Below are 57,671 nucleotides of genomic sequence, written 5' to 3'. Positions count from 1 at the left end.
ATTTCTGCGCGGCCAGAAGGCATCGGGAATCATTCAACAATACATCAATGAATTGAAGGAAAAGGCCGACATCGTCGTACATCAACCGTTGTGAGCCGACGGCGGTCTTTTCGCCCTTATCCCGCACAGCCCTTTTCAATCCCCCTGTTGCCGGATATAGTGGCAGTATGACGGATTCGGGTTCGCCCCCACGCTCCGGTCTGTCCGACAGCGAAATGCTTCGACTGTTGATGGACAGCCATACAGACCACATCTATTTCAAAGACGAGAAAAGCCGTTTCATCCGCATCAACAGCGCCCTGGCGCGGTGGTTCGGCCTCGATGACCCGGCCCAGGCAATTGGGAAGACCGATTTTGATTTCTTCACGGAGGAGCATGCCCGCGAAGCTTTTCAAGACGAGGCCCGCGTGATGGCCACCGGGATCCCCATCATCGGAAAAATCGAAATGGAAACGTGGCCGGATGGCCGGCGGACCTGGGTTTCCACAACCAAATTGCCAATCCGGGACGAAAACAGGCGAATTATCGGCACCTTCGGCGTATCGAGGGACGTCACCGAACAATATCTTCAGCGGGAAAAGCTAGCGAGGGCCGTTGAGGAACTTCGAAAGGTGAATGAGCGGTACCGCGAAGAGCTTGCCCTCGCCAGCGATGTGATGAGCGCGTTGTCCGCCAATCGGCTCGAGACGTTTCCCGAAAGAAATGGACCGCCTCGTTTGCGATTCCACTACCGATATTCCGCCGCCGAACAACTGAGCGGCGATTTCTTCGTTGTCGCCTCCTACAATTCGCAATCCGCGATCATCTTCCTCTGCGATGTGATGGGCCACGGCATATCAGCCGCCCTCATTGCGGCCATCCTCCGCGTGTGGGTAGGCCAGATGGTCCGCGCCGAGACGCCTCCGGCCGGAATTTTGACCACCCTCAATCGACGCGTGCATTCCCTCTTTTCCGAACCCGAAATTCTTCGTTTCGCTACCGCCTTCTGCGGAGTGATCGATGTGAGCCAGAATACCCTCCGTTATGCCTGCGCCGGACACCCCTCTCCCATATTGATCGACCCGAATTTCGGGAAGGCGCGCGCGCTGTATGACAGCCGCTCGAAGGAACCCGGCCTCGGCCTTCAGCCCAACACCGTCTACGCCGAATGCGAGGAAGTGATGCCGCTAGGCAGCCTCCTGATGGTGTACTCTGACGGCTTGCTGGAATATCAGGCGGCGAGGGAGGGGGCCATCACTCCCGAAATTGAGCTCTGTGAACAAATCAACCGCTATTTCGGGCTGCAACCGGATGCGATCATCAACGATGTGTTCACTCGCGCCCAGGCTGCCGCCAGGACGGGCGTTTCGGACGACATCTGTATCGTAGCCGCGGAAATGATCCAGAGCGCATGAGCGGTTGCCGTTGACGGCGGTCACGCCAAATCAGGCACCGCTTGCAACAGCTCGCGGGTATGGGGGTGGCCGGGATTTTCAAAAAGCCTTTCGACGGGGCCATCCTCAACTATTCGGCCCCGATGCAGGACGACGATCCGCCGGCAGACGTAACGCACGGCCGCCAAATCATGGGCCACAAGAAGCAACGTGAGACCGCCCGCCCGGTGCAGGTCCAGCAACAAATTCAGCACATGCGCCTGGACCGACACATCCAAAGCCGACACGGGCTCGTCAGCAATCAACAGTTCCGGCCTCACCGCAAGCGCCCGAGCAATGCCAACCCGCTGACGTTGGCCCCCGCTGAGTTCGAAAGGGAATCGATCGCCGTAGGAGGCGTCCAGTCCGACCTGCCGCAGCAACCGATCCACAGGATCCTCCTCGCTAGGGGCAGCCGATACGCGGTGGACGCGCAAGGCTTCCCGAAGGGCCTGTCGAACCGTCATCCGCGGATTGAGCGACCCGTAGGGATCCTGAAATATCATCTGGACCTCACGTCGAAATCGGCGCCGATCCGTGCGCATCCATTCGCCGAGCGAACGACCTGCGATCGTGACCGAGCCCGATTCCGGGCGTACAAGGCCGACGAGCAGTCGGGCAAGCGTGGTCTTACCGCTCCCGCTCCCGCCCACCAACCCCACACATTCACCGCGCCAAATATCGAAATTGACATCCTCCAAGGCGAGAAGGCTTCGGCCGCGCGCATGGTAGCGCACCGACACGCCCCGGAGAGAAACAAGAGGCCCCTCTCCGCTCATTTCGGTATCTCCCGCCAAAAGTGACACCGCACACCCTCCTCCATATCGGGAACCCGTTCTGAACAGAGTTTTCTCGCAAAGGGGCAACGGGGATGAAAACGGCAGCCGCCAGGGTAGGCATCAGCGGCGGGAACGACGCCGGGTATACCTTCCAGGCGCTCAAGAGATCCTCGCAATCTGGGCAAAGCCCGCAGCAGTGCGCGCGTATAAGGATGGCGCGGCGAACTGAGGACGTGTTCGGCGGTCCCCTCCTCCACGATCTGACCGGCATACATCACGATGATCCTCCTCGAGATTTTCGAAGCCAGCGCCAGATTGTGGGTGATAAACAGCATTGCTAGATTGGTTTCCCGGGCGAGTCGAATCAGAACGTCGAGGACCTGCTTCTGAACGGTGACGTCGAGCGCGGTCGTAGGTTCATCCGCGATAAGCAGTCTGGGCCCTCCGGCGAGCGCCATCGCGATCATAGCGCGCTGCTGCATCCCACCGCTGAGTTCGTGGGGATACGCCCGCGATACGCGTTTCACGTCATCCAGTCCGACGGCTCTGAATAGGCGCTCCCGTTCGGCCGCCCGGTCGACTTCAGGACGATGGGCCCGCAATACCTCATCGATCTGAAAACCGATGGACCACACCGGGTTCAGTGCTGCGGCCGGCTCTTGAAAGACGTAGGCAACGGAGCCCCCCCGCATGGCGCGCAGCTTGGCGGCATCCGCTTTCAAGACATCCACCCCCATGAGAATGATGGATCCGCCCGTGTAGCGCGCCGGTGGCTCGGGCAGCAGGCGAGCTACGGCCAGCGCCGTGGCACTTTTCCCGCAGCCGCTTTCGCCGACCAACGCGACTACTTCTCCGGCCGCAATGTCAAACGACACGGAATCCACCGCCCGGACGGGCCTTTCCGCGGACCCGAATTGAATAGAGAGATCGCGGACCGATAGAACGATGTCGGTCTGTCCGCCAAGGCCGCCAGCCGGAAGGGGAACGGGTTTCGCGTTCTCAGCGGGGATCGGAGGAAAGACCATAATATTTCTCCACCCCATATGGGAAGAGGTGCGGCTTCCGGTTTCGAAGCCGGCTCTGATGCAGCGTGTAACTCAACGGTTCGGCCACGAAAATCCATGGGGCGTCGTCCATCGCGATTCGCGCAAGCCGGCTGTAAAGCGCCGTCCGTTCCGGCGAGTCTTCCATGACACGGACCTGTTCAAACAGGCGGTCGAATTCGGAGCTCCGGTAGTGTGCCCGGTTTGGGCCCCCGTCCGAATTGGGTCCATACAGGCACTGAAGAAAGTTCTCGGCGTCCGGGTAATCGCCAAGCCATCCGACATAAAACATCTGGGCCTGGCCCCGCTCGAGCTTCTCAAAAAAGGCCGGCCCATTGTTGAAACTAAGACGGAGAGCCACGCCGATCCGATCAAAGAAGGCCGCGATCAGTTCGGCCGCTTGGCGCAACTCAGGATCATCGGCGCGCCCCAGTTCAAGGGTGAGCTCCACCCGGCGGCCCGTTGCAGGGTCGCGTCCCCCTGGGTAACCCGCCTCGACGAGGTAGGCCCGCGCCCGCTCCAAATTGAAGGGGTACGGGTCGTAATCGGGCTCATAGCCCGCCAAGGTGCTCGGAATCGGTCCGCGCGCCCGACGCACTCGCCCGTTGTGCAGGCGTATCCATTCCTCGGAGTTGAACGCGCAGGTAAGAGCCAGTCGCAATGCGCGGTTCGGGCCCACGACCGGATCGTTCATGTTGAATCCGATGTAGTTGATCCGAAGTTGGGGCGAGACGGTTAGTCGGATGCCGCGCGCGGCCAGTTCCGGCAGCAGGTTGCCGTCCGGGCCGATCACCACGCTCCAGTTGTCGCGGGAAATGTCAGACTCATCCAATTCGCCGCGCAAAAACATCATCCATTGCGTGGTCGAATCGGCGATGACATACATCACAATCCGGTCGATGAGGGGCAACGGTTTTCCGGCATCGGCGAGAAGTCCCGCCTGCTCATCCCCGGGCTCCCCTCTCGACGGATAGCGGTCGACGCGCCCGGTTTCAGCCCATTTGGGGTTTCGCTCAAAAATTTTTCGATAGTTCCTGCGCCATTCGATGAGCCGATACGGCCCCGACCCGACCGGCCGCGCGGCAAAGCGATCTCCATAATATTCAACCGCCTCGCGAGGCACGATCGACGCGTAGTGGAGCGCCAGCACCCATAGAAACTGAGGAAACGGTTTCGTGAGCGTGAATTCAACCGTATAGCGGTCGATTGCGCGAAGCCCCTCGACAGGACGGTTGTAATCGGTCGGGCCGGGCCCGCCGCTCGCCGCGCGGAACTCGTCCAGTCCACGAATCCGCCCCTCGAACGCCCACCATCCGGAGGACGCTACTTTGCGGTCCGCCAGGCGCTTGATCGAATAGACCACATCATCCGCCGTCATTTCGCGCCCCCGTCCGCCGGGGAAACATGGATCGTCCGAAAAGTGGATGCCTTTTCGCAGCTTGAAGGTGTAGCGCAAGCCGTCCGGAGAGGTTTCTGGCATCCCATCTGCCAACAAAGGTTCGACGCGATATGGGCGTTCTAGATACGCGATCTGCACGAGCGTTTCATATACCAGGGCGATCGCTTTGGCCGACGCCACATCGGAAACCTTCGCCGGGTCAAACCCGCGAATTCGGGCGGAGGCAAGATAAAGGGTCCGGTCGCGTTCGGCACGGTCCTCCAACAGCGCCCTTCCACACCCCGTGACCAGCAACGCCGCAAGAATCAGCGTCAGGGGATACAGCGGCCGCACGAGGGAACGTCGGAAGGTTGAAGAACATCGGCGGGCAAAAAATTCCATGCTGCAGAATTTACAGAGCATGGAAGCCGTTGGACGAGTTTTTCCAGAGCATGGAAATTATGCGACTCGCCAAACCCGGTTTGGCGTTCCGCGGCATGCGGGTCCCCCAATCCGTTCACCGGAGGAAGGCGACGTCGAGGACCATGAGACCAAACAGAAGCGGCAGATAAGCGACCGAGGCGAGGAGGACGCGGCGCGCGTCGGCATGTCGTTTGTGCTGGGCGAGGTGAAGCCCGGCCGCCAGCAGGGCGGCTCCAAGAAATACAGAGCCCGCCAAATAGACGCTGCCCGTGAGGCCGATCGCGGAAAGGGCGATTGACGCAGGAATCAGAACCAGGGAGAAAAAGATCGCATGACGGAATAGCCGGCAGCCGGAGGGATCGAGGTTGGCGAGCATTTTGAAGCCCGCGGCGCGGTAATCTTCCCGATACATCCAAGAAATGGCGTAGAAGTGCGGGTGCTGCCAGAGGTATAGAATTACGAACAGAATCCAGGCGCCTGCATGAAGGCCGTCGGTCGCTGCGGCCCAACCGACCATCGGGGGAAGCGCCCCCGGAATCGCGCCGATGGACGTGTTGAGCCATGTCACTCTTTTGAGCGGCGTGTACACAAGGACATACAGAAAGGCGGTAAGCAGAACGAGGAAGGCGGACAGGAGATTGACGAGTCCAGCGAGCCAAGCCACTCCACCGAGGACCAGCAGGATACCGTAAGCGAGGGCATGGGCGGGCTCGATATGGCCGGCGGGCAGCGCCCTTTTTCGCGTCCGCTCCATCCGCGCGTCTGCGTCGCGCTCGAGAAAGTTGTTCAGCGCCGCAGCGCCGGCGGCAGCAAGCCCCGTGCCGAACAAAGCGGACAGCAGCGCGAGCGTCCCCTCCCCAGTAAGGCGCCCGTCCGCGCCAAGGAAAAAACCGGAAGCCGTCGTGACAAGGACCATCCCGACGATTCTCGGCTTGGACAGTTCCCAGAGCGCAGCCAGCATCGCCATGAGGGTCCTCCGCTCATGCATGGGAGAATCGCTCAGTGGTGGACGGTGGTCTCAACAGTTGTCTCCCAGCCCTCCGGAAACGGGAGCCAGGCGCGAGACCGGTAATCGCTCAGGGTCAGGGCGATCATAATGACGAAAAAGATCACGCCCGCGCCGGCGCACAGGCGCGTGATGGGCGCGGCGAAACGGAGATGCATGAAGTACACCGCGACCAAAAAGGCTTTGAAGACCGCAATACCGACCGCGATGACATCATTCAAAAACCCGAAATCGAGAAATGCAACCCAGACAGTGACGACGGTCAGAACCATCAGAGTGGCAATGACCGCGAGATACACTCGTATGGGCATGACATGTTCGCCGCTCATCAGTGCCTCCCCACCAGGTACAGCAACGGGAACAGGAAAATCCAGACAATGTCGACGAAATGCCAATACAGGCCGGTGACTTCAACCGGGTTGTAATAGGCCGAGCTATATCGACCCTGCAAGGTTGTGACAAGAAGCCAGATCATCAGACCGGCGCCAATCACCATGTGAAGCGCGTGCATGCCGGTCATTGAAAAATAGAGTGAATAGAATAATTGGACGTGGGCCGGATTGGCCGTTTCAAATGCGTGCCGCAGATGGTCACCCACCTTCGTGCCGGACGCTTCCAGTTTGGCCAGCTCGGCAGCCGGATCGAGATGGAAATTCGGGCCGGGCACGAGGTGGTGCTCATATTTCCCGGAGTATTCCACCACCTTGACGCCGAGGAAGACCAACCCCAGGACGAGGGTCAATACGATCCAGAGCGCCGAAGCCCTCGGTTTGTCGGTCTGCGCCGCATGTACGGCCAGCGCCATCGTGAGAGATGAGGCAAGCAGCACCGCGGTATTGAACCCTCCAAGTCCGATGCTCAGAAGATGGCTGCCGACCACCCACGCCTCTGGATAAATCGACCGATAGATTGCATAGGCGGCAAAAAGGCCGCCGAAAAACATGACCTCGGTGACGAGAAAGATCCACATGCCGAGCGTCGCGGATTCGCGCTGTTGCACAGCGCTTTCGAAGTGATGCGCGACATGCGCGCTGGCGTGGGCGTGGCTAGACACGGTGGCCCTCCGGAATTGGATGAGCGGTCGGGACCCAAGTCACGGACGGCTTGTCGTAAGCGTAAGCCTCCTGGGTCACGACGGGCGTGGTCAAAAAGTTCTCCGTCGGAGGCGGTGACGACGTTTCCCATTCCAATCCGCGGGCGTCCCAAGGATTGGCTGGCGCCCGCTTGCCCTTGAACAGCGACCAGATCATATAGCCGGCCATGATGAGATAGCCCGCCCCGAGCACAGAGGCGCCGGCCGTCGACATCACATGCAGGATCTGAAACTCTTCGGCATAGGTGTGATACCGCCTGGGCATCCCGTGATAGCCGAGCTGGAACTGCGGGAAGAAGGTAAGATTGAATCCGACGAAGATCACGATCGCCGCGAATTTGGCCCAGCCTTCTGGGTACATGCGTCCGGTGATCTTTGGCCACCAGAAGTGGAGCCCCCCAAGAAAGCCCATGACACCGCCGCCAACCATGACGTAGTGGAAATGGGCGACCACGAAGTAGGTGTCGTGGAGATGAATGTCGGTTGCAAGCGTACTGAGGAAGAGGCCCGTGAGCCCGCCGATCGTGAACAGCCCGAGGAATCCATAGGCATACAGCATCGGCGTTTCAAAGGAGACAGACCCTTTGTACATGGTCATGATCCAGTTCAGGATCTTGATCGCGGTTGGAATCGCGACGAAGAAGGTCAGGAAGGAAAAGATCAGGCCGGCATAAACCGATTGTGAGCTTACGAACATGTGATGGCCCCAGACAAAGAAACCAATCACTGCAATCGCCAGCGAGGAAAAGGCGACGAAGGTGTATCCGTATAACCTGCGACGGGAAAAGCAGGAAACCAGCTCGCTGACGACCCCCATGCTCGGCAGAATCATGATGTAGACGGCCGGATGTGAGTAGAACCAAAACAGATGCTGGAAAAGGACGGGATCCCCTCCGAGGGCGGGGTCAAACAATCCAAATCCGAAGAAACGCTCAATAAAAATCATCACCAGCGTGATTGCAACCACCGGCGTCCCGAGAATAACCACGAGGCTTGTCGCATACATGGCCCAGATGAAGAGGGGCAGGCGGAACCACGTGAGGCCCGGCGCGCGCATCTTGTGAATGGTGACGATGAAATTCAAAGCCGTCATGATCGACGAGAATCCGGCAATAAATGCACCGGCCACAGCCAGGATCACGTGAGAATTCGCGTACATGCTGCTGTAGGGCGTGTAGAAGGTCCAACCGGTATCGACACCTCCGCGTACGATGGCGCCGAGCGCAAGCAGACCGCCCGCCATGAATACATACCAGCTCAACAGATTCAGTTTCGGAAACGCGACGTCCTTCGCCCCGATCATGATCGGCACAAGGAAGTTGCCGAGGACAGCCGGGATCGACGGAACGAGGAAGAAAAAGATCATCACGATGCCATGCATCGTGAATAGCTTGTTGTAGGTTTCCGACTGCAACAGGTCGGCTTGCGGCGTCATCAGGTCCAGCCGGAAAATGGCCGCCGCGGCGCCGCCAAGGAGAAAAAACACCGTCAGACTGATGAGGTACAGAATGGCGATACGCTTGTGATCGACGGTGAAGAGCCACGATTGGATCGAGAACCGATTCGAGAGGTAACTCTTCGGCGTATCATCTGCCGTAGCCAAAGCCGCGTGACTCATATCAGTTCGACGCTCCCGCTAAACTTTTGATGTAAGCAACCAGTTGCATCAACTGGTCCTCGGTCACGATTCCTTTGAATACCGGCATGACCGGAGCATAACCAGCGACAATCTTGGCCTGTGGATTCAGAATAGATTCTCGCAAATAATCCTCATCAGCGATTACCTCGGTGCCATCCGCCAATCGTACTGTGTGGCCGAATACCCCGACAAGATTCGGACCCAGCGCGCCGGAATTGGGATTGTGACATGTCTGACATCCCAGTTGCACAAACAACCGCTCGCCTGCCTGGACGGGCGTCTCAGTCATCGCGACGCCCGTCTGACCAACAAGCCACTTCTCATAATCAGCAGGCGTGAGGACATAGACCCATCCGCCCATCATGGAGTGCTCAGTACCACAATACTCCGTGCAGAAAAGCCGATACTTACCCGGTTTCGTTGCCTGAAACCAAAGGCGAGTGTAGCGGCCCGGAAGGACGTCCTGTTTCACACGAAATGCGGGAATGTAAAAGCTGTGGATCACATCTTCGGAGGTCATCGTCAGTTGGATGGGTTTACCGGCAGGGATATGCAGCGTATTAATTTCACGCTTGCCGTTGGGGTGCTGCAGTTTCCACATCCACTGCTTCCCGGTTACGAGAATTTCCATCGCGTCAGCGGGCGGACGGGCGGCTGCGAAATAGACCTTAGCGCCCCACCCGAATAACACGAGCAGGATGACGAGCAATAAACCTCCGGCTGCCAGTTCCAAGCGGCTATCTTCGTGCGGTCTTTCAGGGGTTACCCCCCCCGCACGTCGGCGGAACCGAACACCAAAAACCAGCACCAAACCTGCGGCCAGGAGCGTGAAAAATACGCTAATGGCAACAAGGAATATGTAGATGGCGTCCACCTGGGGCGCCAAAGTCGATGCCTGCTCGGGCAACAATCGAAATACGTTGTTCATCGGATATCCACCGGGCCCCCCTTTATGCGGCAGCCGGCGTCAGCATCCTGCTTCGTTTCTCGCGACGCCAGGAGACCCAGACAAAGCTTCCAACCGCGACCACGGTCACCGTGCACCCGAACCGCACGAGATTCATGATGGCTGCACTATAGCCGCCAACGACGGGATTGTAGTGATAGCAGAGGAGGAGAAGTTGGTCCACCGGATTCCCGATCCTTCCAGAAGACGCCTCGACGAGAGCCAGTCGGACATCGCGGGGCGAGTACACCACTCCATAAAAATAATGCGACAGCTTTCCGTCCGGCGTGGCCACCATAATTCCACTGCCGTGCGCAAACTCCTTGGCCCGCTCATCCCACGCAAAACGAAAGCCGGCCGCCTCGGTAACGGCTTTGATGGCGGGCTCATCCGCAGTTAGAAAATGCCAGCCGGACTCCGCGCCTGGTCTGGCCAATTCGCGGACATAACTGGCCTTTTTCTGCGCGGCCAAGACATGCGTCTCCGTATGGTCAAAGCTCAACGTCACAATTTCATAATCCTGTCCGGGTTCGAAGGCCACCTGGCGCATAACCTCGACGATGCCGTTCAGCACGAGATTGCAGAGCATCGGACATTTGTAATAGACGAGCGCGAAGACGACGGGACGGTCCTTGAAATACGTACCCAACGGGACGATGCGACCCTCTTCATCGCGGACCGGCACATCCAAGGGAAGGGTGGCGCCGAGCTTCTGCTCAAATCCCGTCCGCTTCAAAACCTCCGGTGGCGGGGGTTCCGTTTTTTGCTCCATCGGCAAGGAGCGTGTCGCTGCGCTCGCAACGGCAACCCCCCACCCCGCGAGGGCAATCCACATGACGCCGCGCCAGATCACGGCGTATCCTCCGCATTTCTAGCCGGGAGACCGCGCTCAGCGAGAATTTCCATCGCCCGCTCGACAGGAATCCGAACGATCCCGGCGCGCTCGTCAACCCACGCATATTCGGAGATCGACGCGCGCTGCCGTGCGTATTCCTGCGCCCAAGTGGCCGGCTCATCGACCTGAAGGCGAGGTTCGGGCGGAAGAACCCGGTGCTGGCGGACAAAATCGACCACGGCCCGATCGGCCAGGTCAGAGCGCTTATCGAAAGCCACGAAGATCCCTCGGAGCAACAATAAGGTGCCCACGGTGAACAGCCCGACAAATCCCACAAATCGGAGAATCGCCCGCGACGGGATATCTCGGTCCGCGTAGTCTGGACCGCTCGGATTCTGCGTCGTCTGGCTCATCTGATTATGCATCGGATGCATCGGCTTCCCAACCTGTATCGTGCTCTTCCGGATGCGCCAATATATGTGCGAATCGAGGGTCATTCAACGGCAGCAATGGCCGTTTTTGGAGATTCCCCAGGAAGACGAACAGCCAGAGGCCAAACATGCCGATCGGCGCGGCCAGATCCGCCCATGAAATGTGGAAATGCTCATGGCGAAACGCCGGCATCAGCGTCCAAAAATAATCCACAAACCTCATCACGAGCAGGCCACCGGCAATCCACGAGAGGGTCCGGGCGTTTTTCTTGACCGCTTTGAACAGCATCAGTCCGAACGGAATGAAGAAATGGAAGACCGCCAGACCAGCCGCAATCTGCGTCCACGGTGCGTGGCTGCGATGCGCATAATATTCAATTTCCTCCGGCAGATTCCCCGACCAGATAATGACCAACTGGCTGACGTTCATGTAGGTCCAAAGGATGGTGAACGCAAAAATCATATTTCCAATGTCATGGAACTGCTGGACGCCGATGACCGAACCGTATCGGCTGTCGGCGGAGAGGATGCGGGCAACGATCGCCATGAGACAGAGGGTTGACACCCCCTGCCCCACCATCATGATGGCGCCATAGATCGAAGAGTACCATTTGGGTTCAACGGACATCGCCCAGTCGAAGGCGGCGAACGTCACGGCAAGCCCGAAGATCACCAGGCCGATGCCGCTCAACATCCGCATCTTGCGACCATAGAGTTCGCGTTCCGCGGGCCGAGCATCCTGCAAGGCCGACCACGTTGTCAGGAGCCACGTCAGTCCGATCCAGATTGCAAAATAAATTCCCGTGCGGATGAAAAACCATGGCAGATTCAGATACATGCCCTTGTGCTGCATGACGTGCTCAAGGACATGGTCGTGGTGTTTCGCAGGATTCACCCAGGCATAGAGCCGGTCCATTCCGAAGGCGATCGGAATAAAAAGCACGAGGATCAATGGAAAGGTCCGAGCTGCCGCCTCATAGGGCCGCTGCAGGCAAAAGCTCCAACGGCCAGATGCCAGATGATGAATCATCAGCAGCCCAAGGCCGCCGGACGCAAAAGCAAACACATACATGAATCCTGCAAGCCAGGACTGAAAAAACTGATCAGGCCCGATGACAAACCAACTGGCGATCGTCGCGCCCGTTCCGACGATGCCCACAGCCAGCGCTTTGAGACGGAGGGATTGGAGTCGTTCGTTCATGCGGTCATCGTCCTACCCTGGCCGCCTCGAGCGCGGCCCGATGTTCCGGAGGAACATCTTCGATCGTCGCGTTTCGGCTCAACTGTAGCGCCCGGATATAGGCGACAATCGCCCAGCGGTCGCGAACCGGAATCTGATCCGCATAGTTCGGCATCTGACCGAATCCGTTTTTGATGGCGCTGTAAAAATAGCCGGGCGGCGAATCGCGAAGCCGTTGCTCATGAAAGGACGCCGGCCGCTTGAAACCGCGTTGCACGACCATGCCATTGCCGGAACCCGACATATCATGGCACGGCATGCAGAAAATATTATATCGCTCTTGGCCTCGGGCGAGGACCTCGCGGGTCACGGGGAATGGAAAAGTTTCGGCTGGCTTGCCGTCCACAACCCCATCGTGAAGATGCTCATCGTCTTTGAGCAGCCCGATTGCCACGGTGCCCTCGGGGATGGGTCGGGAGGCTCGCTGATCGCTGAAAAATTCACTGCGTTGCAGCGGCCTGTACTTGGGCTGGTCGTACATGGCCTGCCGCAATTCGCAACCGGTGGTGGCGAGTGCGCCAACGATCAGAATCTGGGACATTAGTCGTCGCATGGCCTTCAGTTTAGCGTGGGCCCATCGTGCGGGTCCGGCGCGCCATCTTCTAGCGGAGCCACTCCCACGAAATTCGCACCCGTGGATTTGAGGAGGGCGGCCGTCTTCTCCTCGTCGAACAGGGGATCAGTTGCCTCTACCACCAAAACGAATTTGCTTGTCGTGGCATCGTCGACCCGCGGCGCAGAGAAGACCGGGTGATGGGGGCGTGGCAATCCGTTCCGCACTAGCATACCTACAAAGGCAGTCAAGCCCGCGGCCAGAATTGCGCACTCAAAGACGATAGGGATGAAGTTGGGCCAACTGAAATAAGGCCGTCCCGATACGATATGGGGATACTGGATCATGGACTGCCAGTATTGGAGGGCGAACCCGCCTAAGGCGCCCGCCATGGCGCCGGCCAGCACAAGACCTGCCATTCGGCTCCGGGGCAGACCGAGGGCGTCGGCTAAGCCATGCACGGGGAAGGGAGTGAGGGCATCAATGCGCTTGAACCCGGCATCACGCACCTTGCGCGCCGCCTCCACCAGCGCTTCTGGCGTTTCGTACTCGGCTACAAGGCCGTAAATCTTTGGGCTGTGCTCGGGATCGGTCATGACTCAATGGGGATGCGCTTTCTTCTTGTGGAGAAGTTCCCTCAGCTCAAAAGCGGCGACGGACGGGACAAACCTCAGGAAGAGACACATCATGAATCCAAAAAACCCGATGGTGCCAATGAACATCGAGAAATCGAAGATGGTCGGCGTGTACATACCCCATGAGCTTGGGACGAAATCCCGGTGCAGCGTTGTCACCAGGATGACATACCGCTCGAGCCACATGCCAATGTTGATAACGATGGATATCACCCAGACAATTCCGGTGTGCAGGCGAATCTTCTTGAACCACAACAACTGGGGAATCACGCCGTTGCACAAAATTAGCGCCCAGTAGCTCCAGCCGTACGGACCGAACATACGGTTCCGCATCAGAAATTCCTCATGGGGGTTCGCGCTGTAGACGAGAGCGATAAACGCTTCCATCGCATACCCGTAGAGGACAATCAGGCCCGTCGCGAGCATCACCTTCGAAATCACGTCCAGGTGCTTCTGCGTGATGAAATCCTTGAAGCCGAACAGGGCCCGCACTGGAATCGCGAGCGTCAGGACCATGGCGAAACCCGAATAGATGGCGCCAGCAACGAAATACGGCGGAAAGATCGTGGTATGCCAGCCGGGTAACTGGGAAACGGCGAAATCCAAGGCGACGATGCTGTGCACGGATACCACCAGGGGGGTTGAAATGCCGGCCAGCAAGAGATAGATGATCTCGTAACGCTGCCAGTGGCGAGCGGAGCCGCGCCAACCCATGGCAAAAATGCCGGCAATGACCTTGGTGATCCTATTCTTGGCGCGATCTCGCAGGCTCGCGAGGTCGGGGATCAAGCCCGTGTACCAGAACAGCAGAGAAATCGTGAAGTAGGTCGAAACCGCGAAGACGTCCCACATCAGAGGGCTGCGGAACTGCGGATACATCTGCATCACGTTCGGATAGGGAAACAGCCAGTAGGCGAGCCAGGGTCGGCCGGTATGAAGGAGCGGGAAAAGTCCCGCGCACATGACGGCGAAAATCGTCATCGCCTCGGCAAAACGGTTGATGGATGTCCGCCATTCCTGTCGAAACAGGAACAAGATGGCGGAGATCAACGTCCCGGCGTGGCCAATCCCAATCCACCACACGAAATTGATGATGTCGAAGGCCCAAGCGACCGGCTGGTTGTTGCCCCAAATGCCGATACCCATGCGGAGCAAATGTCCGATCGTCAGGAACAGAATGCCTGCGACCAGGAACGTAATTCCCATCGCGACGGCCAATGGCATGGGCGTCTTCCCCGACAAAATCACGCCATTGATCTTGTCGGTCGCGGAGTCATAGGTGTGTCGGAGGTCTACGACCTCCGGAATCTCTTCATACCCCAATTTCGCCTCTGGAGCGGTAGCGGACATCAGGCATGTTCCCCGTGGGCCGTTTCAACGGCCGGTTGTTCCAGATCGGGATTCGGGTTGCGCACCTTCGCCAAATAGGTCAGCCGCGGACGCGTGTTGAGCTCGACCAACATGCCGTAATTCAGCGGCAAGGCGCGTAACTTGGCGACCGGGTCCTCTGGATTGTTGATGTCGCCAAAGACGATGGCCCGCGTCGGGCAGGCCTGTTGGCAGGCAGTTTGAAGGCCGTCCTGAACCACGTCGACAAGACGCCCCTTCTTCTTCGCCTCGATCCGTGCCTCGCTGATGCGCTGCACGCAGAAGGTGCACTTTTCCATCACCCCTCGCGCGCGAACGGTCACGTCCGGATTTCGCTGCAGTTTTAGCGAAGGCGTGGTGTGATCAGCAAACTTGTAGAAGTTGAAGCGACGGACTTTGTAGGGGCAGTTGTTTGAGCAATAACGGGTGCCGACGCATCGGTTGTACACCATCTGGTTCAGGCCTTCGCGGCTGTGCACGGTCGCGGCTACAGGGCAGACCGCTTCGCATGGCGCATTCTCGCAATGCATGCAGGTGACCGGCTGCAGTGCGATCGCCGGATTTTGTGGATCACCGACAAAATATCGATCAACCCGGATCCAGTGCATTTCCCGCCCGCGTCGTACCTGATCCTTGCCGACCACCGGAATGTTGTTTTCGGCCTGGCAGGCAACGACACAGGCGTTACAGCCGATGCAGGCATTGAGATTGACCACCATTCCCCACTGGTTGCCCTTGGTGTAATCGAAGTCCGGGTAGATGGAGGGTGGTGTTTGACCGAACTCGTCGTACTTCCTGACAAAATCGGGCTTCTTCCTGAACTCATCCAGCGTCGCGGATCGATATAATCGTGCGTGGTGTTTCTCGCTCAGGCGGTGGTGTTCCTGGGTCGTCACGACGACGGATGTCTCCCCAGTATCGCGCGCGAGACCTACAGTAATCCATGGCTGGGCAGTGGACCTTAGAGCGAATGCGTTGAAGCCGGCGCCATTTCCCACCCGGCCGGCACGGCTCCTGCCGCCACCCATCAAAACCGTGGCGCAGTCCTCCGGATGGCCGGCCTGGACAAACACAGGGGCCCTCACCTTGTAACCGCTGGAAATCAATTCCACCACGAATCCGTTCCGTAAACGCCTCAAGGCAGCCGTCTGGGGCGCAAGGAGCACGACATTGTCCCAGACAATCTGCGTCATGGGTCGCGGCACTTCCTGAAGCCACCCGTTGTTGGCGTAACGCCCGTCCCAAGTTCCATAATCGGGCTGGAAGGAAAGCTCCAACTCAGAGGCGCCCAAAGCTTTCTCAACAGGGGGTTCCGACGCCAGTCCGCGTTTGACTCCTACAGTTTTCCCGGCAAAAGCGGATCCGTGGACGAGGCCATCGTGAAGCCAGCGGCGCCACTGTTTCTCAAAATCGGGCGCATTTTGGGCCTGGGCCTTCCAATGCTCCTGGACGAGTTCCAACCCTTTCTTCCCGGTTTGCCCCAGAAGCGCCGCCATAACCTCATGAGCCGAGCGCCCGCTGTAGAGAGGCTCGATCAGCGGCTGGATGATCGAGGCTGTACCGTCGAAAGCTCGGGCATCGCTCCACTCTTCGAGATAATGCGTCGCAGCGATATGCCAGCGACACCATCTGGACGTTTCGTCGCGATAAAGGCTGTGGTGGACGCTGAAGGGGACCTTTTGCAGAGCTTCTTCAAACTGGCAATCTGCCGGCGCGGTGTAGACAGGATTCCCCCCCAGGATGAAGAGCATCTTGACGAGACCGGCTTTCATGTCCGCCGCCAGCTCTTTGATCGATTCCGTCTGGGAGCCCTGAAAAACTTCGACTGGCGGAAGCATTTCGACGGTTTTGCCAAACGCATCGAGCGCCTCGTTCATGGCGTGCGCCAAGGCGTGGACGATCGGCGGTTGATTTTCGCCCGCCAGTACCACGGCGGCGCCCCGATGACGTTTGAGGTCTCGAACAACCGCCTCAATCCATGCCTTTTCAGCGTCGCCGGGACCGGCAGCCGCATCGATGCCCAACCCCCGCGCGATTGCGCGCGCGATCCACTCCACACGACTTGCACGGACCGCCAAGCGATGGTCAGCCTGCCCACCTGTAATACTTGCCGAGGATTCGACCACATAGAGGCGGCTCATGCCCTCGGTCGAAAGCGGCGAATGGCGCGAGGCAAAATCCCGTGCGTATCGAACGTGACCGGGACCGCGACCGAGAAAGTCGCTGTCCAGCGAGAGCACAACAGCGGCCTTGTCGAAGTGATATCGCGGCCACAAAGGCTCTCCAAAGGCAAGCTCGGCCCCGGCGAAGATGTTGTCGTGATTGACCGGCTCGTAGACGTGCCACTTCGCCTGAGGAAAGCGTTCGAGAAGGCTGCGGATCTGGGCGATCAGGGTCGGAGAGGTTACCGATTCGGTCAGAATGCGTAGACCGGCACCCTGAGATAACTGGAGTGAAACTAGCTCGTTTTCAACTTCGCGAATGAACTGATCCCATGTCGCCTGACGGCCAAATTTTAAGTGCGCTTGAGAGCGATCGGGATCGTACAGTTGGAGGACCGATGCCTGCGCGAACAAGCTCGATCCGCCCAAGCTTGCCGGGTGCAACGGATTGCCCTCGATTTTGGTCGGGCGACCCATGTGGCTCTCGGCCAGAATCCCCTCGGCATAACCCGCATGGACAAAAGAAGTTGCAAAAAACAGCGGTTTGCCGGGCACCACGTCCTCTGGCGCCCGAACGTAAGGCACAATCTTCTCCTCAGGTTGCTTGGTGCACGCGGTCAGCCCCGCCAGCGCCAGAGACGCCCCCATGAGCCGAAGGAAATCACGGCGGTCGATCGGATCCCATTCAGCAACGGCGGCGTACCGTTCCAGCGAGTCCCGGAGGTTCTTCGGGTCTGCGCCTCGCGATTCGGCGAGCTCCTCCAAGCTGCGCCACAGCGCGGTAGAATTCGAGCATCGGCTCTCGGACAGGGCCCGCTCGAACAGGGCTTCCGCGCCCGCCGTAACAGATGGATTTCGATCGCTCATCGATGGCACAAATTGCAATCGAGCATTTTATAGTGTTCAGTGTCGATCTTGTATTCCTTCACCAGTTGCAATCCCACTTCCCGCTGATTGGGCGGTGGCTGCCACGCCATGTCAAAAATTTTATCTTTCGGACGCACATAATTCTCCGGAGCGCGGTGGCAATCGAGGCACCACTGCATGTACAGGTCATTTGCCTTGTAAACCAGCGGCATCTCGTCGACCCGCCCGTGGCAGGTCGAGCATCCGATTCCTTTGGCCACATGGATGCTGTGGTTGAAGTAGGCAAACTGGGGCAGGTCGTGCACGCGAGTCCATTGCAGCGACTCACCGGTCCTCCAGCTCTCTCGAACCGGTTCGAGCATAGGAACATCGGCAAAGATCATGGAGTGACAATTCATACAGGTCTTTGTCGGCGGAATGCCGGCAAACGCGGCGTCCTCGACGGACGTATGGCAATAACGGCAATCGATCCCCATGTTGGCATGGTGCTTGTGACTGAAGGGAATTGGCTGCGCGCGGGCTACCCCGACCTCCGTGGTGTACGGCGAGCGCGTGAGCTGGTCCAACGCGACAAGGGCGCCGGTAATGAGAAAAACCAGACCAACGATACTGAATCGCGCAATCGTGTTCGCGGATCGATGAAAAACTTGCGCCATTCTCTAATTCAAAAGTTGCTGCGAAGCACAATGAGTCGCTGGGTCACTGTTACCAAGCCAACGAGCCAAGTCTCGCAACGACTGCGTGATAATTAGAGTAGCTTTAGCGTTGCGTCAAGCAGAGGCGCTCAAAAAGTTGAGCGCCGCCGCCAGCTTATTCCGGCAGGTTGACGCGGATCTGGTAGGTCCGGTTCGTGGCCGCCGATGGGTGCGGACTGGTTAGCGTCCCATCATCGATCCAGGTGATTATCCCGCCCGTTCCCGGTATGGCATTTGTCGTTGCCTGTAACCAGTGGGCATTATTATGCGGACCGCTGTTGGCGTACCAGACACGGTATTCGCGCTGGAGTTTGCTCGGGAATCGGATGGCAAATCCTCCGGCATTCGTCGGCATGAGGGAAGTCCACTTCAGAAAATCAGCAGGATCGTTGAGCGCCGTGTTCATGATCCATTCATCAGCGTTGCGAACGCCGTCGTTGTCAGTGTCATTCCACGCATCGGAGGGGTTCAAGGGATTGAGAAACCCGTATTGGTCCTCAATCAGGTTGGGAATACCGTCCTGATCCCAGTCGGACATGGTCGCCCGAAGGCCGATGCTGAATGAGAAGGATCCGGACCCGAACAGTTCAACCTGGTGGGTTTGCGCCTGATTCCTCATGTTTCGGGTGAAAACGTTCGTGCCGCGTTGCGGATGGTCCACCGCCGCCGGGTTGTATGCGGTGTTGTGGCCGGAATCTCCGTAGGCGATTTCGGCAGAAACCGTGAACTGATAAGCGGTGTTCGCCAACGTCAACACGCCGCCGTTCGTGACTGCCGGGGTGAGCGTCCGCTGTCCGTTGAGGAGCAGGTCATAGAGATTTGGCGACAGGCCATGCCGGATGTAGAGCGTCTGACCGGCCATCCCGCCAGCCAGGTGGTAATCGACCCGGAACCGCCAGCTCTTCGGTTGAAGGGTGACGATTTTCGTGATATCGCCGTCGGACGATACCATTCGCCATCCATTGGTCCAATAGGTGAAGCTGTAGAGATTATTGACGTACGTGCTGGTTCCCCCACCCTTCGTAGCCCACCAATCCTTGAGACCGGATGTGCGGTAGGCGCGGATCGCGCCATTCGTGAATGCATTGAAATCCCCTTCTTCCTCGCTTTCCGTGCCCGGGTAGGAGACGGGGTTGCCGATGGCCTGGAATACTCGACCGCTGAGGATATCGCGTGTCCATGCCCCAACCATTCGGCCGCCGATCCGCTCAAATATGGCGAAGACTCGATCATTGAAGAGGAGATATTCGTCTTCGCCATCGAGGTCGACATCTTCGGCAACGGCCTGCGGGGTGGTGATGGTCGGCGCGATTGCCGCCCACGCGTCGACCCGGCGCTGCTGACGGGCAAACCGCGTCTGGGACTGAGCGTATCTGGCGAAATCGGCCAGCAGGTCAAACGTGGTGTCGGGGGACACATAGGTCCCGAGGCTGAACCTCTCAAGGTTCCTGTTGTCCTCGTCGTGGAACGCCGTCTGGAACCCGGAGGCATGCATCACGGCGCGGCCCAGTTTTCCGATATTCGTGTCCGCGATGGACTTCACGGAATCCCAAGACTGCGAAACGATCCCGCCGACGTACAGCATGCCGTACTGCGTCGGCACCTTCACGCCGGTCCGGATGTCGAACCGGTTGGTCATCAGGCCGTGCTCGGCGCCCGCCAAGCCGACATACCAGTTGTCGTAATTCCCGCGCGACGCGTGCTGAATGTAATTGTGGCTGAGCTTGTTCGTTGCGACAGCGCCACGGTTGATGACCGTCCACGAATCGCCGGCGCCATCGCGGTTCAAATCGACCTGATGGTTGAGCACGTCTTCAAGCGCGACGATTTCGATCCAGGGCCGGTTCGCGATCCAGCGGACATTTCGGTCGTAGGCATCGGCGTTTAAACCCGATCCGAAATCCTCCCAATTGCCGAAGAGCACGAGAATCTGATCCTGCGCCCACGCCCGCGCGCGTCGGCTGAAAATTCCTCGCAATGGCATGTTCAGACCGCGATCATGATTTTGGAAGCGGTAGGTGGACGCGAAATTGTGAATCGCGAACGTCTTGATGCCGTTGATCTGGTTGATCTGGTAGCCGCCCTGGCTCAGCGATTCCGACCGGCCAATCCAGTAGAAAAGGTGCGTGTCCTGGTCGACCAGTGTCGCCTGATATCCCATCGTGGAGATTTTGCTGAAGACATCCGCATCGAGCACGCGCTCCGGCGTCCAGAAGACCGTCCCGGGACCGAAAGTCACGCCGTAGAAGTGGTGTAGGAACTCGCGCGCAAGCGCGTCATTGTCCACGTTATATTCCGGCGTGTAATAAGGCAGGATATGGTCGGAGAATGTGCTGGCGAGCAGCCGAACGATTCCGGTCTGAACGAGGCTCCGAATCCAGTCGTTGAACGCCGGACCATCGCGCCAGGGCGTGCCGAAGGCCGGATCGACCGAAGCCCATTGGATCGCGGAGGCCAGCGTCGGGGTGATGTGCAGATTCACCGGCTTCTTGTAGACCTCATGAATGGCTAGGAGGCGGTGATAGCCCGCGCCCTGACCATTGTTGATCAGCCGCTGGATGTCACTGCCGGGCAGGATGTGCTGGTTGCCGTGGGCGACCATCGCGACCTTGGCGCGGCCGGCAAATGTGCCCTTGTTGAAGTAATGGACCAAGGCATTCTGAATCTGGCCCTGCGCCTGCCAGTAATCCTCGGCGACGTGATCGTCGTAGATCGTATCCCGCGCGTCATTACGCCCTCCAATATCTCCCGCGCCAGGACGCCCGCCGGAGCCGCAGGAATTGCAGGTTCCATCCTTCACGGTGAAAACCTGGAAATTCAGCGAGCTGACATTTCCGATCCAGCCTGCGTCGAAGAGGGCCTGGCGGCTGATGCTGAATTCGACGGCGTCAAGTTCGGAATTGTAATAGGACGCGCGGAATCCGGTCGGATGATTCTGGTCGCGGCGCTGGACGCCGAAGGCCGTCAGGTTACCGCCATGTCCCATCAATGTGGAGTTACTGGTCGGATTCGTGTCCACATAAACGGCCCCTTGCCCGGACTGATAGGCGGCCACCACCACCTCCCAGCGCATGCTGGTCACCAGGTCGACGTCATCCGGCAGGGCCATTTCTCCAGCGAGCGGATTGCCGGTGTCGATCACCACGTAGATATCAAGATTGCCCTCCTCTGCGAGCGTCACTAGGTCATGCAGGTCGACGCGGAAATAGAATTCCCCGCTCGCCGCGCCGCCATCGCGAGCGTAAAACGCAACGAGGTCACGAGAAGAGTCGAACCCGTCCCATGCCATATAAACGTCCCCGCCCTGGTTGTTGGGGCCATCCCCCTCGTATTCATCGAGCACGACCAAATCGCTCCACGTCCAATCCGTAAATTCACCCCAATTCGTGACCCCGTTGATGACGCCCAGGACATTCGTCCCGCGGCCGATCACGATGGAACCCTCGGGGGGCGCGCCACAGTGCTCCGGCCAACGCGGGTTGGTACCGTTGATGAACTCGAGGAGGTTGTAATACTCATTCGTTGTGCTGCATATGACGTCTAGATCGGGGTTCCCGAATGCGCCGTGAACCGTGCTCGTGATGGGCAGGCCGGTTCTCAGACTTCGCTGGCCAATCACACCGGAATCCAGCGGATCTAGACCATACTGGACTTCCCAGCCATCCGGCAGACCATCGCCGTCGGTGTCCTTCATCAACGGGTCGGTTTCCAGGTACACCGCATTGCTGTAAGCTGAAATCAGGGCGGGTCGGTCTATGTGGCGCGAGAGCGCGCCGCCGATCCTAGGCACGGCCGCATTGGTCAATTGCGCCGTGACGACACCTGTCACCGGGTGCGCCAGTCCAATATCGACGAACCCGTTGAAGTTTTTGTCTTCGCCGTACCCGTCGCTCAGACCGTCCGCGTCGGTATCGGGCGTGGTCGGGCTGGTTTCAAGCCAGGTCTCGCCGACATCGATGCGGTCATTCGGCCAGTTGCGCGACAACGACGGCGCAGCCGTTGGCGCCAGCGACGCGCCGTCCCCGTCGGTCCACCCGTTGCGGTTGCGATCTTCCACTCCATCCGGAATACCGTCATAGTCGCTGTCCGGATTGTTAGGATCGGTCATCGTGCCTTGCACGAGCCGAGTCCGGTCCCCGCCTTCCGACACGCTGTTGACGCCCGGCACGAGGCCGAAATTGTCGAGGGTGTTGAAGAACGGCGGATCGAGATCTGAACGGAAATTTGGCCATCCGTCTGCATTCGTGTCCGTGTTCGTGTCCGTGGCGGAAAGCGGCAGCCGCCAGCCGCTTTCAAGGCCGTCGGAAAGGCCGTCCGAATCCGAGTCCGGAGAAAGAGGATCGGAGCGGCCGAAGATTCGCCAAATGTGGACATCCCCGTTCGCCCAGGTCTCGGGATTGGATGGCGGCAGATTTGTCGGCGAATTTTCCCATTGATCATAAATCCCGTCATCATCGTCATCTTCATCGGAGGGGTTCTCGGGCACGACCTGCCGGAACACAACCGTCACATTGCGGGTCGCACTCGCTTCGACCGTGTTCGTGACACCATTTGTGTCAACTCGGGCGAAGAAGGTGTAGACACCAGGCGCGACGATATTCGTCCAAAGAAATTCCCACTTCAGCCGGTTGGCGTTGACCTGCCTCGGATTCGGATCAACCCGTAGGGCCGTCAGCCCGGTCGCTGTGGGTCCCGGATAAGAAGCCGCCAAAACCAAATTCGTGCGGTTCACTACGCTCGCGACGGTCATCGTGTGGTTGGAAATCCGGATCTGGCTCCCGGCCTGAAGCTCGACATCAAAACGAGCCAGAAGCGTCGCGGCAACGTTCGTGAGCGAATTGGTCGGGAACGGGTCCGCGAGATAGAGCTGCGTCTGTGAGACGACCTGCGTAACCGTAACATCGATTTCGCCGATGCGAAGCGTCTGGCCCGCCCGCACCTGGTTCGTGAACAGCGTGCCCGATCCCGTGACCAGTTTGTTGGAGATCGTCACGGATACGGTGCCGGAAAGCGCCACATCGCGACCAATGACTGCCGCGCTGCCATTAACAACATCCACCCGTCCGGCAATCGGATTCAACACGCTCGGGAGGCGGAATGCGCTCCCGCTATTGTGAGCGAATTCGATCCAAACATTGCTGGCCGACAAATCCGTGTCCACGACGATCGGATGGCTCCGCTCCTCCTCGGTCGGGGACGCGACATCTCGCAATGCAATGACGTAGGGCTTGCCATCGGAGTCAACCTCCGGTGGCATGACAATCGAGACAAACGGCCCGAGAGCCGCCGAATACGCTCGCACGACGCGGAAAGCCTGCAGCAGCACATTACCCGCCGTCAGGCAGGTGACCTCGATGTTGTGAAGATAATTCGTGTCCCCGTTGAAGAGGTCGGGCAGCGTGAAAAGAAGGTCGTGATGATTGGGTGTGGTGTTCCAGTCGATGGAAAAGTTCTTCGGCTGGGCGCTGCCGTTGATCCGCACCAGAAATCGATCCTTGAGCTGAGCCTCGGTGAACGGATCCGCGATCGATTTGCTAAATCGCACCCGCATCACGTAGTCCCATTGGTCGTTGATCAATTCCCCGTCATACGAGGGGAAGGCAATAAAAAGCTCCTGAGTCGGACCCGCGGTGTTGACCACGCGCCGCAAGGTCTGGAACCAGCCGGCGGAATCGCTCAACGCCAGATTCGTGGACGAAGAGATTTCCGCAAGGCGGACCTGGACCGTTGCCACGCCGGAAGCGGGAATGTTCCGGTAGGTAAAGCGCCATTCATCCGGAAATTCACTCTGAATCGAGATGCTCGGCGTAACCTGGTTGGCCCGCACCCATGCGATTTGGCCGAGAGCATTGGTTCCGTTGCCGTTGTTCAGTCCGGTGTTGGCGTCGTCATTCAGCGGATTGCTGTCCTGAATGTTGTAGTAAACATCGCGGGCGGTCGGGTCGGTCCTCACGACAAACCCGTATTCCTGTGAACCGAGCGTATCTCCATCGTTCGCAGCAAACACGATTCGACCCGTGGGTGGAATGGTGTCGTAATAAAAGGTCTGCACAAACGTGTTGTACAGCGAGGCCTTGTTGGGCCGTTCGAGAAAGGCCCGGGCGCGAAGCACGTGGAATCCTTCTACGAGACCGGTGGCAGTCCTGCCGTAATCGAAATGCGGCTTGTACTTCACAGCCGCCGCATTGAAGTTCGTGATCTCCCATTCGCCGATCATCCGATATTTTTTGGCCACGTTCCCGGCGTGCGTCGGATAGGGAACGTCCCAGGGCGCCTCCGTCGAACCGTTCTGGGCGCGGTACATTCCAATTTTGTATCGGAGAACGGTGCCGTTGGTCATCGGCGGCAACGTGGCGCGCCACCAATCAATCTGGCTGTTCCCTGTATCTTCAGCCACCCAGAACATTTCCGCCACGCGCGTGGTGCCCACCCCACGCCCCGCCGCGCCCTCTGGGAAGGTCGTCCCGTCGGTCGTGTAGTAAACAAAGGCCTTGTTGGCGTCGAATTTGTATCCAGACTTTACCCAGATAGAGATGTTGCTCCCCGCCGCGTTTTCGGGAGGAGGCGAAAATTGCTTCTGAGCGGGCTGATTCGAAGCCGTAATCCCGTCCTCGGGGTCATGGTAGGCGAAGATCACGGATTCGGCGTCGGACCAGTCATTGGACCCCACCCCTGGATAAATCGTCACATTAGTTGACCCAATGACCACCTGGTAACTTTCGGATCCGAGAGAATTATATTGATTACGGGCCGATAATTTAGCAGCGAATTTCTCACGGCCGGACGTTCGCTGGACAAACCGGGCGGACTCATATCCCAGAAAGACATCTGTCGCCTTACCCGGTCGATTTTCCCGATTCAGCGCCCAATCCGCGGTGTTGGTCTCGCCGAGTCCCATCTGCGAGTTGATATCGATCCCGCCATCGAGCTTGAACAGCACGTTGATAGCCGAGCCGTCGACTCGCGCCGCAAATCGGAGGTTTGTTGACGATGTCACCCGAGGAACAGTCCACGTGTACTTGAAATCGCCTCCCACATCGCCGGCGACGCCGTAGGGATTGAAATTCGGGTCGCCGTCCGGGCCGTCGCGCCGCTCGTACGCGACCGTCGGCGCCCGTTCCCCATTCTGGAAGATCTCAATAGTTTTCCCTCCAATCGCACTCCAGATCGGTGACTCCTCGGGAGTTCTCGGCGCGAAGGCAAAATAACCGCCGGGAGGCACGATGATCGAATTTAACTGGGAGGCGTAAACGTAAAAGCCGCCGCCATACGTGGAGTAGTTGTACAAATACGTGTCATCCACGAATGGCGTCTTCCCAAATTGGACATTTCCGACGATTGGACGCGAGGCGCCGCTAGAAAAGTTGTCGTTCATCAGGAAGAGCAGCGTCGTGCCATCCGCGTTGCTCATCGATGGGTTCTCGCGCTTATCAATGCGGTGGTAGGCCAGGTAATCCTGGTCAGACCAAACTCCCCACTGGCTCCCGCGAGCGAAATGGTTGTGGATATACACGAGGTTTGGCAATCGCTGGTCGCCAAACTGTCCCAGATAGGCTGTGTTCGCATGCCGCGGGAATGCCCCACCCGATTGAGACAGCGTTTCCGACTGATAATTACCATCCGAATAGACATTCGGAAGGCCCGCTCGTGTCATGTAAAACGCATATTGAAGGTGCCTCGCCCGCGCGTAATCGCTGTCATGGCTGTGGGCAAATTGGACGGACTGCCCGGGCCCAAACGAACTCCCGCCACCCGGCTGATCAAGGCCGGCAAGAGTTCCCCACGGTTCGCCGAGCATGCCGTTCAGACGGTCACGAAGCGGCGCGTCTTTCAGACGCATTCCGGCATCGATATATCCAAAGAACCCTGGCGGTGCGCCCAGATGTTCGCCGAACATCATCGCGTCGTCGCGCGGGCGCTCCGTGTCAAAAACCGAGTCCCGATGATTGTTGTCGAGTCCGTCGCCGTTGAATCCGCGGGCGCGATTGAAAGCAAGTTGGGCCTGCCCGCAGTAGCCCGCGTCGCTCTCATCCTTGCCGGGCCCGCTCTGCTGGCCGAAAAAATAATCCGGCACATGCTTGACGGCGTCGAGGCGCAGACCGTCGGCTTTCGTCCGTTCCATCAGCCAACGGACAGAACGCATCAAATAGCCCCCGACGTCCTCGCTGTAAAACGCCTGATTGCTTTGAATCAACCCCACCGTGATGTTGCTGCTCCCGAAACCTACGTACCCAAGCGTCGGGTGATAATCGTAATACTCCGGATTCTGGGGATGCCGAACAAAGCTGACCTTGGGGTGCGTGTTTCCTTCAAAGCGGCCAAAATTGGCATTTGGTGTCTCCTGCGCAATATCGATCAGATCGGAAAAATTGCGGTTCAACACCTGCCATGCATCGTTCCAATCCGAGACGTTGTCCCACTTCCGGTAGAAGCCGTCCTCGGTCACCCGAAGATGAAAATCCTCCGGAACCATGCCGGGATACAGATTGATCGGTGTCGTTTCGTTGTACCCCGGCACATCGAACGCGCGATGGTTCATGATGTTGTCGATGTAGACCCGAATCCCGAACCGCTGAGCCGTCTGAATCATCCGAAGAAGCTCTGATTCAGTTCCGTAGCGGGTTCTCACCGTATTCCGCTGGTCCTTGCTGCCGAGGTCGAAGGGGTCCCAGAGATCATAGCCAACAGACAGTCCACCGCTGCCTTTCGTCGGCGGCGGAATCCAAATGGAGCCGTACCCGACCTCCGCCAACTCCGGCATCTTGTCCGTCATCTCTCTCCAACTCGTATTGAATAACTGGAGAATCACTTCGGACTGAGACGGCGCGGGTGCGAACACCCCAACCCCGCACGCCAGCAAGACTACCATCAGAACAAATCGACGCCGCATTCCTACACTCCCGAACAACTTAAACGATAAACTTCCGCGCCCAAAAAACGGCTCAACCCATTATTTTATCGATAAAATTTACCCATGCACTAACAATATGTTTACGCTAAAACGTTTTACTTGCAACAAACTTTAAATAAAATCATGATCATCCACAAATCTTTGATCCGCTCGACGACAGAATAGAACGCTGATAGCATAGAGATATGGATAATGTGTTCTTGGTGCGCCATCCGCTGGTTCAACATCACCTCTGTTGCCTACGCGACGAGAAAACTGACTCTTCCGAGTTTCGACAATCGCTAAGGCGACTTTCGATCCTACTCGCCTACGAAGCCACTCAAAACCTTGAACTCGAAGCCGTTGAGGTTCGAACGCCGCTGGCCCCCGCAAAGGCCATGATCCTCCGGGAGCGGATCGGCCTCGTGCCCATTCTGCGCGCCGGCCTCGGCATGGTTGAGCCGATCCTCGACCTGATTCCGGATGCCGAAGTGTGGCACCTCGGCTTCTATCGGGATGAGAAGACGTTGAAACCCGTCGAGTACTACAAAAAGTTGCCACCGGGTGGCGCCGTCGACATCGCTTTAGTTCTCGACCCCATGCTTGCCACAGGCGGATCCGCTCTCGCGGCCCTCGAAGCGATCCGATCTTGGGGCGTGCGAAGGATCAAGCTCCTGGCGATGATCGCCGCTCCGGAAGGCATCCATGCCGTCCGTGAATCTTATCCCGAAACGGAAATCTTCGTCTGCGCGGTGGATTCCCACCTTAATGGCCACGGCTTCATCGTTCCGGGCCTTGGCGACGCTGGAGACCGGGCTTTCAACGCCCGCGCGAAATAGAAACTCCGATGAGGCCGATCTCAGGGCTCCATTTCGCCCCCCAACGGCTGGCGGCCAACATGGTATAATCATCACATGTCCGATCTCGGAGACATTGCACGAAGCCTGGGTGTCCACTACATCCGACGGCACATATTCCTTTGCGCGGACCAAACCGAACCCAAATGTTGCGCGAAAGAAGTCGGGCTCGATTCGTGGAACTATCTCAAACGGCGACTCGACGAACTGAACCTGACCGGCCGCGGAGGCATCTACCGAACGAAGGCAAATTGTTTTCGGATTTGTGCTCAAGGACCCATCGCTGTGGTGTATCCGGATGGCGTGTGGTACCACTCTTGCACACGCGATGTTCTGGAGAAAATTATTCAGGAACACCTGATCGGGGGCCGCCCCGTGGAGGCGTATCGCATCCCGACAGACCCCCCAGAATGAACAACAAGGAAAGTTTGGCGTCAGAAATGAAGATGAACATACGTTTTCTAGTCCCGGTCGCGCTGGCTCTTTCGCTCGCAGGCTCATCCGCGATCACAGCCTCGTCGGCGAAAGATCCCCTTGAGCCGACGGCCAACCATATCCGCGCCGCGAAACTCCTTGCGCTCAACCTGCCTCAACGTCACCTCAACCGCCGGCCGCTGGACGCAACCATCTCCACCAACGCGCTCGCCATTTACCTGGATTCGCTCGATTTCGAGCATGTCTATTTCCTCCAGTCCGATATCGAGGAATTCGCCGCCAAGGGCCCGGAGCTCGCTGAGCTTCTCCGCGCCGGCGATCTCTCGGTCGCGTTCCACATCTACAACGTTTTCCTGAACCGCGTCGCCAACCGTGTAGCCTTCGTCCACGAACTGCTTAATCAGGGGCTCGACCTGAAGACCGATGAAACCTACGCGTGGAAACGGCGGAATGCGCCCTGGCCCGCGAACGAAGAGGAGTGGAACGAGCTGTGGCGCCGCAAAATCAAACACGAGTTCATCAATCACACAGTTTCGCGTCAGCTCGGCATTTCCGAAAACGAAGACGCCGATGCAAATTCCGCCGTCACCAACGCCTCGGTGGCCGCCCAACTGAACATGACGCCGGAGGAGCGCATCCGCAAGAATTATGACCGATTTCTGACCATTCTCCGCGACAACGACGCCAACTTCGTGACGGAACGATATCTCAACGCCTTCACAAAGGCCTATGATCCTCACTCGGACTACCTCTCGCCGTGGGGATTGGAAGACTTCGAAATCGGCATGAAGTTATCTCTGCAAGGAATTGGCGCCCTCCTCAGCAGCGAAGACGGCGCAGCGAAAGTAGAACGCCTCATCCCGGGCGGACCTGCCGAGCGGGACGGTCGCTTGAAACCCGGCGACAAAATCATTGCCGTTGCCCAGGGCGATGGCCCCCCCGTGGATGTCCTCCACTGGCCCCTCAGCCGCACCGTGCGGCTGATTCGGGGCGAAAAGGGGACCAAGGTGGTGCTCACCGTCATACCGGCCTCGGACCCCACCGGATCTCAAATCACATTCATCGACTTGATCCGCGACGAGGTCAAACTCGAGGACCAAGCCGCCAAGAGCGAGCTGCGCACCGTCGTCGGCGAAGACGGTGTAGAACGCAAAATTGGCATCATAACCCTGCCGGAATTCTACGCCGACCTCAAGGGCCTGAGCGCCGGCCAAAATGCACGTAGTTCCGCCCGTGATGTCGCCCGGCTGCTTTCCGAGCTCAGAGATCAGGGCGCAGAAGCCATTGTGCTGGACCTCCGAAACAACGGTGGCGGATCCCTGTCGGATGCCATCCAAATGACAGGTCTCTTTATCGAGAGGGGCCCGGTCGTTCAGGTCAGAGACCAGCGGCGCGTCCAACCGCTAAATGATCCAGATCCCGGCGTCGCGTTCCGCGGACCCGTCGCCGTCCTCGTGAACCGCATGAGCGCATCGGCGTCGGAAATTCTCGCTGCAGCCCTCCAGGATTATGGCCGCGCCATCATCATCGGCGACTCCAAGACGCACGGCAAGGGAACCGTGCAGTCGCTCATTCCACTTAGCAATGTCAGCACTAACGTCGGCCAGCTCAAGATCACGACAGCGAGTTTCTACCGAATCGCAGGCGGCTCTACCCAGCTCCGCGGCGTGGAACCGGACATCGTCATCCCCTCCCCACTTGAGGCCATGGAAATTGGCGAAGAACACCTGCCCCATGCCCTGCCGTGGTCAAGGGTCGCTGAAGCGCCATATTCGCCCGTCGGAGACCTGCCGAGCATCGAAAATGAGCTCAGGGAGCGATCGAAAGCTCGTTTGGAACGTTCTGAAAAATATCGGACCTATACAAATCTCATCGCCCAGATCACCGAACGGCAAAAGGCCACGGAGATTTCGCTCAATCTCGACACGCGGCTCCGGCTCGCGGAGTCGGAGCGCGCTATGCGGAAGGCGCTCGAGGACGATGTCGGCGAAGGGAAAAACGGCTCCAAACGCCCAGACTTTGCCCTCGAGGAATCGCTGAATGTCCTCTGTGACTGGCTTGCCCTCCGCGAGGCGTCACGCGCCATCGGCGGCATTTGACGCCCGGTTGATCGCGGCATGCCGGGCCTCTATGTCCACATCCCGTTTTGCGTGCGTAAGTGCGCATACTGCGACTTTTATTCGGTCGAGACCGCCCGTGGACCCCTTGCACATCGCCTCCGACAGCGCGACCAACCGGACCAGCCGGCCTTTCTCGAAGCGATCCGTCGGGAGCTGGCCCTGATCCCTGCCGACTTCACGCCGGACACCGTTTTCTTCGGCGGCGGAACCCCAACGGAGCTCTCGGAAGCGGACCTCGTCAGTCTGTTGAAGATCCTCGCCGACGATGTCGACCTTTCGGGCGTCGTGGAATGGACATGCGAGTCGAACCCGGGAACCCTGACGATGTCAAAAATCGAGAAACTTCTCGCCGCAGGGGTCAATCGCTTTTCGCTCGGCGTCCAATCGTTTGATTCGGCCTCGCTCGAATTTCTCGGCAGGATTCATACCGCCGAAGAGGCCCGGGAAGGAGTTCGGATGCTACGTCAAGCCGGCGTTCAAAACCTTAACATCGACCTCATGTACGGCGTGCCTGGCATGAGCATGAACACGATTCGTCGCGACCTCGAGTCCGTGCTTGCGCTCGAGCCGGAACACATCGCCTGGTATGGGCTAATTTTTGAGGAGGGCACTCCGCTGAATGACCTCCGCCGCCGCGGTTTTGTGAAAGAAGTCGACGAAGACGCTGAACTGCAGCAGTACGAATTCATCCGGTCCGCGCTCCAGGCTGCGGGATATCGCCACTACGAAATTTCCAATTTTGCCAAACCGGGCCACGAATGCCGGCACAACCTCCTGTATTGGAGCGGAGGCGAATACATTGGCATCGGCCCATCCGCGCATTCCCACTGGCGAGGTGTCCGCTGGGGAAATGTTCGCGACCTCGGCGCCTACATCCGCCGGCTCGAATGTGGCGAAAGCCCCGTGGCATTCCGTGAAGAACTCCCACCCGACGCGAAGGCTCGCGAAACGCTGGTCATGTCCCTGCGCCGGCTGGACGGGGTGAGCCGACATGAATTCCGATCGCTCACGGGATACGATTACGCCGAGCTCTGCGCGGACGCACTTCCCTGGCTCATCCGCGAGGGGCTTCTCGATGACTCAGGCGATCGCCTGAGGCTCACGGAAAAGGGCCTCTTTGTCAGCGATTCCATATTTGCGGAACTTGTGTGAAGCCCCGCGTCTGAGCCGTGCCGCGCGCGCCCAAAACCCTTTGATCCCCTCACGCGAGCGCATACACTCCGCGCATGCACCTCCGAATCCTGTATGTCGGCGACATTTTCGGAGCGCCGGGCCGACAAGTGTTCGCGCGGACCATACCCCGGCTGCGGGAGTCCCTGAAAATCGACGCGGTGATCGCCAACGCCGAAAACGCCGCGGCCGGACGCGGCCTCACGCCAGCGCTCGCGGAAGAGCTACTCGCCGCCGGCGCCGACGTGTTGACGCTCGGCGACCACGCGTGGGATCAAAAAGAGATCATCCCTTTTCTATCGCGGACTGACCGCGTGATCCGGCCGGCCAACTTCGCCCCCGACTGTCCCGGCTCCGGTTCGACCTGGATCGAACTGCCGAACGGAGTCCGGATCGCCGTCGCCGTATTCGTCGGGCGAGTCTTCATGCCGCCGGCCGACTGCCCGTTCCGATCGGCCGACGCCCTGCTGCGGAACCTTGGAGGCGCCCCCGTTTTCGCGGAAATCCACGCGGAAGCCACGTCCGAAAAGATCGCCTTCGCGCGCCATCTGGACGGCCGCGTCTCCGCTGTCGTCGGCACCCACACTCATGTCCAAACCGCGGATGAAACGATTCTGCCCCGCGGAACGGCTTACATCACTGACCTCGGAATGACCGGACCCCGGGACTCTATCATCGGCAGCGACGTCGACGGCATTCTGCGCCGGTTTCTCACCGGTATGCCCGTCAAATTCGAGGTCGCCGAGAAAGACCCGGCGCTAGAGGGCGCGCTGATTACGGTCGATTCCGCCACCGGCCACGCCAAATCCATCAAACGAATTCGCGAACGCTGAAAGACGCCGCGCGATTCCTCGCCGCGTCTTGAGGCGGCGGTGTCCATCCGCTAGGGTTGCTTCACCGTGAACATCTGGGTGTTTATCTACCGGGCCAGTTGGGTCGCTATCGTCGTGCTCACCATCGTGCTCGTTGTCGCGCTATTCGCCCCGAAGTTCCGCGAAATGCGCGCGCTACAGGATCGCGAGGAACAGCTTCGGGAAGAGGTCCGCCTTGAGCAGGAAATGCTGCGCTACCTCCAACAAAAACAGGAGCGCCTCCGCACGGATCCTCGATTTGTGGAGAAAATCGCGCGCGAGGAACTCGGCCTCGCCAAACCTGGGGAAACGATCTTCAAATTCATCGACGAGCCCGCCCCCACAAACGCGCGCACGCGCCGACCGTGATTGACTTCGCCGCCCTGCCTTGGCGCCGCAGCGCCCTCGCCTGGCTCCTTGCTCTCGGCTTCGCGCTCTATTTCGTCCGACTCGGCGCGCCCGTGATGGTCCGCGAGCAGGAGCTGCGGGTCGCGCTCACGGCCCGAGAAATGGTCGAATCCGGCAACTGGCTAGAACCGCGCTATCTGGGCGAGCCCAGGTTCCGCAAGCCGCCTTTGATGTACTGGGCCGTCGCGGCAGGCTATCTCGCGGCGGGTCGAACCGATTCCGCATGGCTCGCCCGCGCTCCATCCGCAGCAGCGACGCTGGCGCTTGCAGCCACGCTGTTCGCCTACGCTCGGGGCATAGCCGGTTCCCGAACTGCGTCGCTCGGGACGATCCTCTTCCTGACCACATTCATTGTCCTTAGACAGGGACGCCATGCCGAAACAGACGCCCTCCTCATTCTCTGGACCTCCTGCGCGATCCTCTGCGGATTTGCGACCCTTCACAGGGGTCTGCACCTGGGCTGGACGGCGGCAGCGGGTCTTGCGTCCGGCTTAGGCGTCCTCACCAAAGGGCCGGCTGCCCTCGCTATTCCGGCTCTCAGTTGGGCAGTCGCCGTCGCCCTCTCGCCGTACGGTCGGCCGCCTCTGCAGCGGACGGCTCTTCACCTCCTCGTTTGGCTCTTCCTGTCGGCTCTCCTCTCCGCGCCATGGTTTCTCCTCATCATCCGGCACCCAGAATCCCCGGTGCAGCTTCGCGCGGAGCTTGTCGCACTTTTCACCGCGGAAACTCGCCACCCCGGACCCTGGTACTATTATTTCTACACGGCCTTCCACGCCCTCGCGCCTTGGAGCCTCGTTCTTCCTTTCGCGCTCGCCGCCTCGATCCGTCTCGCGCGCCGACGTCGAATCGAACGCGAATCGCTGGCGTGGTTCGCCTCGGCCTTCCTCCTCCTCTCGCTGACGCCCTCAAAGCAAATCCACTATGCGCTCTTGCTCGCACCGCCGGCCGCCCTCCTCGCCGCCCGATGGCTCGCCCGCCTTCGGGATCGGCGCTTCGCTCGCATTCGAACCGCCGCATTGATTCTCGTCACCGCCGGCGCACTGACCTTCAGTCTGTTCCTTTCGACGAGGTATCGTCCCCAGCAGGCGCTCGCCGACCTGCTCCGAGCCCACCGCGACTCGCTCCGCGCCGCTCCGTCCGTCCTTCTGGTCGGACGCCATCGCGGCACCGCCGAATTTCATGCCGGCCGCCCCGTCCGCGACATCGACAATCTGCCCGAGGCCCTCCGCCTAGCCCAGTCGGGCGACTGGATCCTTCTCACCGCCACCGAATCTGCCCTGCCCGATCCGCCCCCGCGCGCCGAACGCATCGGATCCGCCGAATCCCGCGGCTTCCGCGCCGAACTATGGAAAATCCAATGACGGCAACCCAGTCATATGCCGGCAGCTCCTCCTGGCAGCCAGGTGCGGCTAGGCCCGCGCGAATTTTTCCATCGCATGGAAAAAACGCTCAAAAAATTTCCATGCCATGGAAAAATGATTTTCGCGGGCTTCCATGCTCTGTAAAAAACGCGGTATGGAAAAATTTGCCCAAGCAGGCGTGTCCCTTGGCGAAAGGGCCGAGGCTTTGGAAGCTGTAAGGGCATGGGACCGCGCCCACGTGTGGCATCCGTATACGCGGGCGTCGACGCTCGAGGAATCGCCCCCGCCGTGCATTGTCCGAGGCGAGGGTATCTACCTTGTCGATGACACTGGCCGGCTTTACATCGACGCCATTTCGTCCTGGTGGTGCGCAGCGTTGGGGCATGGTCATCCGCGGATCGTCGAGGCCATCCGCCGGCAGGCGCCTGTCTTGCAGCACAGCATCCTCGCGAACCTGACCCATCCGCAGGCCGCTGAACTCGCCTGGCGGCTGGCGCGAATGATGCCGACAGATGACCGGCGCGTGCTCTTCGCGAGCGACGGCGCGAGCGCCGTAGAACAGGCCCTCAAGATCGCCGTCCAATATTGGCACAACATCGGCCGTCCCGAACGCAAGACGTTTGCCTGCATCCACGGCGCCTATCACGGCGACACACTGGGTGCGATGGCCGTCGGATATCTGGAGGCCTGGCACAAACCTTTCTGCAGCCTGCTTGCCGAAACGATCTGCTTGCCTTTCCCGCCAGATCCGAACGCGGAAAACTGGATCGCCGTCTTAGAGCCGCGCCGGCACGATCTTGCCGCGGTCATAGTCGAGCCGCTCTGCCTCGGGGCCGCGGGGATGAAAATGTATCCCGCCTCCGCGCTGCGCGCGCTGGCCGAGTGGTGCCGGAACAGCGAAACGCTCCTGATCGTCGATGAAATCGCGACGGGATTCGGACGGACGGGCCGCTGGTTCGCCTTCGAGCACGCGGGCATCGATCCCGACCTTGTATGTGTCGGCAAGGCGCTGACTGCTGGCTCGCTGCCCATGAGCGCAACGATCGCGCGCGAATCACTGTATCGGACGTTCGCGGATCGGCCCGTGGACCGCACGCTCCAGCACGGCCACACATTCTGTGGAAATCCGATTGCGGCGGCCGCGGCCAACGAGGCGCTGCGGATTTACGAGGAAATCGACGCGCCGGCGCGAGCGGCGCGGCTCGGCAGGTTACTGGCGGATTCGCTGGGGCGTCTCCGCGGTGCGAACGGAGTGCGAGAGGTCCGTTGTCTCGGTCTCATCGGCGCGGTGGAGCTGGAACCCGAGCCGACGGTGCCAGGCAGGCCGCCGCTCATTCCTCGGCCGCACCGGATCCGACTCAACTTGATGAGGCAGGGTATCCTGTTGCGGCCACTGGGCCCAGTGCTATACCTGATGCCGCCCCTCATTATCACGGAAGGCGAGCTCTGCGATCTGGCAGATCGGTTCGTAGATGCCATCCTCGCGGGGACCAGCGCCTGAAACGCGCTGCCTTTGCCTTGTTTTTCGGTTGGTTTTCCCCCGCCGATCACTACGCTAGTTATCGGAATGAGGCGGATCTTGGTTCCCGTGGATTTTTCGCCCGGCATGCAGGACGTCGCGAGATTCGCGGCCAAACTCGCCCGGGCGTTTTCCGCCGATCTCACGTTGCTGCACGTGGCCCCGCCGGAGCCAGACTTCGTGTCCTACGAACCCGGACCCGATTCCGTCCGAACGGCGGTGGCGCGCGAATTGAGCGCATTGCACCACAAGCTCCACGAACTGGACCGTTCTCTGGAGGCGGAAGGCCTGTCGGTGACCTCCCTCGTGATTCAGGGCTACACGGTCGAAAAAATCCTACAGGAAATATTGCGGCTCGGCGCCGATCTGGTGGTGATGGGTTCTCATGGGCACGGCGCGTTGCGGCACCTGCTGGTGGGCAGCGTGACAGAAGGAGTCATCAGGGAATCGCCCGTTCCCGTGGTTGTGGTCCCTACCCGTCCGACCTCTCGGTCCTGACGGCCCCAGTTCGTTTCACAGATAGTTTCTGACCGGCCGTGTTTCGGCCTTCCGATCAGAACCAAACTCAGAACCAGGTTTACTCGTCCGGAGCCGATTCGAACATCACGGACTTTCAACACCGGCGGCCGGGGAATCTGATTCGGTTGATGCGTCGGCCTCGGCGGAAGGTTCGAGTGGCGCCGATTCGGGGGTCGGGGCGTCATCCGGCGCGGCGGCTGGATCCGGCGGCGTGTTTCCCTGCGACCCTTCCGATGTCTCCTGGTTTGTCGGGGGCGGTCCCTCGGACGGCGCAGGCGCCGCCACCAACTGATCGCGGAAGAAGAGGAGCCTCCGAACTTGGGAGTCATCGAGCACAAATGTCCATTTGCCGAGGTCTTTGCGATATCGCTCTAGTTCAGCACGCGCGTTGGCGAACCCCTCGTGGTCGTTTTCCTCTCCCTCCGCGGGACCCTCGTAATCAAAATCGAGCCAGGCATACCTGCGGCCCTCATCGCCTGCCGTCGCGCCAATATGGACGCGGACCACGAGCCCGTTCGTCAGGTGCGCCACAGCCAGATCTGCCGAGTCGTAGCCGAGAGACTCCCTCGCGGTCGCCGGATCTGCGACATCCCTCGCCATGATGCCCTGAAAGGCACGAAACCAAGACTCGGCACCGGCCGTATTGATCGAAACGCCATGCAGAGAGCCCTCCCCGATATACGATGAATCGTCCGCCCGAATGATCGCATACATGAAATCGTTCGACGGCACGGCCATCATACGCCGTATTTCCGAGGCTTTGATGTCCAACACGGTGGCGCGAATCCAATCGGAAGCGCGGCGCGGCACATCCTGTATAAAGGGCTCTGCAAGAACAACAGGTCCGCGAGCGCGGCGCATGAATCGGCTGTCCGGGAGCGAGAAGCCCTGTGCCATCGCGGTGGCAGCGCGCGGTTTGCCGATGGTCAATTCGTCCGCCGGATCAACCGACGCCTCGGTGTACAGTCGCACAATCAACGGCGTGTTGGTTCCATCATCAACCAGCCCGACATCGGGCAGGATTTCCGCGCCGCCCCGAATCACCTCGGCGACGCGCAAACGGTCTAGATCGCGCAGGAAGGCGGCGAGGGTTTCGAAGCGGGCGGGATAATCCCACCGGCTCCGGTTGACCCAGCCCTCGCCGGTGCGAGCGATCGAAACGCTCTGAGTGCCCGAGATCAGGTCCACACGCACAACTTGATTGATATCCTCAAGTTTGAGCAGGCGCGAGCCGACCTCAGAGGCCTGTTGCGCGGCAAGGTCGCGCTGCTGGCTCCAATACGCGGCGATGGAAAGCACGATCAACGCAGCGGCAAGAAGGACGAGCGTGCGGGGTTTCATGGGAACGCCTCCTAAGCGGGGTCAGCGCGCGCGCAACCGTCGGCGCAGGCCGCGCGCGAGGCCGTAGAGGACCACCATCGCCGGCACGGCGCCGATATTGATGACCTTGAGCCGAAGCCCGAGCTCTTCGATCTCGCGCCGCAAGTTCTTGCGAACCTCCTTCAGTTGAGCGCGCGTTTCGGCAAGCTGTTTGCGAAACTTCTCAATCTCCTCGCGCTGTTCCGGCGTCAGAATTAATTTTTGATCTTCAGATTTAGCTGCTTGAAGGTCATCGAGTCGCATTTGGGTCAACCGCAGTTGCTCCTGGAGTTTATCCTCCTCCTGGCGCCAGCGCTCCTGCGCGCGCGCCTGCATTTCGAGCACCCGCTTGAACGGCCGGTCAAACGCCGCGCGACCCCTTAGGTCGATCAGCGCGGATCCCCCCGTCAGTTGAGCGAGAACATTCGCGGCAAAATTGAGGTTGTCATTCATGAGTTGGTACACACCGCGCCCGAACATGGGCAGACGCCGCGCAGCGAACGCATCGAAAAGAAGATCGGCATCCGCAACCAGGACGACCGCCGATTCTGTTTTGCTTTCGGAGAGATGCGCCTTTCTACCCTCTCCACCCGGCGCCTCTCCGGCCTCCGGCGCGCCGGGCCGTCCATCCGGAAACGCCGTTTTGAACCGGCCCTGCAGTCGAACGGCCACGTGGAGTGGCCCCTTTTCGCGTCGGAACGAGGACATTCCCGCAGCGGCGCCCATGGACGCCTCCACCGCACTCATGCTTCCGGCCTGATCGCTCAGCGTAATGAGCGGCGTCAGGGTCAGGCCTTCCGCCGGCTCGCCGTGGATCCATCCACCGAGCGGAATCTGAATCAGGCTCAGGCTGCCCACCGTCACATCACGTCCGTTCAGATTCGATTCTCGCAACGAAAGCCAACCGCGGTGAAGGTCGACCCTGCCGTCGGCCATGGACACGCGGGTCGCGGCCGCGTTATCCGCTGCAACGCGATCTTCCGGCACGGACAATCCCCATGCCGTCGTCAGCCGGTTCAGATCGGAGCGAACCGAGAAGGGGTCGCGGAAAGGTTGCGGGTACGCCTCGAGCTCCGTCAGGCAAATCGGATCTACGAACACGGCGAGCCGACCGCCCCGAAGCAGGAATTGGTCGAGCTCGTACAGCGCCTGTTCTGGCAGCGCGCGGGGATGTATCACAAGGATGGTTCCGACGTCCTCCGGGATATCGGTCAAAGGAAGGGAAAGCTCGACCACTTCTGAAATCGCGCGCAGCTCCTGTACGAGCAGCCAAGGTTCCTGGTCTCGGCCCATGCCGAACCGCGTGCCGGCCGTGCCGAGGACGGGCAGCGTGGTCAGCAAACCAATTTTAGGTTTGACCGGCGTTGATGCCTCATAAATGAGACGCGAAATAATATATTCGAGTTGCGGCTCATCGGCGGGCGAAAAGAACGGCACGGCCGCCTGGCGGGCGCCTGCCAGTGCAACCAGTCCGAGATACACCGGCGGATTCTCGCCAGTGGGGTCGATCCGCTGCGCGGCAAGCCCGTATCGCTCCGCCCACTCCTCGGCATCACTGTCCGGTTTCGGGTCGAGCACCTCGACCTCGATGCGTCCACGCGAGGCGTCGCGATACTCGGCGAGTAGGTCCTGAATTCGGCGTCCGTATTGTTTGAAGGCGGGCGGAACATCTTCCGCGCTACGGCTAAAATAAAATTTGAGTTTGACGTCCCGCTGAAGCCCTTCCAGCAGCCGGATCGTTCCCTCAGAGAGCGTGTATAGCTTCTCCTCGGTGAGGTCCGCCCTCAGCCGCAGGCTGCTCGCCACGACATTGAGAAGGATTAGCACCACCAAAGCCGTGAGGAGCCCCGCGGCACCCGTCAGAAATTTCGCTTGCGATGGCTTCATGGCGCGCTACTTCGTCTTTCGATTGTTGAGGGCAACATTTGTCGCCAGCAGCATGAAGGCGATCACGCTCGCAAAATAGATGAGGTCGCGAGCGTCAATAATCCCGCGTTGCATTTGTTCGTAGTGCGTGGTGAAGCTGAATCCTGCAATCACGGCAACGAGCCACGACGGCGCGACGGCATGCAGAAGGTCGGTCACCGGAGAAAAGCCCGCGAGGAGCAGGAATAACCCGATCACGGCCGCGAGGATGAAGCTGATGACCTGATTCCGCGTCAACGCCGAGGTCAACGCACCGACCGACAAATAGGCCCCCGCCAGCAACGCGCTGCCCAAATAGCCGGTGACGATGGGACCCGGATCGGGGTCGCCAAGATAAAAAGCTGTTATCACCACGGGGAACGTCAGCGCGAGCGCCAGCAGCACGAACAACCACGCGGCCAAAAATTTCCCGAGGACGGCCTGTGCCGTGGTGACCGGCAGCGTGAGGAGCAGCTCAAGCGTGCCCGCCCGCCGTTCTTCCGCCCACAACCGCATCGCGACCGCTGGAACGAGGACGAGGTAGAGCCAGGGGTGCCAGAAAAAGAACCGATCTAGCGATGCCTGACCCGCCTCGTAAAAACGGCTCACGTTGAAGGTGAAAAACGAGGTCAACATGAGGAAGATGACCAGAAAGACATATGCGACCGGCGAGTTGAAATACGCCCGCCACTCGCGCGCCAGAATGGCCAGTGCCGGTTTCATCGCGACACCTCCGCGACATCGGCGGTCGTCGTCAACCGCCGAAACACTTCGTCCAGGGTTCCCTGCTGCCGCAACTCGGACGGCGTGCTGTCCGCGACGATCCGCCCGTCGCTGATGATGATCACTCGCGTGCAGATGGCCTCGACCTCCTCGAGGATATGGGTGGAGAAGATCACCGTCTTTTGCTGCGCCATATTGCGAATCATCGTCCGCACCACGTGCTTCTGGTTGGGGTCCAGCCCTTCGGTCGGCTCATCCAGGATCAGGCACGGCGGATCATGAAGGATCGCTTGGGCGAAGCAGGTTCGCTGGCGGTACCCCTTGGAAAGGGTGTCAATCGGCTGCCGCCGCACGTTGGCGAGCATGCATTTTTCGATGGTTTCATCGACGCGCCGGCGCGCCGACGCGCCGTAAAACCCGCGCATTGCGGCGATGAACCGCAAAAACTCCTCGACCGTCATGTCGCCATAGGACGGCGCATTCTCCGGCAGATAGCCTATCGCGCGCCGCGCCTCGATGGGCTGCTCGGCAACGTTGAAGCCGTTGACCCACGCGGAGCCGGACGTGGGCGTCAAATATCCGGTGATCATCCGCATCGTGGTGGTTTTTCCAGCGCCGTTTGGGCCGAGAAACCCGAGGATGTCCCCGGGCCGGACTTCGAAGGTGACGCCACGAACGGCCTCGTGCGGGCCGAATCGCTTGAGAAGCTTATCAACTTTGATCATGGGGCGGAGTGATTCTCTGCAACCTCCTTACGACCTCGCACTTTGACAATTCATCGGCTTCATCGTTCAAAATTTCATTACATGGAATTTACAAATGATGAAATCGCGGCCCCTCCTATGACGTCCGAGGGAGTCGGCGGGGCGGCGTCAGTGTTTGAAATGACGCATGCCGGTGAATGCCATCGCGATCCCGTAGCGGTCGCAGGCCGCGATGATCTCCTCGTCCTTCCTGGAGCCTCCCGGCTGAACGATGTATCGAATGCCTGCCTCGGCGGCATGTTCGATGGCGTCGGGGAACGGGAAAAACGCATCTGAGATCAGCACGCACTCCCGAATAATCTGGTCGCGAAATTCTTTCAAGGTCGTGCCATATAGCCGCTGCGATTCGTACAACGCGTGAATGTTCTCCTCGGCGCGGGGGAGCGCCAACTTGCGCAGTGCATCGACACGGTTGGGCTGGCCGGCGCCCATGCCCAGCAGCATGAACTGCCCCGGCGTGTATTCGCGAACGATCGCGATCGCGTTGGATTTGATGTGCTTGCAGACCTTGATGCCGAATTCGGCGAGGGCTTTCTTTTCTTCGGGAAAAAAGGCTGCCGTCGGAACCATCCATTGCGCGATCGATTCCACATCGCGATCCTGGACCAGCAGCCCTCCATTGATCTGGCGGATGGACGCTCCGGATTTTGCGATGGCGAGCGGGGCGTTGAGTTGGAGCAATCGCAGGCTCCGGCTTTTAGCCTTCAAAAACTCGAGAGCATCCGAGTCGTAGTTTGGGGCGATCAGGACCTCGATGAATCGGTTGGCCGTGCACTGCGCGGTCGCGAGATCAACGCGCGAGCTGACTGCGACGACGCTGCCGAATGCGGACACCGGGTCACCCGCCCATGCGGCCTCAAACGCCTCCGCCAGCGTGGCGCCGGTGGCATACCCGCAGGGATTGGTGTGCTTGACGATTGCGACACCGTGGCGTCCTGCCAGCTCCCGGACCGCCTCCAGAGCGGCGTCGGCATCGAGGTAGTTGTTGTAGGACATTTCCTTGCCGTGAAGGAGGGTGCAGTGAGCGGCGCACGCCTCATCAACGGCGGGTTCACGATAGACGATTGCCTCTTGGTGGGGATTTTCGCCGTATCGGAGTCGCTCGCCCGCTGTGAAGGCAAGGACAAACGGGGGCACGGTGCGCGGCTCGATCGATTTGGCGAGAAACGCGGCTATCGCCGCGTCATACCGAGCCTGCTGCGCGAAAACCTTGAACGCAAGTTCGCGACGCAACTCATGGCTGGTTGAGCCGCCCCGCTGCTTCATCTCGGCGAGCACGCGCGCGTAGTCCGCAGGATCGGTCACTACGGTCACAAACGCGTGGTTTTTCGCGGCGGATCGGAGCATCGTGGGGCCGCCGATGTCAATTTGCTCAATGGCGGCGTCGAACGAAATGTCAGGCTTGGAGGCGGTGGCCTCAAAGGGGTAAAGATTGACCGCGACCAGGTCGATGGGGAGGAAACCGTGCTTCTGCATGGTCCGCTCGTGCTCGATGTCCCCGCGGAGATACAGGAGGCCCGCATGAACTTTGGGATGCAAGGTCTTGAGACGGCCGCCGAGCATCTCAGGAAATCCAGTAAATTCCGAAACATCGCGGACGGGAAGGCCCGCACTCTGCAGGAGCCGCGCGGTGCCGCCAGTCGACAAAAGCTCAATGCCGAATTCGGCCAAACCGGCAGCGAAGTCGAGGATGCCGCTCTTGTCCGAGACACTGATGAGTGCGCGCTGAATTTTCATGGTTGGAACGCGTGACCTTTTCCTTGTAGCGGAGCGAAAGGGCCATTTCCAGCCCGGTTTTAGGTTTGCAGCTCGTTCAGCGGATTGTATAAAAAGCGGCATGGCGAAAGCGGAAAGAAAAATCGCGGCAGTCGACTGGGACGAACTCGCTGAACGAGCCTTGGCGGGCATCGCGCCAACGCGCGAGGAAGCTCTTGCAATCCTGCAATCGGATGACGACGACCTGCTGGCACTGCTGCACGCGGCCTTTCGTGTGCGGCGTCGTTTCCATGGCCGGGACGTGCGCCTGCACGTGCTCCGAAATGCCAAAAGCGGACTGTGCCGGGAGAACTGCGCGTTTTGCAGCCAGGCGATTGGCGCGTACAGCGGCGTCCAACGCTATCCGATGCAAACCGTCGAAGAACTCGTCGAGGGCGCACGTAAGGCCTACGAGCTCGGGGCGGTCAAATATTGCATGGTAACCTCGACGCGCGGACCCTCGGAACGCGAGCTGGACGTGATCTGCGAGGCGGTACGGCGGATCAAATCCGAGATGAACATCAAGATTTGCACCTCCCTGGGGATCCTCACTGAAGCGCAAGCTGTCCGGCTCGCCGCCGCAGGAGTGGACCGGTTCAACCACAATCTGGAAACGTCTCGCGCGTTCTTTCCGAAAATTTGCCAAACGCACACCTTTGAGGATCGGGTACAAACCGTTAAATTCGCAAAAGCCGCAGGTATGGAGGCGTGCTGCGGAGGCATCATGGGCATGGGCGAGACGCTGGAGGACCGCGTCGATCTCGCCTTCACCCTCCGCGAACTCGAGGTCGAATCGATTCCGGTGAACTTTCTCGATCCGCGGCCAGGGACGCCGCTGGCCCATCTCGAAAAGATGTCTCCGGTCGAGGCGCTGAAATGCCTGTGCATGTTCCGCTTTGTCAACCCCACCCGCGACATCCGCATCGCCGGCGGCCGCGAGGTCGTGCTTCGCCACATGCAGCCGCTTGCCCTTTATCCGGCCAACTCCATGTTCACGGAGGGCTACCTGACCACAGGTGGCCAGGGCTACGAGAAGGACATGGCGATGCTCCGGGAGGCTGGGTTCAAGCTCGCGGAACTGGTCCAGGAATAAACGCGCCGGACAAGACCGGATCTAAAACGCACAGGGCACGGCGAGCGGGAATGTGTCGACGCCGCAGGTGAAAGTTGCCGGCTGATTCAGGTTTCCACACGCCGAAGTTGGTGTATGGTTTGTAGCGTTTTGTATCCTATGATTCGGCATCTTATCCATCGGTGCCGGGCTTGGAGAATTGCATGTGGCTGGGTGGCTGCTGCCGGCATCTTTTTGGCTGTGCCCGCCGCTCAAGCGCAAACTTCGCATTATTCCCTGCGATTCTACGGCACCGGAGTCGGGCCGCCCGGCGACCAGGATCGTGTCAAAATTCCCATCAATTCGCCCGGCAATCCGCTAAATGTAGGCGATGATTTTACCATCGAATTTTGGATGCGCTGCCGCGCGGCCGACAACAATGGCGTCGTATACGACACGAACAACGGCGACGGGTGGATTACAGGGAATGTCGTCGTAGACCGGGATGTTTTCTTCGATGGCGATTACGGCGATTTTGGGGTGAGCATCGGCGCGGTCGGCGGATCCCGAGTGGTGGCGTTTGGCCTTTCCCGAACAAATCTCGGCCGCACGATTGTCGGCACCAACAACGTGGGGGATGACCTCTGGCACCACGTGGCGGTGACGCGCGTTCGGAGCAGTGGACTGATGCGCATCTATGTCGACGGCCGGCTCGACGCGCAGGGCTTCGGCCCCACCGGCCACATCGGATACCGCGTGGGCCGGCCAACAAGTTATCCGAACTCTGATCCCTATCTCGTCCTCGCCGCCGAAAAACACGACGCAGGAGCGGCCTACCCCTCCTTCAATGGCTTTCTCGACGAGTTCCGCGTTTGGACGCAAGCGCTATCGCAAGCCGAAATTTCCAACGTGTATTGGAACGTTCTCGCGACGAACACGCCCGGACTGGTCGCCTATTACCGGTTTGAGGAGGGCAGTGGAACCAACGTCTATGATCTCACCGGCCTGTCCCCCGTGGGTCGGCTGATCGCCGGCGTCACAAACAACGGCCAATGGATGCCCCGCAGCGTCGACACGAACTGGACCGCCCCGCTCGGTCCGCCGGCACCGCCGCCCCCGCCGCCGCCCATGACCAACGTGACGATCCACTCAGTGCCTTCCGGATTGGCAATTATCCTAGATGGGGTCTCTGACGTCACACCGTTCACGCGCATGCTCCCCGTGACGAACTGGTTCACCCTCATCGCGCCCACCAATCAAACGTTGAATGGGACTGTGTACGTGTTCCGTTGCTGGTCCGATGCCGGCCCGCAAAATCGCCTCCTCTTTATTCCTGTGACCGGTCTCTTCCTTCGCGCCGGCTATGCCCCCCTCCCCGGCGGCGCAGTCGACCAACCGGTGCCTGCGGCTAACCGGAATGTGGAGTCGTTCTCGGGTGTCAACGCCTTCCAGAACCAATACAACGCGAATTGCCTCTGCGCGGGACGCGAAAATGCGCCATCGTACCGCTACGAACCCGCAATGGCGTTTCCGCTCGCCATTCCCGCCGGCGCTTCCATCCAAACCGCGACGCTCCGCCTGCGGGGCTTTGCCGACAACAGTGGATCTCCCACTTTCATCATTCGCGCCTACAACGTGAGCAATATCGCCCCGTTTGTGGGGGGTTCCGGTCCGTCGGTTACCGGCCTTTATCCTTTGACGTCCGCGTCTGTCACTTGGTCGCCGCCGGCGTTCGCCACGCACGGCGAATATGATTCCCCGAACCTGGCCGCCGTAATTCAAGAGGTCATCAACCGCCCCGACTGGTCGCCTGGCAACTATCTCGGACTCGTCGTTCTCACGGCGAACGGCTCAGGCGACCATTGGCGCTGCTGGAGCAACCAGCAATCGGGCACGCCGCCGCGCTTACTCGTCCAGTTCGGAACATCCGCATCGGACACGCCGGACATCGACGGAGACGGCATGCATGACGCTTGGGAAACCGCGAACGGATTTGATTGCACATCCGCATCCCCGCCTGACCGGGACAGCGATGGCGACGGTTTCCCCGACCTTCATGAGTTTGTCGCGCTGACGGATCCGAACAACCCCTCGGACTTCCATCGCATTCTTCTGGCGGTATCAACAAATGCTACCGATCAGACGATCACTGTGCCGACCGCGACGGGCCGCCTGTACCGGATCGAAGCGTCTTCCAACGTGATGGATTCCACGTGGATCCCGATTGCCACAAACCTCCAGGGCGTGGGCGTTCCGATCGTATGGGTGGAAACCAATTCGCTGCCCGCCCGCTTCTTCCGCTCCGGCGTCCAACTGGCGCCCTGAACAGAGCTCCGCGTTTTTTCAGCGCGACCGCTGGATGAGGGCAGCGTCGATGAGCACTAGCGCGGCCATCGCCTCGACAATCGGGACGGCGCGGTTGACCACACAGGGGTCATGTCGACCCTTCGCCTCCAGGATGGTCTCGTTGCCATCAAAATCGGCCGTTGGCTGGGGCTGGCTAATGGTCGCTGGAGGCTTGAACGCGACGCGAAACCAGATGGGCTCGCCGTTCGAGATTCCGCCCTGGATTCCGCCGCTGTAATTCGTTCGCGTGCCCAGCCGGTCTCCCTTTTTGACGAACGCGTCATTGTGCTCGCTGCCCCGCATTCGCGCGCCCGCAAATCCGGACCCGATTTCAAAGCCCTTGGTGGCGGGAAGTGAAAGCATCGCCTGCGCGAGTTTGGCCTCCAATTTGTCGAACACGGGCTCGCCCCAACCCGCCGGCACGCCGCGACATACGCAGGTGACCACGCCGCCGACGGAATCCCCGCACTCCCGCGCCTCTTGCACCGCGCGAATCATGCGCTCGGCCGTTTCCGCATGCGGACACCGGATGATGGTTGCATCGACATCCTTGCGCGAAACCGTCTCGAAATCGATCGGCGGCGCATCGATGGCGCCGACGGAACTGACCCACGCAACAATTTCGATTCCATATGTGATGCGAAGCCACTTCTCCGCAATCGCCCCGGCGGCGACCCGACCGATCGTCTCCCGCGCGCTGGAGCGGCCGCCTCCGCTCGAGGCGCGGATGCCGTATTTCATTTGATAGGTGTAATCCGCATGGGATGGCCGCGGGATGTTCTGCATTTCCTTGTAGTCGCCGGGACGCTGGTCCTGGTTCGCCACAAATAGTCCGATGGGCGTACCCAACGTGACGCCCTGTTCAGTGCCCGAGAGAATGACGACCTCGTCGCGCTCGGATCGGGGGGTGCTGACCGCACTCTGGCCCGGTCGGCGCCGATCCAACTGGGGCTGAATGTCCGCCTCGGTAAGCGGCATCCTCGGCGGACAACCATCTACCACCGCGCCAACCCCCTTGCAGTGGGACTCCCCGAACGTCGTCACCCGAAACAACGTGCCAAATGTGCTGGACATACCGCCACGATAGGCGATGCCGCCTATTTCGCAAGCGCCGCATTCAGTTCCGTCTTGTTCTGGCCGTCAATCTGTCCAACACTGGCGCCCCATGGCGATTCGAATCGAGATCGGCCTCAAGCCGGGCGTGCCTGACCCGCGCGGCGAGGGCACGGCATGGCGCGCGCGGTCCTATTTGCAACTGCCGGTGCGATCCTGCCGCACGAGGGATGTCTATCTGATCGACGTCCCGCTCAATCCGGATGAGACCGGCCGAACCCTGCGGGCGTTTTGCGATCCCGTCACGCAAGAGGCCGCACTCGACCGCCTCCCCGCGCCGCCCTTCGATTGGCTGCTCGAGATCGGATTCAAGCCGGGCGTGACCGACAACGTCGGCCGAACCGCCCGCGACGTGCTCGCTGATGTTCTGGACCGACCGATCGGGCCCTATGAGCAGGTCTACACCGCCACACAGTACTTTCTTATCGGCCCGATGGAGCGCAGTGGCGCCGAGCGAATCGCGGCAGAGCTCCTTGCCAACCCTCTGATCCACACCGTTCAGATCTACAGCCGCGATGAATGGCTGAATGCGCCGCCTCATCGGGAACCCCCCGTCATACGCGACGACACCGCGCCAGCGGTCCGCGAAATCGATCTGGAAGTTCCCGATGACGAGCTCCTGCGAATCAGTCGGGACGGCATTCTCTCGCTTTCCCTCGACGAAATGCGCGCCATCCGCGACTACTATCGGCGCCCGGATATCCGCGCAGAGCGGGCCTCCGCAGGCCTGCCGCCCCGCCCAACCGACCTGGAACTCGAATGCCTCGCCCAGACGTGGAGCGAGCATTGCAAACACAAAATTTTCGCGGCGAAAATCCGCTACCGCGACGAAAACGGCGCCGAGCGCGAAATCGATTCGCTCTTCAAAACATTCATTCGGGCAACAACGGAACAGGTCAGCCGGCGCATCGACTGGCTGGTCTCCGTGTTCAGCGACAATGCCGGCGTCATTCGGTTCAACGAACGCTGGAATATTTTGTTCAAGGTGGAGACGCATAACAGTCCGTCCGCGCTGGACCCCTATGGCGGCGCCATCACCGGGATTGTCGGCGTCAACCGCGACGCGCTCGGCACGGGCGTCGGAGGAGAGATGGTCTGCAACACCTGGGGATACTGCTTCGGACCGCCCGATTACGCGGGCGATCTCCCCGAGGGCCTCATGCATCCTCGCCGCATCCGCGATGGCGTGCACCAGGGCGTCATCGATGGCGGCAACCAAAGCGGAATCCCATGGGCGCGCGGCTGGGAGCGATTCGACGAGCGATTCCTTGGAAAACCGCTGGTCTTCTGCGGCACGGTTGGCCGGCTGCCGGTCCTCGTCGGCGGCCGCCCGAGCGAACGCAAAGAGGTTCTGCCCGGCGATTACATCGTGATGGCCGGCGGCCGGATTGGTAAAGATGGTATCCACGGCGCCACGTTTTCATCCGAGGAACTCCGTCAGGAGTCGCCCTCCCAGGCCGTACAGATCGGAGACCCCATCACCCAGCGCAAGCTATACGAATTCCTGATTGAGGCGCGTGACCTCGGCCTCTATCGCACGCTCACCGATAACGGAGCCGGAGGTCTCAGCAGCTCCATCGGTGAAATGTGCCGGCTCAGCGGCGGGGCCGATGTGGATCTGACCAATGCCCCTCTGAAATACGAAGGGCTCCATCCATGGGAAATCTTCCTATCCGAGGCCCAGGAACGGATGACCCTCGCCGTGCCCCCCGAATGCTGGGATTCTTTTGCTGAACTGGCCAGGCGGCGCGACGTCGAGGTGGCCCGGCTTGGCGTGTTCACCCAATCTGGGCTTCTGCGCGTAAGCCACCGCGGACGCCTTTGCGGAATGCTGCGGCTCGACTTTCTCCACGACGGCTGTCCGCGCATGGAATTGGCTGCCGCCTGGTCGCCCCCACGCGTCCCCCCACCCAAACCCCTGCGCGCGGGCAACCGCAGCGTTTGGGTCCTTCGCCTGCTCGCCGCCCCGAACATTAGATCCAAAGAACCGATCAGCCGCCACTACGACGGCGAAGTCAAGGGCCTCAGCGTGCTCAAGCCCTTTGTCGGAATCTGCTCCGATGTGCCGAGCGATGCCACCATCCTGCGTGTCGATTATGAATCCCGTGAGGGGATCGTACTCGCGGAAGGGGTCAATCCGTTTCTGTCCGATCTGGATACGTACGCGATGGCGGCTTCCGCGGTCGACGAAGCCGTACGCCGAATTGTCAGCGCGGGCGGCCGCTGGGACCGCATCGCCGCGCTTGACAATTTCTGCTGGCCGGATCCGGTGCTCTCCGAAAAGACCCCGGATGGCCCCTATAAGCTGGCCCAACTTGTCCGAGCGAATCAGGCCCTTTACGACGTCTGCACCGCTTACGGCGTCCCCCTCATCAGCGGCAAAGACTCGATGAAGAACGACTCGACTCGAGGCGGTCGCAAGATCTCCATCCCCCCAACGCTGCTGATTTCGACGATCGGAAAAATCGATGACGTCCGGCAGGCCGTGACCATGCCCTTCAAGCAGGCTGGGGACGCAATCTTCGTCATCGGTCTGACGCGCAGTGAACTGGGCGCTTCCGAATATCACCGACAGCGCGCCCTCGCCGCCGGCCAGCCCCATCGAATCGGTGGCCAGCCGCCGAGTCTCGACCTGGAAATGGCCAAATCGATCTATCACGCCATGAACGAGGCGCAGGTCCGCGGGCTCATCCGTTCGAGCCACACTCCTACGCTCGGCGGCCTCGCGATCGCCTTCGCCTTCGCCGCGCTGGGAGGCGGCCTCGGCGCCCGGATCGCGCTGGAAAAAGTCCCTGAGGACGGCGCTTCGCTCGACGCCCTCCTCTTCGCCGAAAGCAACAGCCGTTTCGTCGTCACCTGCCCCGCCGAACGCGCGGCCGAACTCGAGGCGATATTTCGGGGGTTGCCGTGCGCGCGCGTTGGCGATGTGATGGCGGCGCCGGAGCTGTCGATCGGGCTATTCGGGCGGAAGGTGGTCGATTTGCCGCTCGACAAGATCCGACGCGCCTATCAGACGCCGTTCTAGGTTTTTTTATGATTCAACATTTCCATAGCATGGAAGCCGGTCCGCGCCGTTTTTACAGAGGATGGAAATTTCGAACGCCGTTTTTACAGGGCATGAAACCATGCGGCCCCCGATCCTAATCCTTACCGGTTATGGACTGAATTGCGAAGCCGAGTCGGCGCACGCCTGGCGGCTCGCCGGCGCCGAGCCGCGGTTGGCCCACCTGCACGACGTCATCGAAGACCCGACGCCGTTGCGTCAGGCGGCCGGTTTGATGCTCATTGGCGGTTTTTCATTTGGCGACCACATGGGCTCAGGGCTGGTTTTTGCCAACCGGCTCCGGACGCGGCTGGGCGGAGAGCTGCGCGCATTCCTCGAGCGGGGCGGAATCATCCTCGGCGTTTGTAATGGATTCCAGATTCTCACCAAGCTCGGACTGTTGCCTGGCCTCGGCGCTGACCTGTTCGAGCCGACGGTCTCGCTGATGCAGAACGCCTGCGGGCATTTCCTCAACCGGTGGGTCCGCGTCCGCTTCGAACCCCACTCTCCCTGCATCTTCACGCGTGGACTGACCGAGATGGATCTGCCGGTCCGGCATGGGGAGGGGCGTCTTTACCCCGCCTCGTCTTCAGTTCTCGCCGCGATCCAGCGCAAAAAACTGGCCGTATGCCGATATGTCGATCCGACAACGAACAAACCGACGCAAAGATTCCCCCACAACCCAAACGGATCCGTCAAGGCGATCGCCGGCCTGTGCGATCCCACCGGCCGCGTCTTCGGGCTGATGCCGCACCCGGAGGCGTATCTGTTTCCTGAAAATCACCCTCACTGGGACTTTCAAAAAGTGCGAGGCGCCCTGCCGGAATACGGATCCGGGCTCTCTATTTTCATCAACGCGGTCAATTATCTCCGCGCATCCTGAGCCGTTCGATCGTTGCGTGGGCCAGTCGGGTCGGGCAATCGCGCTACCAGGGCAACGCACGCGGCACGGCGCGTTCGTGGTCCCGATCCATCCCGCCCAGCGACGAGGCGGGGGAAGGCGGTGTGGCAGGAGTGGAAAAGGGCTGGGAAATTGTCGCGGAAAACACCGGGGCCGGCGTCGGGGCGAGATCCGTGGGAGCGAGCTGGAACGGCGTGAATGACGCACCCCGCCAGGGCGAAGAATGTGAATCTGAAACCATGGGTGAACCGCCCGCGCCCCGCAACGCGCTGAAGGGCGAATCCGAAGAAATCGCAGAGACTCCCTCCCGCGCCGAGAACGGAAATTCAAAAGATCGCAGCGGGTCCGCTTTGCGCTCCGGCTCTCGTTGCGCCGCCTCCCGACGGATACTTTCGAGCGGCGTCGAAAGGCTTGACAAGCCGGCATCGTAACGCGGGGTATCGACGCGAAAGCCAAACGAGGGAGCCTGATCCACCAACAGGGGCGACCAGCGATCGCGCGGCTGTGCAGCCTCATCGACCGCGTCCGTGCCGAGGTTTTCGAATTTTGCCAGATCTCGCCTATCTTCGCTTTCGAGCTCGTCGCCTTCGCGCTCCCGCGATTGGGGATCGCGGCTCGCATTCTCCGGCCGCCGAGCGGGGTCGCGAAATTCGATCATCGCGGAACGGGCGAAGGGATCTGCGTTCGTCGTACCTGCAAGGGCGGCGCGGGCTTCGTCTGAAATCGCGGCCTCTTCATCCTCAGTGCCCTCTTCTGCCTCGCGATTTTTAGCCTCCGCCTCCGCTCTGCGGGCGCGGTTGGTGGCGATATCGTTTGCCAGCCACCCCCACCCCGAATCGTTCGGTGATTGCAACGAATCCTCCCGACGAAGCCGGTCCCGACCGGATCTTCGGATCGGAAGCAGGGATGAATCCTGCGGCGGCGGTTCGGTCGGCGCCGGAATCATTCTCGGTCGACGCCGTTCGTCCGTCGGCCTTTGAGGAACGAAAGTAGGCTCAACAACGGTTCCCTCCGGTTCAGGCTGTTCGACTGGCGGCGCGACCTGAATGGGCGTCTCATGAATTGCTGCCCGGCCACTGTAGACAGGCGGTGGCCTCGGCCGCCGCAAATCAAAGCGGGCGGGAGACTGTGGCTCCGTTTCCGCCCACAAGGAGCCAGAGCAAAGGATAAGAAACGCCACAAGAAAACGAATTCGCATACCTAAAACATACCCGTCACATGCGGTTTGCCAAGTCAGGGCTTGCGCCAACGGAATCAGGTCGTGCGAGATAAAAAAGTCCTGCAAAATAAAAAATGATGGTGAACAAAATGAGTAAAATTTCTTGTGATCAAATGGCTTACGGCGGCTGGCCGAACTGTGTGCGACTGACAGATGGACGCAGCGAACTGGTGGTCACGACGGATGTGGGACCGCGCGTGATCCGCTACGGCCGGGTTGGAGGAGCGAACGTGTTCCACGAGTACCCGGATCAGCAGGGGCTTCAAGGGGGAAAATCCTGGCGGATTTACGGAGGGCACCGACTCTGGATCGCGCCTGAATCCAAACCGCTTTCCTACGCTCCCGACAATTCACCTGTTGAGTGGACTTGGAAAGGCGACGTTTTGACGCTCCTCCAAAAACCGGACTCGCCCAGCGGCCTGCAAAAATCGATGGCGATCCGGCTGGTCCGTGGCAGCGTCCGCGTGGAGCACACCCTCACAAACCGAAGCCGGAAAACGTGGACAGTCGCTCCGTGGGCGCTTTCCGTGATGGCCCCAGGCGGAACCGCTATCCTGCCGCAAGAGCCTTATGGCAGCCATCAAAAGAACCTGCTCCCCGCTCGCCCCCTAGTATTGTGGAAATACACGAAAATGAATGACGCACGGTTTACGTGGGGCGAGCGCTACATTCTCATGCGCCAGGACCGACAAGCGACATCGCCGCAAAAAATTGGGGTCCGGTCGTCGCTAGGGTGGATCCTCTACGCGCTGCCTTTTGGCACCTTCATCAAGCGCCATGAATTCGACCCGGCCGCGGTATACCCCGACATGGGATGCAATGCGGAGGTGTTCACCAACGCGGACATGTTGGAAACCGAGTCGCTGGGTCCGCTAACCGCGATCAAGCCGGGTGCGCGCGTCGTTCACGTCGAGCATTGGGGTCTTTCGGACCATGTCATCACGGATTTCTCGGAAAGCGCGCTAGACGCTGCCGTGCCCGAACTTCTGGCGGAGTGTCAGAAACTCCCGCGGCGCACGGGCTAAATTCATCAGCCTTGGCAGGATCCCGGCCGTATTCCGAATCGAAAGAGCCCTCGGATGGAGGAGTTCGACGAATGGAAGCCGACGCGGGGCGATGTCGGCGCTTCCGCGTCAATGGGCCGCGCGTGAGCCGGGTTCAATCTAGAGCGCAAGGAGCCTCGGCACAAAAACCAGTCCTCCGACGGCAGCGGCCGCAATAGAAGCCGCGAGAACGCCTCCGGCGGCAAGGTCTTTTGCGCGTCCGATGGCGGGATGATGGCCGGGATGCAGTGCGTCTGCCAGCTCCTCCAGGGCGCTGTTTATGGCCTCGGCAGCCAGGACCAACCCAATGCTCAGGGCGACCGCCATCCATTCGGCGCGCTCGATTCGGAACCAGGCCCCAAGCAATATGGTTAGCACGGCAGCCACGGCGTGGATTCGGCCGTGGACATGATGCGTGAGCAGCAAGCCGATGCCCCTGATGGCATATCGGAAGGCTTTGATTCGTCCGCAAATTCGTGCTTGTTGATGTTCTGTCATGCCATTTTTTTATCATGGGCAGCCCAACGAAATCAGCAGGCTGAAAGAACGCCTCAGACTTGCGTTTTGGGCTGGGTGCCCGTACGTTCGCATGCCGAAAGAAGGGAACTTCACCGATGAGTGATTCCGATCTGAGCCCGGAGCAACTCGAGCAACTGGAGACGCGAGACTGGCTGGATTCGTTGGAAGACGTGTACTACTCCCGCGGTCCGGACCGTGTTGCCAACCTGTTGAGCGACCTGCAGCAGCACGCCCAACGGATGGGCGTCAGGCTGCCGGTAACTTCGGTTACGCCCTACACGAATACCATTCCCGCGCACCTGCAACCCCCATATCCCGGCGACCGCGAGTTGGAGCGTCGCATCAAAAGTCTCGTGCGGTGGAATGCGATGGCGATGGTGGTGCGCGCGAACCGCGCCGACAGCAGCATTGGCGGCCATATCTCGACGTTTGCGTCCAGCGCAACGCTGTATGAGGTCGGTTTCAATCACTTTTTCCGCGGACGGAGCGAAACGCAGGAACCGGACTTTGTCTATTTCCAGGGACACGCATCGCCGGGAATCTATGCAAGAGCGTTTTTGGAAGGGCGACTTTCACGGGAGAACTTGGAGAATTTTCGCCGTGAGCTCTCCAAGGGCGGGGGACTCTCCTCCTACCCCCACCCGTGGTTGATGCCGGATTTCTGGGAATTCCCGACCGTTTCCATGGGCCTCGGGCCCATCACCGCCATCTACCATGCTCGATTTATCCGCTACCTCGAGGACCGAGGGTTGAAAAAGAAATCGGACCAGAAGGTGTGGGCGTTCCTCGGAGATGGCGAGTGCGACGAACCGGAGACGCTTGGCGCCATTTCCCTGGCTGCCCGCGAGCAACTCGACAACCTCATCTTTGTCATCAACTGCAACCTTCAGCGCCTCGACGGCCCCGTGCGCGGCAACGGCCAGATCATTCAGGAATTGGAAGCCGTGTTCCGGGGCGTGGGCTGGAATGTCATCAAGGTCATCTGGGGCAGCGACTGGGATCCCCTCTTCGCCGCGGACAAGACCGGCCATCTGGTCAAGCGCATGGGCGAGGTCGTTGACGGGGAATTCCAAAAGTATGCGACAGAATCCGGCGACTACATCCGAAAACACTTTTTTGGAAAGTATCCGGAGACCTTGAAGCTCGTTGAACACCTGAGCGACGAGCAGCTCACCAGGCTGCGCCTGGGCGGACATGATCCAGAAAAAATCTACGCGGCCTATCGCGCCGCCGTGAACCACAAGGGCGCGCCAAGCGTAATCCTCGCGCGCACGATCAAGGGATATGGTCTCGGCGAGGCTGGCGAGGGCAAAAACATCACGCACCAGCAGAAGAAGCTCAATGAAGAAGAGCTGCGTGAATTCCGTCGCCGATTCGACATCCCGATCTCCGAGGACGATATCGCGTCTGCTCCCTTCTACCGGCCCGCCAAGGACAGCCTCGAAATGAAGTACCTGATGGAAAGGCGGCGGGCCCTCGGCGGCTTCCTGCCCAAGCGAACGGTCCGCGCCAAACCCATCACGATGCCCGAAGACGACGTCTTCGCCGAATTCGCGAAAGGCACAGAAGGCCGCGAGGTTTCCACCACGATGGCCTTCGTTCGGCTGCTCTCGAAGATTGTAAAAGATCCCCATGTCGGAAAGCTGATCGTCCCCATCGTTCCCGATGAGGCCCGCACATTTGGCATGGAATCCCTGTTCCGGCAGATCGGGATCTATTCGCACGTTGGGCAACTGTACGAGCCTGTCGATGCGGAGAGTCTCCTTTACTACAAGGAGGCCAAGGACGGACAGATCCTCGAGGAGGGCATCAACGAGGCCGGTTCGATCAGTTCATTTATTGCCGCCGGCACAGCGTACGCCAATCACGGCGTCAATACGATCCCCTTCTACATCTACTACTCCATGTTCGGAATGCAGCGGGTCGGCGACCTGGTCTGGCTCGCGGGCGACAGTCGCTGCCGCGGCTTCCTGCTGGGGGGCACGGCAGGTCGAACCACGCTCAACGGCGAGGGACTGCAACATCAGGACGGCCACAGCCACCTGCTCGCCTACCCGGTGCCGAACCTGATGAGTTACGACCCTGCCTATGCCTATGAAATGGCGGTCATCATCCGGGAAGGCATCCGCCGTATGTACGTCAACGGCGAAAGCATTTTTTACTACCTCACTCTTTATAATGAAAATTACGCGATGCCCCCGATGCCCACAGGGGCCGAAGAGGGGATTCTCAAGGGCATGTACCTCTTCAAGCCGGCAAGTCTTGGGAACGCAAAGTATCGGGCCCAAATTCTGGGAAGCGGCACCATCCTCAACGAGGTCGTGAAGGCACAAGCCATGCTCGCTGAATCCTACGGAGTCGCGGCGGACGTTTGGTCGGTCACCAGCTACAAAGAACTGCGGCGGGACGCAATGGAAGCCGATCGGTTTAATTTACTCAATCCAGAGGAGCCGCCCAAAGTCCCCTATGTTTCCCAATGCCTGAACAACACCGAGGGAGTTATCGTGGCCGCCTCCGATTATGTCAAGATGTTGCCGGATTCGATCCAGCGGTGGGTTAATCGGCCGATGTACAACCTGGGCACGGAAGGTTTTGGCCGCAGCGAAACGCGCGCGAAGCTTCGCGACTTTTTTGAAGTGGACGCCCGCTACATCACGCTTGCGGTCCTGACCCAACTGGTCCGCGCCGGCCAGATGGAACGGAAGGTCCTCGCGCAGGCGATCCGTCAACTCGACATCAACCCGTCCAAGCCGAACCCTCTGACCGATTGATCTGGAGACGAACATGGCTGCCATCGAAATCAAACTCCCCTCGCTCGGCGAAAATGTCGATACCGGCGATGTCGTCCGCGTGCTCGTCAAAGTCGGCGACACGGTAAAGCCGGACCAACCGATTTTGGAAATGGAGACGGGCAAAGCCACCGTCGAGATTCCCTCTCCGGCCGGCGGCGTGGTGGCCCAGGTCTTGGTCAAAGAAGGCGCCAAAGCCCGAGTCGGCCAGCCGATTCTCGTTTTGGAAAGCGAGGCCTCCGCAGCCGCGCCCGCTGCGGCCCCGGCGCCACCGCCAGCTCCGCCCCCCCCCCCCCCACCCCCCCCACCCCACCCGCCCCCGACCCCTCGGGCCCGACCCGACGCCCTTCCGCACCGAAGCCCCGGCGCGGGCGCACGAAGCGCAGGCGCGGGCGGACGCAGAGCAGACGTGGAATAACGCAGCGGGGGCGTGGAAGATCGGAAGAGCACACGTCTGAACTCCAGTCACTCAAGCTGAACCCGCGATGCCGCACGATGTGCAGGCG

At 60.0% G+C, this 57,671-nt stretch carries 43 protein-coding genes (1 of these 43 running past the window's edge); 18 read left to right on the top strand and 25 right to left on the bottom strand.

Annotation, left to right across the window (positions count from 1 at the left end; genetic code table 11):
• Both NZ740_08320 and NZ740_08315 read left to right on the top strand, forming a co-directional pair.
• Window positions 1-94, top strand: partial view of a peptidylprolyl isomerase gene (locus NZ740_08320; GenBank protein ID MCS6772014.1) — the final stretch only. The gene continues 953 nt to the left of window position 1, outside the view; the window shows 94 of its 1,047 coding nt (coding positions 954-1,047); the start codon falls outside the window, past its left edge; its stop codon occupies window positions 92-94.
• A 73-nt stretch (window positions 95-167) separates the two neighbouring features.
• Window positions 168-1,394 (top strand): SpoIIE family protein phosphatase, encoded by a 1,227-nt coding sequence (locus NZ740_08315; GenBank protein MCS6772013.1) that lies wholly within the window; start codon window positions 168-170, stop codon window positions 1,392-1,394.
• Window positions 1,395-1,414: 20 nt separating this feature from the next.
• Here the strand turns inward: NZ740_08315 and NZ740_08310 are convergent, their stop codons facing one another.
• From NZ740_08310 to NZ740_08230, 17 genes are all read right to left on the bottom strand, one after another.
• A complete protein-coding gene (locus NZ740_08310; GenBank protein MCS6772012.1) occupies window positions 1,415-2,218 on the bottom strand; it encodes an ATP-binding cassette domain-containing protein in 804 nt (267 codons plus the stop codon).
• Complete coding sequence (locus NZ740_08305; protein MCS6772011.1) at window positions 2,188-3,216, bottom strand: ABC transporter ATP-binding protein; 1,029 nt, start codon at window positions 3,214-3,216, stop codon at window positions 2,188-2,190. The genes NZ740_08310 and NZ740_08305 overlap by 31 nt, the downstream gene beginning before the upstream one ends.
• The gene (locus NZ740_08300; protein ID MCS6772010.1) at window positions 3,191-4,966 is read right to left on the bottom strand and encodes an ABC transporter substrate-binding protein; all 1,776 of its coding nucleotides are present in this window, start codon (window positions 4,964-4,966) and stop codon (window positions 3,191-3,193) included. Before NZ740_08300 ends, NZ740_08305 begins: the two co-directional genes overlap by 26 nt.
• Before the next feature lie 163 nt (window positions 4,967-5,129).
• A complete protein-coding gene (gene cyoE, locus NZ740_08295) occupies window positions 5,130-6,002 on the bottom strand; it encodes a heme o synthase (protein ID MCS6772009.1) in 873 nt (290 codons plus the stop codon).
• Between the two features lie 32 nt (window positions 6,003-6,034).
• Entirely contained in the window at window positions 6,035-6,370 is a 336-nt protein-coding gene (locus tag NZ740_08290; protein ID MCS6772008.1) for a cytochrome C oxidase subunit IV family protein, read from the bottom strand.
• Window positions 6,370-7,095, bottom strand: a complete 726-nt coding sequence (locus tag NZ740_08285) for a cytochrome c oxidase subunit 3 family protein (GenBank protein MCS6772007.1) — start codon at window positions 7,093-7,095, stop codon at window positions 6,370-6,372. Before NZ740_08285 ends, NZ740_08290 begins: the two co-directional genes overlap by 1 nt.
• Complete coding sequence (ctaD, locus tag NZ740_08280; protein ID MCS6772006.1) at window positions 7,088-8,752, bottom strand: cytochrome c oxidase subunit I; 1,665 nt, start codon at window positions 8,750-8,752, stop codon at window positions 7,088-7,090. The genes NZ740_08285 and ctaD overlap by 8 nt, the downstream gene beginning before the upstream one ends.
• 1 nt (window position 8,753) lies before the next feature.
• Window positions 8,754-9,701 carry a cytochrome c oxidase subunit II gene (gene coxB, locus NZ740_08275; GenBank protein MCS6772005.1) on the bottom strand — a complete coding sequence of 316 codons (948 nt, stop codon included), beginning with the start codon at window positions 9,699-9,701 and terminating at the stop codon, window positions 8,754-8,756.
• Between the two features lie 22 nt (window positions 9,702-9,723).
• On the bottom strand, window positions 9,724-10,572 hold the full coding sequence (locus tag NZ740_08270; protein ID MCS6772004.1) for an SCO family protein: 849 nt from the start codon (window positions 10,570-10,572) through the stop codon (window positions 9,724-9,726).
• The gene (locus NZ740_08265; GenBank protein ID MCS6772003.1) at window positions 10,569-10,988 is read right to left on the bottom strand and encodes a hypothetical protein; all 420 of its coding nucleotides are present in this window, start codon (window positions 10,986-10,988) and stop codon (window positions 10,569-10,571) included. Before NZ740_08265 ends, NZ740_08270 begins: the two co-directional genes overlap by 4 nt.
• Window positions 10,972-12,186, bottom strand: coding sequence for a hypothetical protein (locus tag NZ740_08260; GenBank protein ID MCS6772002.1), 1,215 nt, complete (start codon window positions 12,184-12,186; stop codon window positions 10,972-10,974). Before NZ740_08260 ends, NZ740_08265 begins: the two co-directional genes overlap by 17 nt.
• Window positions 12,187-12,190: 4 nt before the next feature.
• Window positions 12,191-12,778, bottom strand: a complete 588-nt coding sequence (locus NZ740_08255; protein MCS6772001.1) for a cytochrome c — start codon at window positions 12,776-12,778, stop codon at window positions 12,191-12,193.
• 5 nt (window positions 12,779-12,783) lie between these two features.
• Window positions 12,784-13,374, bottom strand: coding sequence for a DUF3341 domain-containing protein (locus tag NZ740_08250; GenBank protein MCS6772000.1), 591 nt, complete (start codon window positions 13,372-13,374; stop codon window positions 12,784-12,786).
• Window positions 13,375-13,377: 3 nt separating this feature from the next.
• On the bottom strand, window positions 13,378-14,763 hold the full coding sequence (gene nrfD / locus NZ740_08245; GenBank protein MCS6771999.1) for a polysulfide reductase NrfD: 1,386 nt from the start codon (window positions 14,761-14,763) through the stop codon (window positions 13,378-13,380).
• On the bottom strand, window positions 14,763-17,810 hold the full coding sequence (locus NZ740_08240) for a Fe-S-cluster-containing hydrogenase (GenBank protein MCS6771998.1): 3,048 nt from the start codon (window positions 17,808-17,810) through the stop codon (window positions 14,763-14,765). Before NZ740_08240 ends, nrfD begins: the two co-directional genes overlap by 1 nt.
• Window positions 17,807-18,466, bottom strand: a complete 660-nt coding sequence (locus NZ740_08235) for a cytochrome c family protein (GenBank protein MCS6771997.1) — start codon at window positions 18,464-18,466, stop codon at window positions 17,807-17,809. Before NZ740_08235 ends, NZ740_08240 begins: the two co-directional genes overlap by 4 nt.
• Window positions 18,467-18,620: 154 nt before the next feature.
• A complete protein-coding gene (locus NZ740_08230) occupies window positions 18,621-27,395 on the bottom strand; it encodes an alpha-amylase family glycosyl hydrolase (GenBank protein ID MCS6771996.1) in 8,775 nt (2,924 codons plus the stop codon).
• A gap of 206 nt (window positions 27,396-27,601) precedes the next feature.
• On the opposite strand from NZ740_08230, the gene upp reads away from it, so the two are divergent.
• The 9 genes from upp (at window position 27,602) to NZ740_08185 (ending at window position 36,614) form a co-directional block, all read left to right on the top strand.
• Window positions 27,602-28,234, top strand: a complete 633-nt coding sequence (gene upp / locus NZ740_08225; protein ID MCS6771995.1) for a uracil phosphoribosyltransferase — start codon at window positions 27,602-27,604, stop codon at window positions 28,232-28,234.
• A gap of 75 nt (window positions 28,235-28,309) precedes the next feature.
• Window positions 28,310-28,666, top strand: coding sequence for a (2Fe-2S) ferredoxin domain-containing protein (locus tag NZ740_08220; protein MCS6771994.1), 357 nt, complete (start codon window positions 28,310-28,312; stop codon window positions 28,664-28,666).
• A 32-nt stretch (window positions 28,667-28,698) separates the two neighbouring features.
• Window positions 28,699-30,786 (top strand): carboxy terminal-processing peptidase, encoded by a 2,088-nt coding sequence (locus NZ740_08215; GenBank protein MCS6771993.1) that lies wholly within the window; start codon window positions 28,699-28,701, stop codon window positions 30,784-30,786.
• 18 nt (window positions 30,787-30,804) lie between these two features.
• Window positions 30,805-31,959: a radical SAM family heme chaperone HemW gene (gene hemW, locus NZ740_08210; GenBank protein ID MCS6771992.1), complete on the top strand. Its 1,155-nt coding sequence runs from the start codon at window positions 30,805-30,807 to the stop codon at window positions 31,957-31,959.
• A gap of 74 nt (window positions 31,960-32,033) precedes the next feature.
• Entirely contained in the window at window positions 32,034-32,810 is a 777-nt protein-coding gene (locus NZ740_08205; GenBank protein MCS6771991.1) for a TIGR00282 family metallophosphoesterase, read from the top strand.
• Window positions 32,811-32,876: 66 nt separating this feature from the next.
• Entirely contained in the window at window positions 32,877-33,197 is a 321-nt protein-coding gene (locus NZ740_08200; GenBank protein MCS6771990.1) for a septum formation initiator family protein, read from the top strand.
• Window positions 33,194-34,597 (top strand): glycosyltransferase family 39 protein, encoded by a 1,404-nt coding sequence (locus tag NZ740_08195; GenBank protein ID MCS6771989.1) that lies wholly within the window; start codon window positions 33,194-33,196, stop codon window positions 34,595-34,597. Before NZ740_08200 ends, NZ740_08195 begins: the two co-directional genes overlap by 4 nt.
• Before the next feature lie 154 nt (window positions 34,598-34,751).
• A complete protein-coding gene (bioA, locus tag NZ740_08190; protein MCS6771988.1) occupies window positions 34,752-36,098 on the top strand; it encodes an adenosylmethionine--8-amino-7-oxononanoate transaminase in 1,347 nt (448 codons plus the stop codon).
• A gap of 66 nt (window positions 36,099-36,164) precedes the next feature.
• Window positions 36,165-36,614 (top strand): universal stress protein, encoded by a 450-nt coding sequence (locus tag NZ740_08185; protein MCS6771987.1) that lies wholly within the window; start codon window positions 36,165-36,167, stop codon window positions 36,612-36,614.
• A gap of 105 nt (window positions 36,615-36,719) precedes the next feature.
• On the opposite strand, the gene NZ740_08180 is transcribed toward NZ740_08185, so the two are convergent.
• The 5 genes from NZ740_08180 to purH form a co-directional block, all read right to left on the bottom strand.
• Window positions 36,720-37,976, bottom strand: a complete 1,257-nt coding sequence (locus NZ740_08180) for a DUF4340 domain-containing protein (GenBank protein MCS6771986.1) — start codon at window positions 37,974-37,976, stop codon at window positions 36,720-36,722.
• A 21-nt stretch (window positions 37,977-37,997) separates the two neighbouring features.
• The gene (locus tag NZ740_08175; protein MCS6771985.1) at window positions 37,998-39,881 is read right to left on the bottom strand and encodes a Gldg family protein; all 1,884 of its coding nucleotides are present in this window, start codon (window positions 39,879-39,881) and stop codon (window positions 37,998-38,000) included.
• Window positions 39,882-39,887: 6 nt separating this feature from the next.
• Complete coding sequence (locus NZ740_08170; GenBank protein MCS6771984.1) at window positions 39,888-40,622, bottom strand: ABC transporter permease subunit; 735 nt, start codon at window positions 40,620-40,622, stop codon at window positions 39,888-39,890.
• The gene (locus NZ740_08165; GenBank protein ID MCS6771983.1) at window positions 40,619-41,347 is read right to left on the bottom strand and encodes an ATP-binding cassette domain-containing protein; all 729 of its coding nucleotides are present in this window, start codon (window positions 41,345-41,347) and stop codon (window positions 40,619-40,621) included. The genes NZ740_08170 and NZ740_08165 overlap by 4 nt, the downstream gene beginning before the upstream one ends.
• 147 nt (window positions 41,348-41,494) lie before the next feature.
• Complete coding sequence (purH, locus tag NZ740_08160) at window positions 41,495-43,123, bottom strand: bifunctional phosphoribosylaminoimidazolecarboxamide formyltransferase/IMP cyclohydrolase (GenBank protein ID MCS6771982.1); 1,629 nt, start codon at window positions 43,121-43,123, stop codon at window positions 41,495-41,497.
• Between the two features lie 100 nt (window positions 43,124-43,223).
• On the opposite strand from purH, the gene bioB reads away from it, so the two are divergent.
• Window positions 43,224-44,234, top strand: coding sequence for a biotin synthase BioB (gene bioB / locus NZ740_08155; protein MCS6771981.1), 1,011 nt, complete (start codon window positions 43,224-43,226; stop codon window positions 44,232-44,234).
• 192 nt (window positions 44,235-44,426) lie between these two features.
• Window positions 44,427-46,517, top strand: coding sequence for a LamG domain-containing protein (locus tag NZ740_08150; protein MCS6771980.1), 2,091 nt, complete (start codon window positions 44,427-44,429; stop codon window positions 46,515-46,517).
• An 18-nt stretch (window positions 46,518-46,535) separates the two neighbouring features.
• Here the strand turns inward: NZ740_08150 and aroC are convergent, their stop codons facing one another.
• Window positions 46,536-47,612 (bottom strand): chorismate synthase, encoded by a 1,077-nt coding sequence (gene aroC, locus NZ740_08145; GenBank protein MCS6771979.1) that lies wholly within the window; start codon window positions 47,610-47,612, stop codon window positions 46,536-46,538.
• A gap of 91 nt (window positions 47,613-47,703) precedes the next feature.
• On the opposite strand from aroC, the gene NZ740_08140 reads away from it, so the two are divergent.
• Both NZ740_08140 and NZ740_08135 read left to right on the top strand, forming a co-directional pair.
• Window positions 47,704-50,676, top strand: a complete 2,973-nt coding sequence (locus NZ740_08140; protein ID MCS6771978.1) for an AIR synthase-related protein — start codon at window positions 47,704-47,706, stop codon at window positions 50,674-50,676.
• Window positions 50,677-50,776: 100 nt separating this feature from the next.
• A complete protein-coding gene (locus NZ740_08135) occupies window positions 50,777-51,577 on the top strand; it encodes a phosphoribosylformylglycinamidine synthase subunit PurQ (GenBank protein MCS6771977.1) in 801 nt (266 codons plus the stop codon).
• Between the two features lie 43 nt (window positions 51,578-51,620).
• Here NZ740_08135 and NZ740_08130 read toward each other — a convergent pair whose 3' ends face one another.
• Window positions 51,621-52,541: a hypothetical protein gene (locus NZ740_08130; protein MCS6771976.1), complete on the bottom strand. Its 921-nt coding sequence runs from the start codon at window positions 52,539-52,541 to the stop codon at window positions 51,621-51,623.
• A 362-nt stretch (window positions 52,542-52,903) separates the two neighbouring features.
• Between NZ740_08130 and NZ740_08125 the strand changes: the two genes are divergently transcribed.
• Window positions 52,904-53,839, top strand: coding sequence for a hypothetical protein (locus tag NZ740_08125; protein ID MCS6771975.1), 936 nt, complete (start codon window positions 52,904-52,906; stop codon window positions 53,837-53,839).
• A gap of 138 nt (window positions 53,840-53,977) precedes the next feature.
• Here NZ740_08125 and NZ740_08120 read toward each other — a convergent pair whose 3' ends face one another.
• Window positions 53,978-54,355, bottom strand: coding sequence for a diacylglycerol kinase family protein (locus NZ740_08120; protein MCS6771974.1), 378 nt, complete (start codon window positions 54,353-54,355; stop codon window positions 53,978-53,980).
• A 116-nt stretch (window positions 54,356-54,471) separates the two neighbouring features.
• Here NZ740_08120 and aceE point away from each other — a divergent pair, with 116 nt between their 5' ends.
• Window positions 54,472-57,147 (top strand): pyruvate dehydrogenase (acetyl-transferring), homodimeric type, encoded by a 2,676-nt coding sequence (gene aceE, locus NZ740_08115; GenBank protein MCS6771973.1) that lies wholly within the window; start codon window positions 54,472-54,474, stop codon window positions 57,145-57,147.
• A 13-nt stretch (window positions 57,148-57,160) separates the two neighbouring features.
• Window positions 57,161-57,583: a biotin/lipoyl-binding protein gene (locus NZ740_08110; GenBank protein MCS6771972.1), complete on the top strand. Its 423-nt coding sequence runs from the start codon at window positions 57,161-57,163 to the stop codon at window positions 57,581-57,583.
• Window positions 57,584-57,671 lie beyond the last annotated feature (88 nt).

Source organism: Kiritimatiellia bacterium (assembly GCA_025054615.1).
Classification (GTDB): Bacteria; Verrucomicrobiota; Kiritimatiellia; order CAIVKH01; family CAIVKH01; genus JANWZO01.
The sequence above is the reverse complement of the archived record's forward strand: the minus strand, read 5'-3'. Positions and strand labels throughout refer to the sequence as shown.

Excerpts from the sequence above, each read along its gene's own strand:
- cyoE (MCS6772009.1), bottom strand. The coding sequence starts at position 6,002 with ATGGCGATGCTGGCTGCGCTCTGGGAACTGTCCAAGCCGAGAATCGTC.
- NZ740_08140 (MCS6771978.1), top strand. The coding sequence starts at position 47,704 with ATGGCGATTCGAATCGAGATCGGCCTCAAGCCGGGCGTGCCTGACCCG.
- NZ740_08240 (MCS6771998.1), bottom strand. The coding sequence starts at position 17,810 with ATGAGCGATCGAAATCCATCTGTTACGGCGGGCGCGGAAGCCCTGTTC.
- NZ740_08235 (MCS6771997.1), bottom strand. The coding sequence starts at position 18,466 with ATGGCGCAAGTTTTTCATCGATCCGCGAACACGATTGCGCGATTCAGT.
- NZ740_08110 (MCS6771972.1), top strand. The coding sequence starts at position 57,161 with ATGGCTGCCATCGAAATCAAACTCCCCTCGCTCGGCGAAAATGTCGAT.
- purH (MCS6771982.1), bottom strand. The coding sequence starts at position 43,123 with ATGAAAATTCAGCGCGCACTCATCAGTGTCTCGGACAAGAGCGGCATC.
- nrfD (MCS6771999.1), bottom strand. The coding sequence starts at position 14,763 with ATGTCCGCTACCGCTCCAGAGGCGAAATTGGGGTATGAAGAGATTCCG.
- NZ740_08185 (MCS6771987.1), top strand. The coding sequence starts at position 36,165 with ATGAGGCGGATCTTGGTTCCCGTGGATTTTTCGCCCGGCATGCAGGAC.
- aceE (MCS6771973.1), top strand. The coding sequence starts at position 54,472 with ATGAGTGATTCCGATCTGAGCCCGGAGCAACTCGAGCAACTGGAGACG.
- NZ740_08260 (MCS6772002.1), bottom strand. The coding sequence starts at position 12,186 with ATGAACGAACGACTCCAATCCCTCCGTCTCAAAGCGCTGGCTGTGGGC.
- NZ740_08255 (MCS6772001.1), bottom strand. The coding sequence starts at position 12,778 with ATGCGACGACTAATGTCCCAGATTCTGATCGTTGGCGCACTCGCCACC.
- NZ740_08125 (MCS6771975.1), top strand. The coding sequence starts at position 52,904 with ATGAGTAAAATTTCTTGTGATCAAATGGCTTACGGCGGCTGGCCGAAC.
- bioA (MCS6771988.1), top strand. The coding sequence starts at position 34,752 with ATGGAAAAATTTGCCCAAGCAGGCGTGTCCCTTGGCGAAAGGGCCGAG.
- NZ740_08220 (MCS6771994.1), top strand. The coding sequence starts at position 28,310 with ATGTCCGATCTCGGAGACATTGCACGAAGCCTGGGTGTCCACTACATC.
- NZ740_08265 (MCS6772003.1), bottom strand. The coding sequence starts at position 10,988 with ATGCATCCGATGCATAATCAGATGAGCCAGACGACGCAGAATCCGAGC.
- NZ740_08305 (MCS6772011.1), bottom strand. The coding sequence starts at position 3,216 with ATGGTCTTTCCTCCGATCCCCGCTGAGAACGCGAAACCCGTTCCCCTT.
- NZ740_08250 (MCS6772000.1), bottom strand. The coding sequence starts at position 13,374 with ATGACCGATCCCGAGCACAGCCCAAAGATTTACGGCCTTGTAGCCGAG.
- NZ740_08315 (MCS6772013.1), top strand. The coding sequence starts at position 168 with ATGACGGATTCGGGTTCGCCCCCACGCTCCGGTCTGTCCGACAGCGAA.
- NZ740_08215 (MCS6771993.1), top strand. The coding sequence starts at position 28,699 with ATGAACATACGTTTTCTAGTCCCGGTCGCGCTGGCTCTTTCGCTCGCA.
- NZ740_08180 (MCS6771986.1), bottom strand. The coding sequence starts at position 37,976 with ATGAAACCCCGCACGCTCGTCCTTCTTGCCGCTGCGTTGATCGTGCTT.
- NZ740_08175 (MCS6771985.1), bottom strand. The coding sequence starts at position 39,881 with ATGAAGCCATCGCAAGCGAAATTTCTGACGGGTGCCGCGGGGCTCCTC.
- NZ740_08165 (MCS6771983.1), bottom strand. The coding sequence starts at position 41,347 with ATGATCAAAGTTGATAAGCTTCTCAAGCGATTCGGCCCGCACGAGGCC.
- NZ740_08205 (MCS6771991.1), top strand. The coding sequence starts at position 32,034 with ATGCACCTCCGAATCCTGTATGTCGGCGACATTTTCGGAGCGCCGGGC.
- NZ740_08170 (MCS6771984.1), bottom strand. The coding sequence starts at position 40,622 with ATGAAACCGGCACTGGCCATTCTGGCGCGCGAGTGGCGGGCGTATTTC.
- hemW (MCS6771992.1), top strand. The coding sequence starts at position 30,805 with ATGCCGGGCCTCTATGTCCACATCCCGTTTTGCGTGCGTAAGTGCGCA.
- NZ740_08120 (MCS6771974.1), bottom strand. The coding sequence starts at position 54,355 with ATGACAGAACATCAACAAGCACGAATTTGCGGACGAATCAAAGCCTTC.
- coxB (MCS6772005.1), bottom strand. The coding sequence starts at position 9,701 with ATGAACAACGTATTTCGATTGTTGCCCGAGCAGGCATCGACTTTGGCG.
- NZ740_08230 (MCS6771996.1), bottom strand. The coding sequence starts at position 27,395 with ATGCGGCGTCGATTTGTTCTGATGGTAGTCTTGCTGGCGTGCGGGGTT.
- aroC (MCS6771979.1), bottom strand. The coding sequence starts at position 47,612 with ATGTCCAGCACATTTGGCACGTTGTTTCGGGTGACGACGTTCGGGGAG.
- NZ740_08130 (MCS6771976.1), bottom strand. The coding sequence starts at position 52,541 with ATGATTCCGGCGCCGACCGAACCGCCGCCGCAGGATTCATCCCTGCTT.
- NZ740_08135 (MCS6771977.1), top strand. The coding sequence starts at position 50,777 with ATGCGGCCCCCGATCCTAATCCTTACCGGTTATGGACTGAATTGCGAA.
- NZ740_08290 (MCS6772008.1), bottom strand. The coding sequence starts at position 6,370 with ATGAGCGGCGAACATGTCATGCCCATACGAGTGTATCTCGCGGTCATT.
- bioB (MCS6771981.1), top strand. The coding sequence starts at position 43,224 with ATGGCGAAAGCGGAAAGAAAAATCGCGGCAGTCGACTGGGACGAACTC.
- ctaD (MCS6772006.1), bottom strand. The coding sequence starts at position 8,752 with ATGAGTCACGCGGCTTTGGCTACGGCAGATGATACGCCGAAGAGTTAC.
- upp (MCS6771995.1), top strand. The coding sequence starts at position 27,602 with ATGGATAATGTGTTCTTGGTGCGCCATCCGCTGGTTCAACATCACCTC.